Annotated in this window: 39 protein-coding genes and 5 pseudogenes (1 of these 44 running past the window's edge); 10 read left to right on the top strand and 34 right to left on the bottom strand. The window is 72.4% G+C overall.

What is annotated here, in order from left to right; all coding sequences use genetic code 11:
* Positions 1-532: pseudogene (locus tag QQM39_RS07185) on the top strand (LysR substrate-binding domain-containing protein); it begins 374 nt to the left of the window's first position.
* 80 nt (positions 533-612) lie between these two features.
* On the opposite strand, the gene QQM39_RS07180 reads toward QQM39_RS07185, so the two are convergent.
* A complete protein-coding gene (locus QQM39_RS07180) occupies positions 613-2,037 on the bottom strand; it encodes a hypothetical protein (RefSeq protein ID WP_301995782.1) in 1,425 nt (474 codons plus the stop codon).
* 372 nt (positions 2,038-2,409) lie between these two features.
* Here QQM39_RS07180 and QQM39_RS07175 point away from each other — a divergent pair.
* Positions 2,410-2,921, top strand: a pseudogene (locus QQM39_RS07175) (GNAT family N-acetyltransferase).
* Positions 2,922-3,032: 111 nt separating this feature from the next.
* Here QQM39_RS07175 and QQM39_RS07170 read toward each other — a convergent pair.
* Both QQM39_RS07170 and QQM39_RS07165 read right to left on the bottom strand, forming a co-directional pair.
* On the bottom strand, positions 3,033-3,731 hold the full coding sequence (locus QQM39_RS07170; RefSeq protein WP_301995781.1) for a response regulator transcription factor: 699 nt from the start codon (positions 3,729-3,731) through the stop codon (positions 3,033-3,035).
* A gap of 101 nt (positions 3,732-3,832) precedes the next feature.
* Positions 3,833-4,042: pseudogene (locus tag QQM39_RS07165) on the bottom strand (response regulator transcription factor); the annotation flags it as partial.
* A 208-nt stretch (positions 4,043-4,250) separates the two neighbouring features.
* On the opposite strand from QQM39_RS07165, the gene QQM39_RS07160 reads away from it, so the two are divergent.
* Both QQM39_RS07160 and QQM39_RS07155 read left to right on the top strand, forming a co-directional pair.
* Positions 4,251-4,727, top strand: a complete 477-nt coding sequence (locus QQM39_RS07160) for a sensor histidine kinase (protein ID WP_301995780.1) — start codon at positions 4,251-4,253, stop codon at positions 4,725-4,727.
* A gap of 139 nt (positions 4,728-4,866) precedes the next feature.
* Positions 4,867-5,532, top strand: a complete 666-nt coding sequence (locus QQM39_RS07155) for a TetR family transcriptional regulator (protein WP_301995779.1) — start codon at positions 4,867-4,869, stop codon at positions 5,530-5,532.
* Positions 5,533-5,538: 6 nt separating this feature from the next.
* Here the strand turns inward: QQM39_RS07155 and QQM39_RS07150 are convergent.
* The 5 genes and pseudogenes from QQM39_RS07150 to QQM39_RS07130 form a co-directional block, all read right to left on the bottom strand.
* Positions 5,539-6,051, bottom strand: a pseudogene (locus QQM39_RS07150) (TetR/AcrR family transcriptional regulator); the annotation flags it as partial.
* A gap of 39 nt (positions 6,052-6,090) precedes the next feature.
* A complete protein-coding gene (locus QQM39_RS07145; protein ID WP_301995777.1) occupies positions 6,091-7,947 on the bottom strand; it encodes a fatty acyl-AMP ligase in 1,857 nt (618 codons plus the stop codon).
* Positions 7,940-8,206 (bottom strand): acyl carrier protein, encoded by a 267-nt coding sequence (locus QQM39_RS07140; RefSeq protein ID WP_301995776.1) that lies wholly within the window; start codon positions 8,204-8,206, stop codon positions 7,940-7,942. Before QQM39_RS07140 ends, QQM39_RS07145 begins: the two co-directional genes overlap by 8 nt.
* Positions 8,203-11,184, bottom strand: coding sequence for an aldehyde dehydrogenase family protein (locus QQM39_RS07135; protein ID WP_301995775.1), 2,982 nt, complete (start codon positions 11,182-11,184; stop codon positions 8,203-8,205). Before QQM39_RS07135 ends, QQM39_RS07140 begins: the two co-directional genes overlap by 4 nt.
* Before the next feature lie 14 nt (positions 11,185-11,198).
* Positions 11,199-18,785 (bottom strand): type I polyketide synthase, encoded by a 7,587-nt coding sequence (locus tag QQM39_RS07130; protein ID WP_301995774.1) that lies wholly within the window; start codon positions 18,783-18,785, stop codon positions 11,199-11,201.
* A 323-nt stretch (positions 18,786-19,108) separates the two neighbouring features.
* Here QQM39_RS07130 and QQM39_RS07125 point away from each other — a divergent pair.
* From QQM39_RS07125 to QQM39_RS07110, 4 genes and pseudogenes are all read left to right on the top strand, one after another.
* Positions 19,109-19,737, top strand: a pseudogene (locus QQM39_RS07125) (response regulator transcription factor).
* 18 nt (positions 19,738-19,755) lie between these two features.
* Complete coding sequence (locus QQM39_RS46100; protein ID WP_367668911.1) at positions 19,756-20,862, top strand: DUF4333 domain-containing protein; 1,107 nt, start codon at positions 19,756-19,758, stop codon at positions 20,860-20,862.
* Positions 20,863-20,884: 22 nt separating this feature from the next.
* Positions 20,885-21,607, top strand: a complete 723-nt coding sequence (locus QQM39_RS07115) for an ABC transporter ATP-binding protein (RefSeq protein WP_301995773.1) — start codon at positions 20,885-20,887, stop codon at positions 21,605-21,607.
* A gap of 23 nt (positions 21,608-21,630) precedes the next feature.
* Positions 21,631-23,646 (top strand): FtsX-like permease family protein, encoded by a 2,016-nt coding sequence (locus QQM39_RS07110; RefSeq protein WP_301995772.1) that lies wholly within the window; start codon positions 21,631-21,633, stop codon positions 23,644-23,646.
* Between the two features lie 57 nt (positions 23,647-23,703).
* On the opposite strand, the gene QQM39_RS07105 is transcribed toward QQM39_RS07110, so the two are convergent.
* The 5 genes from QQM39_RS07105 to QQM39_RS07085 all read right to left on the bottom strand — a co-directional run bounded on the left by QQM39_RS07105 (position 23,704) and on the right by QQM39_RS07085 (position 28,557).
* On the bottom strand, positions 23,704-24,264 hold the full coding sequence (locus QQM39_RS07105; RefSeq protein WP_301995771.1) for a hypothetical protein: 561 nt from the start codon (positions 24,262-24,264) through the stop codon (positions 23,704-23,706).
* A complete protein-coding gene (locus tag QQM39_RS07100; protein WP_301995770.1) occupies positions 24,261-24,977 on the bottom strand; it encodes a helix-turn-helix transcriptional regulator in 717 nt (238 codons plus the stop codon). The genes QQM39_RS07105 and QQM39_RS07100 overlap by 4 nt, the downstream gene beginning before the upstream one ends.
* Positions 24,978-25,273: 296 nt before the next feature.
* Positions 25,274-26,704, bottom strand: a complete 1,431-nt coding sequence (locus QQM39_RS07095) for an MFS transporter (protein ID WP_301995769.1) — start codon at positions 26,702-26,704, stop codon at positions 25,274-25,276.
* Between the two features lie 30 nt (positions 26,705-26,734).
* The gene (locus tag QQM39_RS07090; RefSeq protein WP_301995768.1) at positions 26,735-27,682 is read right to left on the bottom strand and encodes a hypothetical protein; all 948 of its coding nucleotides are present in this window, start codon (positions 27,680-27,682) and stop codon (positions 26,735-26,737) included.
* Positions 27,676-28,557, bottom strand: a complete 882-nt coding sequence (locus QQM39_RS07085; RefSeq protein WP_301995767.1) for a ThiF family adenylyltransferase — start codon at positions 28,555-28,557, stop codon at positions 27,676-27,678. Before QQM39_RS07085 ends, QQM39_RS07090 begins: the two co-directional genes overlap by 7 nt.
* 184 nt (positions 28,558-28,741) lie before the next feature.
* Here QQM39_RS07085 and QQM39_RS07080 point away from each other — a divergent pair, with 184 nt between their 5' ends.
* Together QQM39_RS07080 and QQM39_RS07075 are read left to right on the top strand one after the other, a co-directional pair.
* Positions 28,742-29,089 carry an antibiotic biosynthesis monooxygenase gene (locus QQM39_RS07080; RefSeq protein ID WP_301995766.1) on the top strand — a complete coding sequence of 116 codons (348 nt, stop codon included), beginning with the start codon at positions 28,742-28,744 and terminating at the stop codon, positions 29,087-29,089.
* Between the two features lie 69 nt (positions 29,090-29,158).
* Positions 29,159-29,845 (top strand): phosphatase PAP2 family protein, encoded by a 687-nt coding sequence (locus QQM39_RS07075; RefSeq protein WP_301995765.1) that lies wholly within the window; start codon positions 29,159-29,161, stop codon positions 29,843-29,845.
* Between the two features lie 7 nt (positions 29,846-29,852).
* On the opposite strand, the gene QQM39_RS07070 is transcribed toward QQM39_RS07075, so the two are convergent.
* The 21 genes from QQM39_RS07070 to QQM39_RS06970 form a co-directional block, all read right to left on the bottom strand.
* Positions 29,853-31,196: a glutamate-1-semialdehyde 2,1-aminomutase gene (locus tag QQM39_RS07070; RefSeq protein WP_301995764.1), complete on the bottom strand. Its 1,344-nt coding sequence runs from the start codon at positions 31,194-31,196 to the stop codon at positions 29,853-29,855.
* Between the two features lie 7 nt (positions 31,197-31,203).
* Positions 31,204-31,755 (bottom strand): dTDP-4-dehydrorhamnose 3,5-epimerase, encoded by a 552-nt coding sequence (gene rfbC / locus QQM39_RS07065; protein WP_301995763.1) that lies wholly within the window; start codon positions 31,753-31,755, stop codon positions 31,204-31,206.
* Positions 31,752-32,993 carry a polysaccharide pyruvyl transferase family protein gene (locus tag QQM39_RS07060; protein WP_301995762.1) on the bottom strand — a complete coding sequence of 414 codons (1,242 nt, stop codon included), beginning with the start codon at positions 32,991-32,993 and terminating at the stop codon, positions 31,752-31,754. Before QQM39_RS07060 ends, rfbC begins: the two co-directional genes overlap by 4 nt.
* Positions 32,990-33,955 carry a glycosyltransferase family 2 protein gene (locus QQM39_RS07055; RefSeq protein ID WP_301995761.1) on the bottom strand — a complete coding sequence of 322 codons (966 nt, stop codon included), beginning with the start codon at positions 33,953-33,955 and terminating at the stop codon, positions 32,990-32,992. Before QQM39_RS07055 ends, QQM39_RS07060 begins: the two co-directional genes overlap by 4 nt.
* Positions 33,952-35,250 carry a hypothetical protein gene (locus tag QQM39_RS07050; RefSeq protein WP_301995760.1) on the bottom strand — a complete coding sequence of 433 codons (1,299 nt, stop codon included), beginning with the start codon at positions 35,248-35,250 and terminating at the stop codon, positions 33,952-33,954. The genes QQM39_RS07055 and QQM39_RS07050 overlap by 4 nt, the downstream gene beginning before the upstream one ends.
* Positions 35,247-36,521 carry a DUF4910 domain-containing protein gene (locus QQM39_RS07045; protein WP_302003505.1) on the bottom strand — a complete coding sequence of 425 codons (1,275 nt, stop codon included), beginning with the start codon at positions 36,519-36,521 and terminating at the stop codon, positions 35,247-35,249. Before QQM39_RS07045 ends, QQM39_RS07050 begins: the two co-directional genes overlap by 4 nt.
* A gap of 20 nt (positions 36,522-36,541) precedes the next feature.
* Positions 36,542-37,567, bottom strand: a complete 1,026-nt coding sequence (locus QQM39_RS07040; RefSeq protein ID WP_301995759.1) for an NAD(P)-dependent oxidoreductase — start codon at positions 37,565-37,567, stop codon at positions 36,542-36,544.
* Positions 37,568-37,570: 3 nt separating this feature from the next.
* Positions 37,571-38,218, bottom strand: coding sequence for a PIG-L deacetylase family protein (locus tag QQM39_RS07035; protein WP_301995758.1), 648 nt, complete (start codon positions 38,216-38,218; stop codon positions 37,571-37,573).
* Positions 38,215-39,009 (bottom strand): sugar phosphate nucleotidyltransferase, encoded by a 795-nt coding sequence (locus QQM39_RS07030; RefSeq protein WP_301995757.1) that lies wholly within the window; start codon positions 39,007-39,009, stop codon positions 38,215-38,217. The genes QQM39_RS07035 and QQM39_RS07030 overlap by 4 nt, the downstream gene beginning before the upstream one ends.
* An 11-nt stretch (positions 39,010-39,020) precedes the next feature.
* Complete coding sequence (locus QQM39_RS07025; protein WP_301995756.1) at positions 39,021-40,256, bottom strand: class I SAM-dependent methyltransferase; 1,236 nt, start codon at positions 40,254-40,256, stop codon at positions 39,021-39,023.
* Complete coding sequence (locus QQM39_RS07020) at positions 40,253-41,497, bottom strand: glycosyltransferase (RefSeq protein ID WP_301995755.1); 1,245 nt, start codon at positions 41,495-41,497, stop codon at positions 40,253-40,255. Before QQM39_RS07020 ends, QQM39_RS07025 begins: the two co-directional genes overlap by 4 nt.
* A 2-nt stretch (positions 41,498-41,499) precedes the next feature.
* Entirely contained in the window at positions 41,500-42,759 is a 1,260-nt protein-coding gene (locus tag QQM39_RS07015; RefSeq protein ID WP_301995754.1) for an O-antigen ligase domain-containing protein, read from the bottom strand.
* 1 nt (position 42,760) lies between these two features.
* On the bottom strand, positions 42,761-44,290 hold the full coding sequence (locus QQM39_RS07010; protein WP_301995753.1) for a right-handed parallel beta-helix repeat-containing protein: 1,530 nt from the start codon (positions 44,288-44,290) through the stop codon (positions 42,761-42,763).
* Between the two features lie 47 nt (positions 44,291-44,337).
* The gene (locus QQM39_RS07005; RefSeq protein WP_301995752.1) at positions 44,338-46,308 is read right to left on the bottom strand and encodes an alginate lyase family protein; all 1,971 of its coding nucleotides are present in this window, start codon (positions 46,306-46,308) and stop codon (positions 44,338-44,340) included.
* Complete coding sequence (locus QQM39_RS07000) at positions 46,305-48,485, bottom strand: bi-domain-containing oxidoreductase (protein ID WP_301995751.1); 2,181 nt, start codon at positions 48,483-48,485, stop codon at positions 46,305-46,307. Before QQM39_RS07000 ends, QQM39_RS07005 begins: the two co-directional genes overlap by 4 nt.
* Positions 48,486-48,595: 110 nt before the next feature.
* The gene (asnB, locus tag QQM39_RS06995; protein WP_301995750.1) at positions 48,596-50,533 is read right to left on the bottom strand and encodes an asparagine synthase (glutamine-hydrolyzing); all 1,938 of its coding nucleotides are present in this window, start codon (positions 50,531-50,533) and stop codon (positions 48,596-48,598) included.
* Between the two features lie 3 nt (positions 50,534-50,536).
* Positions 50,537-52,072 (bottom strand): Wzz/FepE/Etk N-terminal domain-containing protein, encoded by a 1,536-nt coding sequence (locus QQM39_RS06990; RefSeq protein ID WP_301995749.1) that lies wholly within the window; start codon positions 52,070-52,072, stop codon positions 50,537-50,539.
* Entirely contained in the window at positions 52,069-53,436 is a 1,368-nt protein-coding gene (locus QQM39_RS06985) for a Wzz/FepE/Etk N-terminal domain-containing protein (RefSeq protein ID WP_301995748.1), read from the bottom strand. Before QQM39_RS06985 ends, QQM39_RS06990 begins: the two co-directional genes overlap by 4 nt.
* On the bottom strand, positions 53,433-54,683 hold the full coding sequence (locus tag QQM39_RS06980; protein WP_301995747.1) for a glycosyltransferase family 4 protein: 1,251 nt from the start codon (positions 54,681-54,683) through the stop codon (positions 53,433-53,435). Before QQM39_RS06980 ends, QQM39_RS06985 begins: the two co-directional genes overlap by 4 nt.
* 4 nt (positions 54,684-54,687) lie before the next feature.
* Positions 54,688-56,004: a nucleotide sugar dehydrogenase gene (locus QQM39_RS06975; protein ID WP_301995746.1), complete on the bottom strand. Its 1,317-nt coding sequence runs from the start codon at positions 56,002-56,004 to the stop codon at positions 54,688-54,690.
* Positions 56,005-56,107: 103 nt separating this feature from the next.
* Complete coding sequence (locus QQM39_RS06970; RefSeq protein ID WP_301995745.1) at positions 56,108-57,586, bottom strand: sugar transferase; 1,479 nt, start codon at positions 57,584-57,586, stop codon at positions 56,108-56,110.
* Positions 57,587-57,671: the final 85 nt, after the last annotated feature.

Here is a 57,671-nt window from a genome sequence, read left to right as displayed (position 1 = left end):
CACGCAGATGGAACCGGAAAGGGCCCTGCCCGCCCTGCAGGCACGCGACTTCGACCTGGTCCTCGCCGAGGAGTACCCCGGCAACCCCAACCCGCGCCCCGCCGAACTCGAACAGGAGGACCTGCTCGACGACCCCCTGCGCCTCGCCCTTCCCCACCCCGCCGACGGCCTCGACACACGGTCCCCGACGGCGGCGCTGCGCTCACTCGCCGATCACCCCTGGGTCATGGAACCCGAGGGCACAGCCGCCCGGCACTGGGCGATGACCCTGTGCCGCAATGCCGGTTTCGAACCCGACGTACGGTTCGAGACCACCGACCTGCTGCTCCACGTCCGCCTCGTCGAGCAGAACCATGCCGCGGCGCTCCTCCCCGACCTCGTCTGGAACGGGTAGCCCCCGACGGTCCCTGTGCGGCAACTTCCGCGCGGCGAACGCACACGCCGCGTCTTCACCGTCGTACGCCGCGGCCGGGGCCGGCATCCCGCCATCCTGGCCTGCCGGGACGCCTTCCACCAGGCGTTCCACGGCTGACCGCACGGGCGTGCCGGGCCCGGATGCTTCCGGGCCCGGCATCGTGACTGCCCCTGAGGGTCAGCTTCTCCTTGTCCTTGTCACCCGTGCTGCTTCTTCGAGTGCTCCGAGTGCTTCGAGTGCTTCGAGTGCTTGGGGTGCTCGGGCTTCTTGGGGTGGGAGGGGTAGTGAGGCTTCGCCGGGAGCGCGGGCTTGGCCGGCAGGGCTGGCTTGGCCGGGAGTGCGGGCTTGGCCGGGAGTGCGGGCTTGGCGGGGAGGACGGGCTTGGCGGGGATTGCGGGTTTGGCCGGGAGCGCGGGCTTGGCCGGCAGGGCTGGCTTGGCCGGGAGCTTCGGCTTGGCCGGGAGTGCTGGCTTCGCGGGGAGTGCTGGCTTGGCCGGGAGTGCTGGCTTCGCGGGAAGCGCGGGCTTAGCCGGGAGTGCGGGCTTCGCGGGAAGCTTCGGCTTGGCCGGGAGTGCGGGCTTGGCGGGAAGTGCGGGCTTGGCCGGGAGCTTGGGCTTGGTCGGGAGCGCGGGCTTCGCGGGAAGTGCTGGCTTCGCGGGGAGTGCGGGCTTGGCCGGGATTGCGGGCTTGGCGGGGAGGACGGGCTTGGCGGGGATTGCGGGTTTGGCCGGGAGCGCGGGCTTGGCCGGCAGGGCTGGCTTGGCCGGGAGCTTCGGCTTGGCCGGGAGTGCGGGCTTCGCGGGAAGCTTCGGCTTGGCCGGGAGTGCGGGCTTGGCGGGAAGTGCGGGCTTGGCCGGGAGCTTGGGCTTGGTCGGGAGCGCGGGCTTCGCGGGAAGTGCTGGCTTCGCGGGGAGTGCGGGCTTGGCCGGGAGTGCGGGCTTGGCCGGAAGCTTGGGCTTGGTCGGGAGCGCGGGCTTCGCGGGAAGTGCCGGCTTCGCGGGGAGTGCGGGCTTGGCCGGGAGTGCGGGCTTGGCCGGGAGCTTGGGCTTGGTCGGGAGCGCGGGCTTCGCGGGAAGTGCCGGCTTCGCGGGGAGTGCGGGCTTGGCCGGGAGTGCTGGCTTGGCGGGGAGCGCGGGCTTGGCCGGGAGTGCTGGCTTCGCGGGAAGCGCGGGCTTCTCCGGCAGTGCCGGCTTCGCGGGGAGTGCCGGCTTGGCCGGAAGCTCGGGCTTGACCGGGTGTACCGGGTACGCCGGCTTGACCGGGTGGACCGGCTTGGCCGGAAGCTCCGGCTTGACCGGGTGTACCGGGTACGCCGGCTTGACCGGGTGGACCGGCTTGGCCGGAAGCTCCGGCTTCACCGGGTGCTCCGGGTACACGGGCTTGACCGGGTGCACCGGGTGGGCAGGCTTCTCGGGCTTGGCCGGGTGGGCCGGGTAGACCGGGTGGGCGGGCTTGATCGCGTGCACCGGGTGGTGGGCGGGCTTCGCCGGGTACGGCGGATGCGGGGTCTTGTGGTTGTCGTGGGCGTAGGCGGTACCCGCGCTCGTCAGCGCGGCTGCGGCGAGCGCCGTAGCCATGGCGGCCGACGCCAGAACGGATCGCCATCTCGGCGATGTCGTCATCTTCTCCACTCTCCTCGACTTGGTTCAGGGCCTCGTGACGGCTGGTCAGCACCAAGAGCCGGACAGTGGATGGATAGGAAATCGGTAGATATGCATAACACTGCGACGGTCATTAGTCACCGGATGGTGTAGCGCGGCACACCAGTTGGCCCGTGTGATGGGCCAACTGCCGGGACCGAGACCGAGGCCGCTCCATCAGGAGCCGGGAGCCGGGAGCCGGGAGCCGGGAGCCGGGAGCCGGGAGTCAGGAGTCAGGAGTCAGGAGCCAGGGACCAGGGACCAGGGGCTGGGAATCAGGAACGGTGGCCAGGACCTGGGAGCCGCCTCAGGACTGACGAACCGTCATGGGACCGATGCGCGAGGATCGCCCGGGTGAATGATCTACGTGTCCGCCCGGCGACCGAGGCCGGCCCACCGATCCTCGTCCGCCTCCGCGACGACGCGGCCCGCTGGATGTCGGCCCGGGGGATCACCGGGCAGTGGCGGCCGGGGGAGCTGACCGAGGGCCATTTCCGCCAGGTCATGGAGCATGGTGAGGTCTGGCTCGCGGAGGCCGGCGGGCTGTCGCCGGTGCCTGGGAGTTGTGGTGGGAGGACGAGGCCGCATGGGGCGCGCAGCCGCCCGTGGCCGGATACGTGCACAGGCTCATGGTCGACCGTTCCACCGCCGCGCCCGGGACGGGGGTGCGGCTGCTGAAGGCCGCGGAAGGCCGAGTTGCTGAGGTGGGACGGACGTGCGTGCGCCTGGACTGCTTGGCCGGCAACGCACAGCTCAACGCCTACTACCGGGACGCCGGTTACCGCGTCGTGGGGCACAAGCAGGGCAAGCCGCAGCCGGGCGGGGTGCCCAGGTCCTTCACGCTGCTGGAGAAGGTACTTCGGTAGGCGGGAGACCGGGGAGTTGCTCCCGAGTCCGAGTCCGAGTCCGATGCCGAGTCCGAGTCCGAGTCCGAGTCCGATGCCGAGGCCGAGTTCGAGTCCGAGGCGCGGCAAGCGTCAGGCGGCCGGCCGTACCAGGCCGGACTCGTAGGCATAGGTCACCGCCTGGACGCGGGCCCGGGCGCCGATCTTGGTGAGGATGTTGCTGACGTGCGTCTTGACGGTGGTCGGGGCGATGGACAGGCGTTCGGCGATCTCGGCGTTGGACCAGCCGGAGGCGACGGCGGCCAGGACGTCGCGTTCGCGTCCGGTGAGGGTGTCCAGGCCGTGTGCGTGCGGGCGGAGCCGGGGGCCGCGCTGCTGCCGGACGGCGTCGATCAGTTCGCGGGTCAGGCCCGGGGTGATGACGGCGTCGCCGGCGGCCACGATGCGGACCGCCGCCGTCAGTTCGTCCGGCGCGGCGTCGTCGAGGAGGAATCCGCCGGCTCCGGCACGCAGGGCGGCGTACGCGTATCTCTCTTGGCCGGCCGGGGTCAGGACCAGTACGCGGGGAGCGCGTCCTGCCGCGGGGCCGGGTTCGGCGATGCCGGCGGCGCGTGAGGGCTGTGCGATGCGTCGGATCGTGTCGATGCTGTCCGTCCGGGACAGGTCGCTGTCCATCACGACGATGTCCGGGCGGAGCTCGGTACTCGCCCGGACCGCCCCCTCCGCGTCCGTCGCCTCGCCTACGACCGTCAGGTCGGGCTCGGCCGCCAGGAGCATGCGCAGGGCGAGTCGGTGAAGGTATTGGTCGTGGACGACGAGTACGGAGACCATGACTGTCTTCTCCCTGGTGAAGCCGGTGGCCCGCGCTAAACGAAACGGTTTCGTACGCCAAGATTACCGCCGCTCATGTAAAGCCGGAGTACAGGAACTGGCTAGGGCTTCGCCCGGACCAGCCCGGCGTCGTAGGCCATGATCACGGCCTGGACGCGGTCACGCGCCCCGAGCTTGGCGAGGACCCGTCCGACGTGCTTGTTCACCGTGGACTCGGTGAGGACGAGCCGCTCGGCGATCTCCGCGTTCGTCCAGCCCTGGCCGATGGCGACCAGGACCTCCCGCTCGCGGTCGCTGAGGGGCCGCAGCCGGAGAGTCTCCGGGGCCCGGGGTGGGCCGTGGCGAGCACCTGATGGCGGCCCGCCGGCGGATGCCGACCAGGCCGTGGCCGGGGCCGTCGTGCTTCGTCCCTGCTGGTCACGGCGGTGCGGTTCGTCGTGCTGCGGCTGGCCGTCTTCCGGCGCTCTTGAGCCGCCCCGTCCCCCCGCCTCCTTCAGGAACAGGAAAGCGAACGGCACCGTGACCCACACCTCGCAAGACCCGTCGACCACCCCCACGAGCGCGCCTCCACCGGTCGCCGCCGGCCGCACGCTGCCCCGCTGGGCCGCCCCGGCCGCCCTCGGCGCGATCCTGCTGCCGGCCGCGGTCCTCTACGGCTGGGTACGCGTGGGCACGGGACGGGCCGGCCCCACCGCCGGAGGCACGAACCGGCCCGGCCGGACGAGCCCCTCGCCACCGCTTGCCGAAGGGACGCCGATCTGCGTGCCGGAGGTCGCCGACCAAGGGCTCGGCCTCTCCCCGGAAGCGGCCGAGCGGGTCTTCGAACGCTTCTACCGGGCCGACCCGTCCCGCTCCTCCGACCACGGCGGCTCCGGCCTCGGCCTCGCCATCGCGAGCGCGAGCGCCCAGGGCCACGGCGGCAGACTGGAACTGGAGACGGCCACCGGACACGGAAGCGTCTTCCGGCTGGTGCTGCCCGCGGGGCCACCACAGTGACCGTGCGCGACTCGCCTGAACCCCGCATCAGCACCGGCCTCCGCGTAGCCCCAGGGCTGTGACCTCGGAGATCTCGGTGGCGGTACAGTCTGCGCAGGCCCGCCCCTCGTTTCCGACGCCCGATGTCCGAGGTTTCTCCGTGACCAAGCCCATGGCCCGCGTTCCCCAACGGCGCAACGCGCGCTCCAACCGGGCGCGCATCCTGGCCACGGCACGCCAGGAACTCGGCCGCAACCCGGACATCACGCTGGAGGAACTGGCGCGGGCCTCCGGTGTCGTACGGCGCACCCTCTTCGGGCACTTCCCCGGGCGCGCGGCACTGCTGGAGGCGCTCGCCGAGGAGGCCTCCGAATCCCTTCGGAGCATGCTGGCGGCCGGGGCCGCGCACTTCGGGCCGGACGAGCCGGCCGAGCGGGCGCTCGCGTACTTCGTGTTCTCGATCTGGCCCGTGGGGGACCGCTACCGGCTCCTGCTGGCGCTGGCCCGCCGTGACCTGGGCGCCGAACGCGTGGCCGAGGTCCTGGCACCGGCCCGCGCCGGGAGCACGGCCATCCTCGAGCGAGGCCAGCGGGACGGCGTCTTCCACCCGCACCTCCCCCCGGCCGTGCTGAGCGCCGGTCTGGAGGCGATGACGGTCGCCCTGCTGGAGGAGGTCAACACCGGGGCGCTGGAGGACGACGGCACCCACACCGCCGTCGCCACCCTCATCGCGGCCGGCGTACCTGAGCAGAAGGCGCGCGCCACGGTCGACGCCGTCGCCTCGACGGTGGCCGAGCAGGCCGCGGAGGTCGCGGCCGACGACTGAGGGGGGCTAGCGGGGCTGGCGGGGCTGGCCTTTCGCCGCCATGCGCGTGGCCGCGGCGAAGACCAGGTCGGTGTGGAGTTCGAACAGGGCCACCAGGTCGGCGGTGTCGCCGGCGATCTCGCGGTGGATGAACAGGCCGTCGGCGCCGGCCACGGCGTACGTCGTGAGAGCTTGTACGGCGTCCTCGTCGAGGTCGGGCAGGAGGGTTTCGACCACTCCGGCGATCTTCTGCCGGGCGATGGCGCGGACCTGGAGGAACATCGTGCGGCCGCGGGGCTCCGGGGGGCGCCGTTCCAGGGCGAGCATGAGGCCGAGGCGCAGGAAGTCCGGGGCGTCGACCAGCGACTTGGCCACGTTCGCCGCCATGGTCGTGACCCGCTCCAGCGGCGTACCGGCCTCTTCCCCCGGTAGTTCCATCGTGGCCAGCCACGTCTCGAAGCCGCGCTCGATGACCGCGGCGATCAGGTCGTCCTTGTCCTTGAAGTGCCAGTAGATCGAGCTGGCCGGCAACCCGTACTGGACCGGGTGGGTGTGGGCAGCCTCTCCGAGGGTGGACGACTACCCCCGTGCGGCGTGCCCGGGGCTCGGCCGAGGGCTCGGCCGAGGGGTCGGCTCGGCCGGGGCGAGGAGGTCGGAGTGCAGGGGATCGAGGCCCGTCGAGCAGAGCTCGTCGCGGGTTCGGGAGCGCTGGATCTTGCCGCTGGTGGTCCGGGGCACGCTCATCGGCCCCACGATGACGACCTGGACGGCCAGCCGCAGTTCGTGGGCCAGGCGCCTCCTGATGAGGTCGGCGAGGGCTGCGGGAGTGCGGCCGTCGAGATGGACGGGGCGGATTTCCTGGACCAGGACGATCTGCTCGTGGCCGGAGGCGTCGGGCAGGGCGAAAGCGGCGCAGGGGCCGGTCGCGGGGTCGGTGGTTTCACTGACGCGTTCGATGTCCTGGGGGAGGATGTTGCGGCCGTTGACGATGATCAGGTCCTTGGCGCGACCGGTGACGTAGAGCTCGCCGTCCTGGAGGAAGCCGAGGTCTCCGGTGCGCAGGTACGGGCCGTCGCCGTCGGCGGTGACGGCGGCGAAGTGGTCGGCGGTGCCCTGCGGGTCGTTGAGGTAGCCGTCGGCGACGCTGTCGCCGCCCACCCAGATCTCGCCGACCCGCCCGTCCTCCAGGGGACTTGAGGTCACGGAGTCGACGATCCGGACGACGGCACCGGCGGGACGGCCGCAGCCGACCAGGTCGACACCGTCCGGCGCCGGCACGGCCTGGCCGGTCTCCAGCGCGTCCCGGTCGAAGCGCCCCACGGTCGGCCCGCTGCCGCAGGACGTGCCGGTCACCATGAGGGTGGCCTCGGCCAGGCCGTAGCTGGGCGCCCAGATGTCCGGACGGAAGCCGATCGGGGCGAGTCGGCGGGCGACCGCGCTCAGGACCTCGGCGCGGACGGGCTCGGCGCCGCTCAGCGCGAAGCGCAGGCAGTCCAGGCTCAAGTCCGGGTCCGCGTCCGTGAGTTGACCGTCCTTGAGGCTCCTCAGCAGCCAGTCGTAGCCGAAGTTCGGGGCGAAGGTGTAGAAGGCCCGGTACCGGCTGATCATCTGGAGCCACAGCAGCGGATGGGCGATGAAGGACACCGGGGAGCAGAAGACGAGGTTGCCGCAGCTCGCGAGCGGGCTGAGCAGCATGCCGACCAGGCCCATGTCGTGGTAGTGCGGGAGCCATCCGGCGCCGCACTGCGCCGGGTCGTGGCGCAGTTCGTCCAGGACGTCGTCGGGGAGGATTTTCCCCCTGATCGACAGCAGGTTGTGCAGCAGGTTCCGGTGGGTGATGACGACACCGCGCGGCTCGCTGGTCGACCCGGAGGTGTACTGGATGTAGGCGGTCGCGGAGGGCTCCAGGGCGACGGGGGACCAGGTGCCGGGGTGCGGCAGTACGGTCCCGCGAGGTCCGTGAGCCCCGTCAGCCCCGTCGCTCCCGTCCGTCCTGTGGGCCCCGTCGGTCGCGACGCACTCGGCCCGGGAAGCCGCGCCCAGTCCCGCCAGCCAGGAGCCGAGCCCCGGCTGGTGCGCGGCGTCGCTGAGGACCAGCCCGACGTCCGCGTCACGGATGATGCCCTCGGCGCGTTCCAGGGCCCGCCGGTCGGTGGCCGGCAGCGGGGCGGGGATGGCGACCCGCCCGGCGTACAGGCAGCCGAGGAAGACCGCCAAGAACTCCAGGCCCGCCGGATACATCAGCAGCACGCGCGCGCCGGGCGGTGTCCGGCCGGCCAGCCATGCCCCCACCGCTCGGGCCCGAGCGTCGAGTTGGGCGTACCCGAGCCGCTCCACCTCGACCAGCTCGCCCCGGACGCTGTCCACCCGCGCGTACCAGCGGGTGTCCCCGAGGAGCCACATCTTCTCGCGCAGGAACCGGACGAGTTCACTCACCGCCGGCTCCGATCCGCCCGGCCAGGGCCTCCTCCACATAGCCGACCACGGCACCGACCGTGTGCAGCTCCCAGGCGACCTCGTCGGGGATGCGCACGCCGAACCGCTCCTCGGCGACGACGGTCATCCGCACCAGGACGAGCGAGTCGAGGGCGAGGTCCGCGATGAACGCGGTCTGTTCGTCGACGTGTTCGGGGTCGACGTCGCCGAACTCGGCGAGCATGGCCTTCAGTTCGGCGAGGATCTCGGCGCGATTCACCGCACGGCCCCCTTCTGGGGCTTCTGCAGCTTCGGCAACTTGTGCGGCTTCTGAGACTTCCGCAGCTTCTGAACCTTCCGCGGCAGGTCCCAGGCGACGGGCAGGGCACTGAGTCCGCGCTCGAACATGCTGGGCCGCCACCGCGGCGTGCCGTCCAGCCGCAGGCCGGGCAGCCGGCGCAGGACGGTGGTGACGGCGGCCTCGGCCGTCATCCGGCCGATGTGGGCGCCCAGGCAGTAGTGGGCGCCGTGCCCGAACGCCAGATGGCCGGGGGTGGGCCGGTGCAGGTCGAGCCGGTCGGGGTCGGGGAAGCGGGCGGGGTCCCGGTTGGCCGCGCCGAGGCACAGGAACAGGGACTCGTTCGCCGGGACGGTCACGTCGCCGAACTCGACGGGTTCGAGGGTGCCCCGCCAGCTGGTGAAGGGCAACGGGCTTTCGTAGCGGAGGAGTTCGCCGATGCCGGTCTCCAGCAGGGCCGGGTCGCCGCGGAGTTCGGCGAGTTGGCCGGGGTGGGCGAGCAGGGCGTGCAGGCTGTTGCCAACGCTGTTGATGCTGGGGTCCTGGCCCGCCACCAGCATCATCATGACCTGGCCGTGCAGTTCGTCCTCGCCGATCAGACCGTCCTCGTCGCGGGCCCGGACCAGCAGCGAGATCAGGTCGTCGCCGGGGGCGCGGCGCTTCTCGGCGACGGCCCTGCGGACGAACCCGTCGATCTCGTGGGCGAGGGCCGCCACGTAGGGGACGTCGTTGTTCCATTCGGCGGTACGCCAGATCATCGCCCGCAGATGGTTCATCCGGGGCGGGGTGGCGCCGAGGACGGAGAACAGGACGTTGCCGCCGAGCGGGTAGGCGACGGCCGCCATGAGGTCGGCGCGGCCCCGGTCCACGATCTGGTCGATCCGGGTGTCGACGACGCGCTGCACCCGGGAGCGCCACTGTTCCTGGCGTGCGGGCGTGAAGAACGGCCGCATGATCGCCCGCAGTTCGGCATGGCGCGGGTCGTCGCTGTCCAGCAGGTGGGTGAAGAGCCGCTCCCGCAGCTCGGACGGCCAGTGCCGCAGCCACATACGGCCGGCGGTGACGCGTTTGCTGTCGCAGCTCACCCGCGGGTCGGTGTGGGCCCGGCGGACGTCGTCGTAGCGGGTCAGCAGCCAGCCCGGACCGTCCGGCGACATGATGCGGCTCACCGGCCGGTGCTCGCGCAGCCAGTGCAGCGTCGGGTACGGGTCGTGCTGGAACGCCTCGGTGAACGGGGCCGGCAGCCCGCCCGGCAGCTCCTCGGGCGGCCAGCCGGGCGGGTACTCCCGGACCGCCTCGACCCTGGGCCTGCGCCGCGCCGGGACATAGGGGGCGGCGCCGTCGGACGGCGCGGGCGGGGACTGTGCCACGGACACGCCCTGGAGGCGACTGGTGCGCAGCATCGGATAGTTGAGCTCGCCGAACCGGTCTCCGCTCAGCCCCGGGCCGCCATGGTTGGACAGGTACGGAACGCCCGCGAGGTGGGAGTCGTTCACGCGGAGCTGGCCGCAGGAGCGGACGTCCCGGACGAACCGGTCGATGACCTGCGGGTCCTGGGCCCACAGGGAGTTGCGCAGGCCGTAGGGGCCGGCGGCGACGAACGACACCGTCTCGGCGAGGAGTTCGTCGTCACCGGCGGGCTCGGGCACGACGACGGTCAGCATCGGGAAGAACGTCTCGTGCCGGACCGACCGCAGCTCCCGCGCCCGGGCGAGCCCGTCGACCCGGATGAGCGCCGGCTCCGCGAACACGGCGACGTCGCTCTCCCGGCCGCCCACGTCCAGGTGGCGCCCGCCGGTCAGCACCCGGGCGCCCGCCCGCCGGGCGTCGGCGAGCGCGGCGTCGTATCCGGCGGTGTTGGGTGTGGCGGCCAGCACCACTTCGGGATCGTCGGGGAAGCCGGGCCGCAACGCCCGTACGCGTTCGGCGAGTTGGTCGGTGAGCCGGTCGGCGATCTCCGGGTGGACGAGCGCGATGTTGGGCGCACAGCAGATCTGGCCGCTTCCGTGGTACGACTCCAGCAGCGCGTCCACGGCCTGGTCGAGGGGCGCGTCACGCCACACCACGACCATGTCGTTGCCGCCGAGTTCCAGGATCGGCTTCTTGCCCGCGACGAGGCAGGCCTTCTCGATCTGCTCGCCGCGGATCGAGTCGCCGAAGTACAGCACGTCGTCCACCTGCGGACTGTCCAGCCAGGCGTCCAGTGCCTGGGCCGGGTCGGTGCACAGTGCCGACAGGACACCGGGCGGGGCACCGGCGTCGCCGAGCGCCGGCACGGCGATCCGCTCCAGCAGATACATCGCCGCGATCGGCGCCTGCCGGGACAGCCGCACCACCAGCGCGTTGCCCGCCAGCACGGACTGGAAGGCCGCGCCGACGCTCAGCGCCGGGGTGTTCTGCGGCGGCTGCACGCAGACGACGCCGTCCGGCACCCGGCGCAGCGACACCGTCCGGCCACCGGTGGTGTGCCGTGTCTCCAGCTGCCGCAGACACCAGTCGGTGGTCTCGGGGGCGAAGAAGGTGACCAGGTTGGCGACCTCCATCCGGGCCAGCCGGACCGGGTGCCCTTCCTCGACCAGGAGGTCGGTCAGCGTGTCCGCGTGCTCTCGCAGCCGTGCCCGGAACGCCTCGGCGACGGCGCGTCGGGGCCGCGGGCTGCCGCCCCATTCGTCCGCGGCGTGCCGCGCGGTGCGCAGCGCGGTCTCCATGAGGTCGGGTCCGGCGACGGCGCAGCGCCCCAGGATCGTTTCCGGATGGGCGTCGGGGCCCATGTGCCCGGCGTTGAGCGCGTTGCGGTAGCAGGTGGCGCCGATGGGGTCGTCGATCAGCGCTCCGGCGCGGATCGCGTAGACCCACTCGGTCGGGCCGGGGGGCGTGGCGCCGCCGATGAGAGGGCCGAAGCTGAGAAAGCCTTCGGTGCGGTGCGCCGCCCGGGTCTCGGGTTCCTGACAGGTCACCATGACGGGCCTCCCTTTCAGCCGTTGGCGGTGTCGGTGGTGCGCACGCCCAGGCGCAGCAGCACGTGGCGGGCGAGGTCGGTGACGGTGACGCCGCCCTGGAGGAGTTCCAGGGGCGGGATCTCGACATCGAGGCGTTGGCGCAGTGTGGTCAGCAGTTCGGCGGCCATCAGGGAGTCGACGCCGTAGTCCTGAAGCGGCAGTTTCGGGTCGAGGCGGGCGGCGTCGGTCTGCAGGATCTGGGCCAGGTACTCGGCGAGCGTGCCGCCGACGGTCTGCAGCGCCTCCTCCGAGGTGAGGCCGGCCAGGGCCGCCACGAGGTCCTGGCGGGTGTGGCCGCCGGGGTCGCCGTCGGCGGGCAGCAGCGCCGCGAAGCGGGGCGTGGTCAGGGCCGGCAGGAAGGCGCGCAGCCGGGCCCAGTCGTATCGGCCGACCCCGGCGACGCAGGCGCCGGACGCCGCCAGTGTCTCCAGCGCGGCCAGCGCCTCGCGCGAGCCGAGGGGGACGGTGCCGAGCGCTTCCATGGACGGTGCCAGGCCCTCGCGGGCGACATGGCCGCAGTCCCCGAGCGCACCCCAGGCGACGGCGAGAGCCGGCCGTGCGGCGTGGTGCCGTCGTCGGGCCAGCGCTTCGGTGAACAGGTTGCCGCCGACGTAGGCGGACTGCTTGACGTTGCCGACGGCCGCGGTGAAGGAGGAGTACAGCCAGAACAACCGCAGGTCGTGGTCGCGGGTCAGCGCGTCGAGTACCGCTGCCCCGGCCATCTTGGGGGCCAGGACCGCGCGGATCCGCTCGTCGGTCAGTTCGGTGAGCGGGGCGTCGTCGAGCGTCATGGCCGCGTGGACCACACCGGTGAGCCGGTGCCCGGTGGCGTCGACGCGGCCGATCACCTCGGCCATGGCGGCGGCGTCGGTGACGTCGGCGGCATACGGCGTGACGGTCACGCCCAGCGCGGCCAGGTCGGACAGTACGTCGGTCGCCTCCGGCCCGTCGGCGCCGCGCCGGGAGACCAGGGCCAGATGGCGGGCGCCGCGGTCGGCGAGCCGGCGGGCGGTCGCGGCGCCGAATCCGCTCAGCCCACCGGTGACCAGATAGGTGCCGTCGGGGTCGAGGCGGGGCGGCTCGGGCCGGGTGCGGACAGGCACCGGGCCGTCCTGTGGGTCGAGGCTCACGACGACTTTGCCGATGTGCCGCGAGTGCTGCAGCAGCGTGAACGCCTCGCCGACCCGTGCGGCCGGGTACACCGTGTGCGGCAGCGGCCGGTAGCGGCCGTCCGCCACCCGCTCGGCGACCTTGGCCAGCAGACGCCGACCGTGTTCGAGCCCGGCCTCGTCGCCCAGCAGGGCGGTGACGTCGACGCCGAAGAAGGCGATGTTGCGGCTGAACGGCCGCATGAGCAGCGGCTTGTTGGCGTAGATGTCACGCTTGCCGAGCTCGACGAACCGCCCGCCCGGCCGCAGCGTCTCCAGGCCCCGGTCGATGGCCTGCCCCGCCAGCGAGTTGAGCACCACGTCGACCCCGCGCCCGGCGGTGATTCGCAGCGCCTGACCGGCGAAGTCCAGGCTCCGGGAATCCAGTACGTGCTCGACGCCCAGCGCGCGCAGCAGGTCGCGCTTGGCCGGGCTGCCCGCGGTGGCGATCACCGTGGCCCCCACCAGACGGGCGTACTGGACGGCGGCCAACCCCACCCCGCCCGCGGCGCCGTGCACCAGCACGGTCTCCCCGGCCGCGAGCCGCGCCAGGTCGTGCAGCGCGTAGTGGACCGTCAGGAAGGCCACCGGCAGGGTCGCGGCCGCCGCGAAACCGAGCCCGTCGGGGATCTTCACCACGGCCGCCGCGGGAGCCACCGTGTGCGAGGCCAGACAGGCCGGGACGGCCGCGCACACCCGGTCACCGACGGCCAGGTCGCCCACACCCTCGCCCACGGCCGTGACGATCCCGGCGCATTCGAGGCCGGGGCCGTCCTGCCCGAACGCCCCTTCGCCGGCCTCCGGGGGCAGCAGACCCGTCGCCTGCATGATGTCGCGGTAGTTGAGCGCGGCGGCGCGCACCGCGATCACCACCTCACCGGCGCCGGGCGCGAGGGGGCGGGTCCGGGTCCAGACCGGCTCGTACGACAGTCCGGGAGTGCGGATCCGAAGGGCGAAGGGTTCGTCGCCGCTCTGCTCGACGTGCTCGTCGGACGGCACTGCGCGTTCCCGGGGCAGGAAGCGGCCGCCCGAGGTGAGGACGACCTCGTCCTCGCGTGCTGCGGCCGCCTCCTCGTCGTCATCGAACGGCACGGCGGGCGCCAGCAGTTCGCGGGCCAGCCGGTGCGCGTCGGCGGCGGGGTCGCCGAGGCGTTCCAGCGACAGCCGGGTCACCCGCAGGCCGGGGTGCTCGTTGGCGAGGGTGCGGGCCATGCCCCAGGCGGCGGCGTCCTGCGGGTGGGCGGCACGTTCGGGTGCGGGCAGCGCGCCGCTGGGCCGCGTCACCAGCCACAGGGCGGGCCGGGCGCCGTCCGGGAGGTTCCGGCAGGCCGCGGCCAGGGCGCGCAGCGTGGCAGCCCGCCGTACGGCCTGGTCGAGCATCGCCTGCGGGGCGGCGGGGGAGTCGGTGGGGGAATCGGCGGGGGAGTCGCCCAGCACGAGCACCACGGCCGGGTCGCCGTCACCGGTGAGCGAGGCCGTCCAGACGGCCGGGGCGACGGGAGCGGGCGTCACCGGGACGGACCGCCTTCCGCCGTCGGCCAGGAGCGCGGTGAGGTGCTCGGCCAGTGGCGTCTCGGACCCGCTCTCGGTGGCCACGATCCAACGGGTCCCGTCGACCGGCCGGGGCAGCGCCGGCTGGGCGGTCTCGGGTGAGGGTGCCGTGGCCAGCAGCACCGAGCCGCCGTCCCGGGCCGGTGACGCGATGTCGCCACCGAGGCAGACGACGTCGGCGAGACCGCACGCGGGCAGCAGATCAGTCCACTGGTCCCGGCTCAACAGGGGCGAGTCCGGACGCAGTTCGTCGTCGTGCCGCCAGAAGCTGTCCAGCGTGCCGAAGAACGGCAGCAGATAGTCCGTGTCGTGTGTCTCGAAGGCCAGCAGTCGGCCACCGGGGGCCAGCAGCCCCCGCACCCGGCGCAGGGCGGCCCCCAAGTCCGACGCGGTGTGCAGGGAGTTGGCCGCGACGACAAGGTCGTAAGCGCCGTCGCCGAAGCCCTGCTCGGCCGGGTCGGCGTTCAGGTCGAACGGGCGGTAGTCGACGAAGTCGTGGTCGCCGAAACGGTGCCGGGCGCGGGCGAAGAAGCCCGCGGAGACGTCGGTGAAGTGGTAGACGGTCCGCTCGGGCGGCAGCAGCGGAAGCACTGCGGCGGCGGTGCCACCCGTGCCCCCGCCGATCTCCAGGATCCGCAGGGGCCGGTCCTCGGGCCAGGCCCGGGCGATCTGTGCCGCGAGCGAGGCCATGACCCGGTTGTGGAAACGGCAGGTCGGCGCCACGTCGTAGAACTGCTCCAGGGCTTCCTGGGAGCCCTGGCCGGTCAGCAGCTGCAGTGCGTCGTGTTCGCCGCGCAGTACCTGCGGCAGGTGCGACAACTGGCGTACCGCCAGCCGCACTTCGGCACTGCAGGCCGGGAAGTCCGACGGCAGTCCGGCGAGGAGGGGCCCCGGGTCCGCGGCGCCGGTCAGCCGCCACCGTCCGTCCTCGCCGGCGGCGGCCAGACCGTGACCGGCCATCAGGCCGAGCAGGGCCCGCGCCAGCCGCTCGTATCCGGGGAGCATCCCCTGCCGGACCAGGTCGGCGGGCGTGAACTCGGCCACGTCCGCGGGCAGCAGGTCCCCGAACGCGGCGGCGGCCACATGGGCGGTCACCAGCTTCAGCCGGGCGGTGAAGTCCGCGAAGCGCGTGGCACGCCACCCGGCCTCCAGCGCGTCGACGCTCCCCGCGGCGGCCGTGGCGAGCTCATGGTTGGCGGGCAGCGGCGAGGGCGCGGCCGGCAGGTGGGGATGCGGCGCGGCCCGCAGCACGGTCTCGTACCGCAGGGGCGCCCGGTCGGCCGGGCCGGGCACCCGCCGCATGCGTACGCCGTCCAGTTCGGCGGTGACGCTGCCGTCCGGGTCGGTGACGGTGATGTCGAAGCAGAGTTCGGCGGCGCCGCGCGTGCGGTCGCGGACGTGCAGCATCCCCGTCGCGGACGGGCTCCGCCAGACGCGTACGGCCCCGATCGCGGCCGGAAGCCAGCACTGCCCGGCGCCGGCCCGGGCGGCCACGAGCGGCACACAGGCCTGGAGCGCGCCGTCCAGCAGCGCCGGATGCGCCACGTACTGCGCGGTGTCGGCCGCGTCCGTGGTGTGCCGGTAGGCCGCCAGCACCTCACCGTCCCCGATGTGCAGCCGGGCGAGCTGCCGGAACGCCGGCCCGTAGTCCAGGCCGGTCGCGGCCAGTTCGGGGTACAGGGTGTCGACGTCGGCCCGGCGAGTGCAACGGGCGCGCACCGCGGTCAGGTCGATCCGGGCGGGCGGCCGGCCGATCAGCTCGCGGACCCGGCAGCGGGCGTGCGGGCGGGGCCGCGTACCGTCGGCATCGGTGCCGGCGGCGGCCTCGGTGCTGGTGATGGACACCATGCCGTCGTCGGGGGAGAACCCGAGCTGCACATGGACGTCCCCGGCCCGGTCCCACGGGACGACCAGCGGGCGGCTCACCTCCAGCCAGGCCAGTTCCACCGGGCCGTCCAGGACCCGCCGGCCGGCGGACAGGCCCATCTCGACGTAGCCCGTCGCGGGGAGGACCACCGACCCGGCCACCTTGTGGTCGGCCAGCCAGGGCACCAGCACCGGTTCGACCGGACCGTGCCAGGAAGGCTCCGCCGTCGGCAGCCGCTCGCCGAGCAGCGGGTGGTCCAGACGTCCCGATCCGCTGCTGACGATCCACTGCTGCGGGGTGCCGCTCCAGTGCCGTTCCCGCTGCCACGGGTACGCCGGGAGCTCCACCACCCGGGCGGGGCGCGGGAACCAGCGCGTCCAGTCCGTCTCCGCCCCGGCGGCGATCAGCGCTTCCACCGACCGGCGCAGCGCGGCCGGGCCGGCGGCGTCGCGACGCAGGGTACCGAGTACGGCCACCCGGTCGCGTCCGGCGGTGATCCGGCGCAGGTAGGTGCGCAGGGCGGGATGGGGGCCGACCTCCAGCAGGACGTCGACGCCCGCGTCCAGGGCGTGGTCGACGGCGGCGGCGAACCGGACCGGCTCGCGGACGTTGCGCCACCAGTACTCGGCGTCCAGGCCGCTCGCGGGCACCGGGCCGCCGGTGACCGTGGAGATCAGCGCCTCCGTGCTCCCGTCCGGGGCCAGCCCTTCGAGTCCGACGGCCAGCGGGGCGCGGACCCGCTCCATGACCGGGCTGTGGAAGGCGTAGTCGAGGTCCATCAGCCGGAAGAACACCTCGCGGGCCGTCAACTCCTCGCCCAGCGACTTGAGTTGGTTCACATGACCGGCGATCGTCACATCCCTGGCACTGTTCACGGCGGCCACCACCAGGCCCGGGTACGCCGACAGGACCCGCTCCGCCTCGGCCGACGGCAGCCCCACCGCGGCCATCCGGCCCCGGCCGGCGGTGGCCGCCTGGGCCCGGCCGCGCTCGGCGACCACCCACGCCGCCTCCTGCAGTGTCAGCGCGCCGACCGCGTAGGCGGCGGCCACCTCGCCGACGCTGTGCCCGAGCGCGGCCGTCCACCGCACGCCCCGCTCGCGCAGGACCGCGACGATCCCGGCCTGCACCGCGAACAGCAGCGGCTGCGCCACCTCGGTGGCCTCCAGCCCCCACTCGTCCGCCGGCCGGCGCAGCTGCGCGGCGACCGACCAGCCGATCCGGGGTGCCAGCGCGGCGTCGACCGACTCCACCTCGGCGCCGAACACCGGGTCGGCGTCCAGCAGGTCGGCGGCCATCCCCGCCCACTGCGAGCCGTTGCCCGCGAAGACCAGGCCGACCCGGCCGTGCTCGACCGCCTCACCGGTCACGGCGTCGTCGGTCAGGATCCGCGCGGCCTCGTGCGGGGAGGAGGCGAGCGCCACGCGGCGGTAGCGGTGCCTGGCGCGGCGGACGGCGGTGGTGGCGGCGATGTCGTAGAACTCCGCCGACGCGAGCGACTCCGTCGCCCCTGTGGACCCCGTCGGCCCCATCGCCCCTGTCGGTTTCCGCCGGGTGCCGGCCGTCAGCCGGGCGGCCAGCCGTCGCGCCGCCTCCTCGGCTGCCTGCGGGGTACGCCCCGACGCGATCACCGGCAGTTCGCCGACCGTATCCGGGCCGGGCTGCGGGACAGCAGAGGACGGGGGCGTGACAGCGGGCGGCGGGCCGACGACGACATGGGCGTTGGCCCCGCCGAACCCGAAGGAGTTGACGCCGACGAAGCGCCGTCGGCCCCCCGAGGCCAGCGGACGCGCCCGGTCGACCGGCTCCAGCCCCAGCCCGGCGAAGTCGATGCCGGGGTTGAGCGGATCCAGGTGCAGTGAGGCGGGGATCGTGCCGTACCGCAGCACCGCGAGGGCCTTGAACAGCCCAGCCATGCCCGACGCCGGCTCCAGATGCCCCACGTTGGACTTCACCGACCCGATGGGCAGCGGCCCCACCGTCCGCGCGACGCCCAGCACTTGGCCGAGCGCCGTGCACTCGGCCGGATCGCCCGCCTGCGTGCCGGTGCCGTGCGCCTCCACGTACCCGACCTCGTCGGGCGCGATCCCCGCCCGCTCGTACACCCGGCGCAGCAGGTCCTCCTGCGCCCGCGCGCTCGGCAGGGCCAGCCCGACGGTGTGTCCGTCGCAGTTGCTGCCGGCGCCGGCGATCACGCCGTGGATCCGGTCCCCGTCGCCCAGTGCGTCGGCCAGCGGCTTCAGCACCACCACGCCCGCGCCCTCGGCCCTGACGAACCCGTCGGCGTGCGCCGAGAACGCCGCGCAACGGCCCCGCTTCGACAGCATCGACGCCTGGCTGAACCCGACGAATCCGGCGGGGTTCAGCAGCACGTTGACCCCGCCCGCCAGGGCCACCCGGCTGCCGCCGGACGCGAGTTCCCGGCAGGCGCGTTCCACGGCCACCAGCGACGACGAGCAGGCGGTGTCGACGGCCATGCTGGGCCCGCGCAGGTCGAAGAAGTGCGACAGCCTGTTCGCCGCGATCGAATGGGCCGTGCCCGCCATGGAGTAGGCGTTCATGCTCCGGGCCCTGACCATCTGCAGCCCGCCGTAGGAGAAGTCCGAGACGCCGACGAACACGCAGGTGTCCGAGCCCGCCAACCTCGCGGGATCGATCCCGGCGTCGTCCAGCGCCTCGACGGCCGTCTCCAGCAGCAGCCGGTGCTGCGGGTCCATCTGCGCCGCCTCCCGCGGCGAGATCCCGAAGTACTCCGCGTCGAACCCGGCGATGTCCGCCAGGAACCCGCCTCGCGCGGTGTACGACTTCCCCGGCCGCGGCATCGCGGTGTCGACGAACCGCGCGCTCTCGAACCGGTCCTCCGGGACCGCCCCGACCAGGTCACGCCCGGCCCCCAACGCCTCCCACAACCCGGCCAGATCCACGATCCCGCCGGGCAGCCGGCACCCCAGACCCACGATCGCGAACGCATCCGTACCGTACGAATCCCCCGACACCTCACGCCCCCAGTCCCGAAACTCTGTGTAATCGTGCGACTACGGGATCACCATGGCGGGGGTGCCGTGACAGGTCAAGCGGAATCGGACGGAGCCTCCTCTCCTTTCGGGCCGTGACCTGCGACAACTCCCATGTGAACGACGGCGATCGGAGTCAACCTGTGGAGCCGGGAGAACCGAGTGGGGGAACGGGGGGCGACTGCGGTCAGTGATGGTTCCACGGTGCGGAGGGGGTACCTCGGGCCCGTCATCAGCCCGAGCTCATAGCAGAGCAACGGGACACCCACAGGGAACCATCAGGGACGCGGAACACAATCAGGCGCATGCCTGCCGCCAGAGAAGCCCTCGCCATCCCCCGGAGCGCGGTGCGTGTGCTGATCGTCGACGACGAGCCCGAGCTGACCGAGCTGCTGTCGTGGGCCGTGACGGAGGCGGGCTGGCAGCCCTTCACGGCGGAGGACGGGCGCAGCGCCCTGACGCTCGCACGCGGCTGCGCCCCGCACGCCGTCGTCCTGGACAGGATGCCGCCCGACCTGGACGGCGTGCACGTGCTGCGGCGCCTGCGGTACGAGAACGCCCACCTGCCCGTGCTCCTGCTCACCGCCCGCGACACCCTCGAGCACCGCCTCGACGGGCTGTCGGCCGGCGCGGACGACTACGTGACCAAGCCCTGCTCACTGGAGGAGGTCATGCTGCGGCTGCGCGGCCTGCTGCGCCGCGCCGGTGCGAGGAGTTCGACCTGCTCGGCTATCTGATGCGGCATCCGCGCCAGGTGCTCAGCAAGGCGCAGATTCTCGGCGAGGTCTGGAACAGCTCGTTCGAGAGCGAGGGCAATCCCGTCGAGGTGTACGTGTACAGCCTGCGCGGGAAGATCGACAAGGGCCGGGCGCCGGTGATCCACACGGTGCGTGGCGCCGGTTACGTCATCAGGGCGGCGGACGGCAGGACATGACGCCCCTGCGGCGCGGCGATGGCGATCAGCACGGTCCTGGTCCAGCGTGGCCATCTGCTGGACGACCTGGACCAGCGCGTCCGTGACGCCGCGGAGCGCAGTCAGGGCGGGGCCCACTACCGCGCCGGAAGCGCCGAGGACCTGAGCTTCCTCAGCGAGCAGGGGCCGCCCGCCGGCACCGTCGAGGCCCGCCTCGCCGACGGGCGCGTCACCGCCGCCGAGGTGGTGACGGAGGACGGCCACCGCACGACCCTCACCGCCACCCAGCGCGCCGCCCTGTCGGGCCTCACCGAGGACGGCACCCTGCACACCCGCACCCTCCCCGGCCTCGGCACCTACCGTGTCACCGCCGTCAGCGGGCACGGCGCCCCCGTCCTGGCCGGGCTCCCCACGGCCGCCGTGCAGGACACGATCCACCAACTGATCGTGACGGAGACGGTGATCGCCGGCGCCGGACTCGCCGTCGCGGGCTGCGTCAGCGCGATGGTCATACGACGCCGGCTGCGCCCCCTCGGCCGGGTGGCCGCCACCGCCGTCGAGGAGGCGAGGCCGTGGGCGCAGCCCCGCGCGGAAACGGACTTCATGCCGATCACCGAAGGTCGGCCCCCTCCGGCAGCAGGATCGGCCGATCGGCCGAGGGGGCCGCCGCTGACGCCGACCTTATGGCCGAGGCGCGTGCCCGGGCGCGCGGGCGAGGGTGGAGCCGCACCCTCACCACGGACTTACGGATCCACGGACATCAGGAGTTACGCGATGCAGCGCAGCAAGTTCCTCGTAGGCGTCGTCGGCGGCATGACCGCCGTGGTCGCGCTGGGCGGCCTCGGCACGTATCTGCTCTCCGGCACCGAGTCCACCAGCCGCCTGGACGACTACAGCACGGCCTCGGTGGACGGGCACAAGGCGCTCGCGGCGAACATCGTCGCGGGCCGCACCGAGAGCAAGATCCACCCGTTGCCCTGGGTCGGCGAGAAGGTCTCCGGCATCACCTGCCCGACCGGCCTGAAGGCCGTGACCGGCGCCACCCTCACCTGCACCGGCAAGAAGAGCGACGGCACGACCGTGGACATCCCCGTCCGTGTGACCAAGGCCGACGCCAAGAGCGTCACCTGGAAGTTCGAGCGCTGAGAAGGGACCGGGGACTCACATCATGAGCACCGTTCTGGCCGGCTACGGCCTCGTCAAGAAGTACGGCTCCACCACCGCCCTGGCCGGCGTGGACGTCGAGGTCGGCGAGCGCGAGTCGCTGGCGATCATGGGCCCGTCCGGGTCCGGCAAGTCCACGTTGCTGCACACCCTCGCCGGGATCATCCGCCCCGACGACGGCCAGGTCCTGCTGCGCGGCGAGCGAAGCGAGATGGGGGTCCCCCCGGCCGAAGGCTGGGGGCGCATCGACAAACTCGGCGAGAACCGGCTCAGCGCCCTGCGCCGCAAGCGGTTCGGGTTCGTGTTCCAGTTCGGGCAGCTGCTGCCGGAGCTGCCCGCCGAGGAGAACGCCGCCCTGCCGCTGATGCTGGAGGGCATGCCGCGCAGCCAGGCCGTCGCCCGCGCCCGCCGCTGGTTCGTGCCGCTGGGCCTGGACGGGCTGGAGCACCGCCGCCCCGGGCAGCTCTCCGGAGGCCAGGCCCAGCGCGTCGCCATCGCCCGCGCCCTGGCCGTCGAACCGGACGTGGTCTTCGCCGACGAGCCCACCGGCGCCCTGGACCAGCGCACCAGCACCGAAGTGATCCAGCTGCTGACCTTCGCGACCCGGGAGACGGGCGCCGCCCTGGTGATGGTCACCCACGACGCCGACGTCGCCGCCCACTGCGACCGGATCCTCCAGGTCCGCGACGGTCGCATCAGCGGCCACACCCAGTACACCGTCGCCTGACCCCGCCTTCCCCGGAGCCCGCCATGCGTTCCCCCGTCCTGCCCCTGACCTGGCACCTCGCCAGGTCCTCCGGCCGCCGCGGCCTGCAGTCCCAGCTGCTCGCGGCCGGCGCCGCAGCCGTCGGCTCGTTCCTGTTGCTGCTGATGATCGCCGCCGCCCTCGGCTCCGGCGCCCGCGCCGACCACACCACATGGCGCACCCCCGACGCCGTACCGGCCAAGGAGGCGACGGCCGTCCAGGCCACGACCACGACGTACGTACGCCAGGACCCCGTCACCGTCGTGAACCTGGCCCAGCTGCCCGGCCGTAAGCAGACCCCCGCGCCGCCCGGCCTGAGCGGCTTCCCGCAGCGGGGCGAGGTGTACGTCTCCCCGGCCCTGGCCGAGCTGCTGCACCACCTCCCCGCCGGCCAACTCGCCGACCGCTTCCCGAAGGCGAAGTCCTACGGCACGATCGGCGCCGCCGGTCTCGCCTCGCCCGACGAACTGGTCGCGGTGGTCGGACGGGCGCCCGGCGACAAGGCCGTCTCCGAGACCGCAGGGGAGCAGAACTACTACGACGCCGGGCTGAGCGAGCGCGCACTGGTCTCCGGGTTCGCCGGCACCAAGGCGAGCGTGTTCACCGGCACCGACCAGGGGACCGTGCTGCTGGGGGTGGTGCTGCTCGTCATGCCGGTCGTCGTGCTGGCCTCGGCCGCCGGACGGCTCGGCGCGGCCCGGCGCGAACAGCGGCTCGCCGCGCTGCGGCTGGCGGGGGCGACCCCGCGGCAGATCCTCGCCATGACCGCCGCCGAGGCTGCGGGAGTCGGCGCGGCCGGGGCCTTGGCGGGCGCGCTCGCCTACACGGCACTGCTGCCCGCGCTCGCCGAACTCCCGTACGGCGTGGGAGGTTGGTACACCGGGCAGCTGTGGGTGGGGCTGCCGTGGCTCGCGGCCGTGGTGCTGGCCGTCACCGCGCTGATCACCGTGAGCGCGGTGACGATGCTGCGCCAGGTGGCCACCTCGCCCCTGGGCGTCGCCCAGCAGGCCGATCCGCGCCGCACTCGCCTGATCCGCCTCGTGCTGTTCGTCGCGGTCCTGGCCTACATCTGGATGACCGCGGGCGACAGGGGCCAGCTGAAGACCCGTCAGCTCCTCGCTCTGCTGGCGCTCTTCTACGGCGCGTTCTGGCTGTTCGGCCCCTGGGTCGTGGACCGGCTGGGCCGGATCGTGGGCCGCCGCGCCAAGCGCCCGGCCACGCTGCTGGCCGCGCGCCGGCTCAGCGACGACCCGCGCGCGGTCTGGCGTACCGTCAGCGGCCTGGTGCTCGCCGGGTTCGTGGCCGGGTTCTTCTCCGTCAGCACGCTGGGCTCCGAGGGCCCGAGCCGCCACGGCCAGGTGGCGGTGGTCACCGCGAACGCCTCCGACGCCCGGCACGCGGCCACCGAGGCCCGTACGGTGCTGCACCGGGCGGGCGTCGAGGGGACCGTCTCCGTCGTGAGTGAGGACGACTACGACAGTCTGCTCGGCGGTGTCGACGGCGTGATCGCCCATGTCGGCGGCGGGCAGGAGCGCATCGACACCGCCGTCACCGCCCTGGCGCCCCTCGGGGCGGGCAGGTACCCCTTCACGCGGGAGTACGTGTCCGCGCCGGACGACACGGTGACCGCCCGCGTCGCCACCGTCAGCACCGCCACCCTGGTGCTGAGCTTCCTCGTCGCGGCCGCCTCCGCCGGCCTCACGGCCGCCGCGAACGTCCTCGACCGGCGCCGGGTGTACGGCCTGCTGAGGCTGTCCGGCACCCCGCTGAAGGTGCTGGACCGGGCCCGGATCCGCGAGACCGTCATCCCGTTGGCCGTTCTGGCCGGCGGCACCACCGCGATGGGGGTCTTCGGCGCCGTCCAGCTCAACAAGGCGGTCGGCACCACGATCAACGCCTTCGGTGCCGTGGAACTGGTGATCTGCTTGGTCGTCGGCGCGCTGGCCATGTTCGCCGCGATCGCGGGCAGCCGGCCGCTGCTGCGGAAAGTGACGGCCGGCCCGGCACAGACGGCGGACTGACGCCGTACCGGCGGGGGAACCACACCTCGGCACGGGCCCGACACCTCACAGGGTCGCTCAGCCCGTGCCGAGGCTGTCGTGCAGGTGGGTGAGGAGGCCGCCGGTCAGACCGGCCGACTGGGCCACCTGCTCCGGCGAGAGGGCGTCAACGACGAGCCGGCGCACCGCTTCGACGTGGCTGGGGGCGGCCCGCACGATGGCGGCTCGGCGGGCGGGGGCGAGACGGAACGTGGCGCCGCGCCGGTCGGTCTCGCACTCCTCCCGCTCGACCAGCCCCCGCCGCTGCATCCGGGCTGGGGGGCAGGCGGCTCTGTTCCCGGGCGAGGGAGGCGCCGAGCCGTGACCGCACAGCTGACGGGCCGACGGACGCCGACCCGCATCACCACCAAGCAACAGCTGGGCCCCGACGCGCAGGCCGACGACAAGGCCCTCGTCTTCGTGCCGACCGACCCGGCCCTGACCGCCCCCTTCCTCGCCCTCGTCGAGGACCGGTTCTCCACCCCCGGTTTCGAGTGGCACCCCCGCGGTCTGGAGACCGTCACCACCGTCATCGACGGCGTCCTCGAACACGGCGACAACGTCGCCGCCGCCCGGCACCTCATCATCCGCCGCGTTCATGAGCAGGTCAGTCGTTCCGGCGCCATCCCCAACCAGCGGGCGATGGCGCGCTTTCCCTCGTGGCCGACCACCAGGATCCGGCTGTCGCGCTTCTGGGTCACCCAGCCCTCGGCCAGGAACGCGGACAGGATGGCCGCCCCGACCCGACCCGCGAGGTGGTGCTTGTCGCTCGTCCAGTCGACGCAGTGGCGGACCGCGGCCGACGATCCGCCGCCGGTGTCGTGGACCTTGATGGCGCCGAGCATCTCCTGACCGGCCAGGGTGACCCGGTACGCCGTGGATCCTCTGCCCGTCCGGGCTATCGCACCGCGGTCGAGTAACCCCTCCATGACGGTGACGCCCAGGTCTCCTGCCGCGTGGTCGTAACACGTGCGGGCGGCCTTCAGGGAACATGAACGGCGGTATGAGCGAAGCGAGTTCGGCTGGAAGGGGGGCGACAGCCGGGCCAGGCACTCCAGGGCGGTGGCCACGTCGGCGGAGGCGAGGCTGTAGTAGCGGTGCAGTCCTTCGCTGCGGACGGTGAGCAGATCCCCGTCGACGAGCCGGGCAAGGTGAGCGCTCGTCGTGGACTGGGCGACCCCGGCCTCCGCCGCCAGCTCCGACATCGCCAAGGACTGCCGGTCCAGGAGGGACAGCAGGATCCGAGCTCTGGTCGGATCAGCCATCAGGGCGGCCGGATCTACGAAGTTGGCGTCGCCGGCGAACTCACGCACGCGCTCCACTCCTTGGTCTCTCCCGGGAACGGAAGGCGGGAAACAGCCCGGAAACCGTTCGTACTTCAAGGCGTTACTCGGTCTGAAAGCGCCTACCACGCCAGGGGTTGAGCACGCTGCGGGCCGAAGGGGTTTCCGATTCTTGAGGAGGACTTGGGCAGGCGTTGGCGGCCCTTTGCTCCTTCGTATACACACCGGGCCGTTCCTGCGCGCAACGGCGGCCCGCCGGACACATGGCGTCCGGCGGGCCGTTCGAGGTGGGGGAGAGGGGCGTGGGCAGCGGACGCCCCTCCGGATCAGTGTGCCGCGGCCTCCTCCACTCCCTGCCGGGGGATGGTCAGAACAGTCAGCAGTGCGGCGGCCGCCCACAGCAGCGCGCAGAGCAGCCCCACCCGGTGGAGCCCTGCGAGGAAGCTCCCATGCGCGGCCGGGTCGCCGACCAGCGAGCCGAGCACCGCGATACCCAGTGCCCCGGCGGCCTGCCGGGCGGTGTTGTTGACCCCGGAGGACAGGCCCGGCCGGTCGTCCGGACCGGCCCGCAGCGCCGCCGCCACGACCGCGGCGGTGAGCAGCCCCATACCGGCGCCCAGGCCGACGAGGACCGGAACCAGGACCAGGTAGCCGCTGCCGGGAGCCACCGCGAGCAGACAGAGCGCGCCCGCCACGCCGAGCAGCAGCCCGGCGAGCATCGGTGGGCGCGGCCCGAAGCGGGCGACCAGACGTCCGGTGAGGGGCGCGCCGGCCGCGAGCGGCACGAACAGCGGCAGCATCATGAGCCCTGCCTCGAAGGCACCGTGACCCTGCACCCCTTGGAGGTACAGGGTCACCACGAACACCGCGCCGATACCGGTGAAGTTCATCGCGGCGGCCACCGCGTTGGCGCCGGAGAACGCCCGCCGACGGAACAGCTCCAGCGGCACCATCGGCGCCGCCGCCGCCCGTTCCCGCCAGAGGAACCCGGCCAGCAGGACGACCGAGAGCAGCGCCGCCACCGCGACGGTCATGGCCGAGACGTCGCCGCCCGCCGCGACCGCGCAGTACACGATGGAGCCGAGGGCCGCCGCGGCGAGCGCGGCTCCGGGCAGGTCCATCCGGTGCTCCCGCGTGCCGTCACCGCCCGGCACGAGCCGCAGGGGGACCAGGGCGGACACCGCCACCAGCGGGACGTTCAGCCAGAAGACCGCGCGCCAGCCGGTGCCGGCCACCAGGAACCCGCCCAGCAACGGCCCGGCCGGCAGGGCCAAGGCCGACACCCCGGCCCAGATACCGAGAGCGCGGGCCTGTTCCGCGCGGTCGGGGAAGGTGCGTTGGACGACGGCGAGGGTGCCGGGCAGCAGCAGCGCCGCGCCGACACCCTGGAGCGCGCGAGCGCCGATGAGGGCGCCGGCGGCGGGGGCCAGCGCGCACAGCATGGAGGCCAGCCCGAACAGCACAAGTCCTACGACGACCACGCGCCGGTGCCCCAGGCGGTCCCCGAGCGCGCCGCCGGCCAGCAGGAACGCGGCGAGCGCCACGCTGTAGGCGTCGACCACCCATTGGAGTCCGGACAGCCCGCCGCCCAGGTCGTGGCCGATGCTCGGGAGCGCCACGTTGACGACGGTCACGTCGAGTTGCACGAGAAACATGCCGACACACATCACGAGCAGCACGATGGTGCGCCGCAGGCCCTCGGGCGCCGGGGAGCGAACCGGATGTTCCTGCTCAGGTGCGGAGGACGTTGTCTTCATGGTTTCCCTCGTTGCTCCGAGTTGACGGCCTCAGGCCAGCCCGGACAGCAGGGCGGCGCGCAGCGTCACCCCTCGGCCGACTCCGTCGAAGTAGTGGGTGTTCGGCAACTCGTCGGTTTCCGGGGGCAGTTCGGGCCCACGCGGACCCGTGTGGGTGACCGGTACACCCGCCCCCACGGTGCGCAGCAGCCGGGAACTGAGGACGAACCGCTCGTCGAGCGCCGTGCCGCGGCCGTGGTCGCGCACCGCTCCCTGATGGAAGTCGGACAGCTCGAACGGGATCGCGCACACCGCGTCGGAGAGCCGTAACAACTCCTCGCTGGTCTCCACGTGACGCCGGGACAGACCGCTCTCGTCGATGAGGTCCGCCACGTCCCCCGGCAGCGTCGCCCCCTCGGGTGCGAGGAACACCAGCCCCGCGGCGTCGAAGGCGCTCAGCGCGTACACCAGGGAGCGGGCGACACGGCAGCTCGGATCACCGAGGTAGCCGATGGTCGTGCCGTGGAGTGTCCCCAACTCCTGCCGTATGGTCCACAGATCCAGCATCACCTGCGTGGGGTGTTCGCGGTCGCCCGTACCGGCGCTGATCACCGGCACCGGACTGACCTGGAGTGCTTGTTCAGCCGCGTCGTCGTCGGTGTGCCGCAGGACCAGTACGTCGACGTAGGAGCCGAGCACCCGTACGGTGTCGTCCAACGACTCGCGGTAGAAATCCCCGGCCCGGGTGGTCGTGACGTCGGCGAAGCCGATGGCGGAGCCGCCGATCCGGTGGGCCGCGGCCTCGAAACTGAGCCGGGTGCGGGTGCTGTTCTGGTAGAACGCGGTGCCCACCAGCAGCCCGGGCGCCATCCGCGCGACGACGTCCCGGGGCTGTGACTCCAGCCAGGTCGCCCGGTCGAAGAGGGCCTCGTAGTCGGCCTCCGTCCACTCCGCCAGACTGGCCGCGTGACGCGGGGGCGACGTCAGTGTCTTCACCACCACTGACCCTCCACCGTCTTCATGGTCCACTTCTGGGTGTCGATCATCGAGTAGCCCGGCGTGACGGGCAGCGGTACAGCGCCCGGCAACTGGTCCAGGCCGGTGATCGCCTGGCCGAGCCGAGAGGCAAGCATGCCCTGGGCGAGGGGCGGGGTGCCGGCGAAGATCGGGCATTCCTGCCTGTGGACGAACCACTCGTCGAGCATCTCCCGACTCGGGTAGTCGGGCATCTCCGGTATGAAGCGGCTGATGAGCTGACGTGCGTTCTTCTCGTTCATCGGCTCGTGCCGCGGTACACCGAAGTACTCCTCGGCGGTCATCGAGTCCTTCGTCCACTTGAAGAAGAACGTGCGATGCCCGAAGACCGGCGTCAGCATCATGAACCGGCACTGTTCGGAACGCCGGAATGCCTGGTGGAGGGTGTAGCGGGCGTCGATCTCGTACAGCTCGATCTTGTCGAGTACGTAGTCGCAGCCCTCGAAGAACTCGTCGACGGTCTCCTCGCGGATGCCCTCGGGGAAGACGTCGATGTTCACGTCGCGGGTCGTGTCGTGGACGAGTTCGGCCACGGCTTCGGCCTTGTTGCGCCCGACGTTGCCTATGGTCGCGCCGAACTGCCTGTTGATGTTGGACACTTCGAACGTGTCCGGGTCCGCCACCTTCAGGTTCTGCACGCCCATGCGGACGAGCCGTTCGGCAGTGGCGCCTCCGATGCCGCCCACGCCGGCCACCCCGATCGTCGCGTCGCGTAACCTGAGCTGTCGCTCGCGCTGCTCCTCCTCGGTGTCACCGAGCCAGCCGAGGTTCCGCTTGACCCGCTCCCAGTAATAGCTCTCGTCAGTCCGTTCGGCGACTAGGCGCTGACGGTCTGCCATGACAACCTCCCGGTTCTCTCAGGACGTCGGGGTGGCACCTCACGGCGAGGCGCCGCGCCCCGGAACGTTTCCCACGCTAGGAGCCAGTGGCTTCGACGCGGCCCGAAGTGTCCTGGCGTCCAGCTCGGTCGACAGACCGTTCGTCGGAGGCGATACTGCCGATATCGTCCGTGGGAGGACCTCCGTGACCGATGCCGCGCCCGCGTGGCTGCCCGCCCCGCCCTACTGCGCCGTGGTGTTCACCGCCGTGCGGACCACCGGCGACAACGGCTACGGGGAGACAGACGAGCGGTTGATGAAACTGGCGGCCGACCAGCCGGGATTCCTCGGTGTCGATTCCGCTCGCGGTGCGAATGGCCTGGGGATCACGGTGTCGTACTGGAGGGACGAGGCCGCGATCGCCGCTTGGCGGGATCACGCGGAGCACGCCCTGGCCCGTGCGCACGGACGCGAGCACTGGTATGCCTCGTTCTCGCTCCACGTGGCCAAGGTCGAGCGCGCCTACGGGTTTACCCGCCCGGCAGATTCGTAGGTCCGAGATTCGGAACGTCATCCACCGATCACGGCACAGCACCGCCGGTCGACCGGACGCGGTGGGCGGGTGACCGGCCGGCCGGCGCCCGCGGTGCTGCCCCCATCGCTGCGGGCGGGGCTCGGGCTGATCGCGGCCCTCGCCGCGCTGGTGGTCGTCGTGCTCGGGGTCTTGCACGCCGGCCACAGCGAGCCCGGCAGGGTGGACAGGTGGATCATCCAGCCGACGGCGGACAGTGTGCGGCCGCCGTGGCGGTACGTCGCTCTGGCCACGGACTTCTTGGGGGAGCCCGTGGGAGCGGCGACGCTGGTCGTGGCCACCGTGACGGGTTGCCTGCTGCGTCGGCGTCCGTGCGAGGCGGTGCTCGTCGTTGCCGGTCCCGGCCTGACCGTGGGGACGACGACGCTGCTCAAGCCCCTGGTGGGACGCACCATCCACGGCGACGGCAACCTGTCCTATCCGAGCGGGCACACCGCCTTCCTCACCGCGCTCGCCCTCGTGGTGGCGCTGCTCGCGAGCGGACGGTTTCGCCTCGGCAGGACGGCCGCCACGTCACTCGTGCTCGCCGCGGCGCTGGTGGCCGGTGCCGCCATGGGCTGGGCGCAGGTCGCCCTGGGCGCGCACTACCCGACCGACGTCATCGGCGGCTGGTGCACCGCCCTGGCGGTGATTCCGGCGACCGCGTGGCTGGTCGACCGGATGGCCGACCGGCTGGTTGATCGGAGGGCCGACGCCGGTCGGCGGGAGCGTCGCTGACGTCACGTCACGCCAAGCGGCGGAACACGGGCTTCACCGGTCGCCCGCCCAGCCAGGGAGTGGGATCGGCGGCGTCCAGTGCCTTCCGGTACACCGCACATGCCTGGGCCACCACGTCGACGGTGTGGTCGATGTCGGCGTCACTGAGCGCGCTGCTCACCACGAACGACGGGGCCAGCACCCCGCCCGCGAGGAGCCGGCGCAGGAAGAGGGTGCGGTACTGCTGCGACGGCTGCCGGTTCTCGTCGAGGGTGGCGAAGACCAGGTTGCTGGCCCGGCCCCGGACGACGATGTGGTCACCGACGCCCATGCCGGCCGCGGCCTCGCGGACACCGGCGGCCAACCGCTCGCCGAGGGCGTGCAGCCGTGCGGTGATGCCCTCCTCGACGTAGGTGGCCTGCACGGCCGTCGCGGCGGCCAGGGAGTGCGTTTCCGCACCGTGCGTGGTGGACAGCAGGAACACCCGGTCGCCGGAGTGACGCAGCCCGCCCCTCTCCATCAGCTCGCGGCGCCCGGCCAGCGCGGAGACGGCGAACCCGTTGCCCAACGCCTTGCCGAACGTGGACAGGTCGGGGACGACGCCGTACAGGCCCTGGGCGCCCGCCTCGGACCAGCGGAAGCCGGTGATCATCTCGTCGAAGATCAGTACGCAGCCGTGCCGGTCGGCCAGCTCGCGCAGACCGGCGAGGTATCCGGGCGGCGGCTCGGTGTGGGTGGCGGGTTCGAGGATCAGGCAGGCGACCTCGTCCTGGTACCGGGTGAGCAGCTCCTCGGTGGCGGCCAGGTCCCCGTAAGGGAAGGACACGGTGAGGTCGTTGGTCGCCGCCGGAATGCCGGCGGACATCGGTGTGGTGCCGATGAACCAGTCGTCGACGGAGAAGAACGGATGGTCGGCGCAGAGGGCCACCCGCGGGCGCCCGGTGGCGGCGCGGGCGAGGCGTACCGCGGCGGTGGTGGCGTCGGAGCCGTTCTTCGCGAACTTCACCATCTCGGCGGTCGGCACCGTGGCCAGGAAGCGTTCCGCGGCCTCGACCTCCACGATGGACGGGCGGACGAAGTTGCTGCCGCGGTCGAGTTCCCGCCGCACCGCCTCGATCACGCGCGGGTGCGCGTGGCCGAGGCTGACCGACCGCAGGCCGGAGCCGTACTCGACGTACCGGTTGCCGTCGATGTCCCACACGTGGGCACCGCGGCCGTGGCTGATGACCGGGGCCAGGTTCTCGGGGTACTGGTCGTCGCCCTTGGCGTAGGTGTGCGCGCCCCCGGGGATCAGGGCGTGCAGCCGCTCGTTCGCCGCCCGCGACCGGGGCAGGAGGAACTCCTCGGTCTCTTCGGTGCGTTCGGTGTCCACGCCGACCTCACTTCTCTCTTTGCTTCAGGACCTCGGCGAGGCTCGGCGCCTCCCGGTCCCGCTGGGACATCGAGGTGACCGGCAGCGGCCAGGGGATCGCGAGCTCCGGGTCGTCGAAGGCGATCGTCACGTCCTCGGCCGGATCGTGCGGGCGGTCGATCCGGTACGAGGTGTCGGCGGTCTCGGTCATCGCCTGGAAGCCGTGGGCGCATCCCGCCGGGATGTACAGGGTCGTCTGCGTCTCGTCGGACAGCTCGAAGAAGGCCCGGTTGCGGTATGTCGGCGAGTCCGGCCGCAGGTCCACGACGACGTCGAAGATCCTCCCGTACGAGCATCGCACCAGCTTGGCCTCGCCGGCGCCCGCGCGCAGGTGCAGGCCGCGCAGCACGCCCCGGGCAGAGCGGGACAGGCTGTCCTGGACGAAGGCGTGCGGGTCGAGGCCCACCGAGCGGACTACGTCGGCGTCGAAGGTGCGGCAGAAGAAGCCGCGCTCGTCGGCGTACGGCGTCGGTTCGAAGAGGTACGCGCCCGCGATCTCCGGGACTTCGATGGCTTTCACGGAGTCTCCTGCCGAGTGCGGGCGTGGGCTTGGGCGTGGGCGTGATCGGCCGTCGGGAACAGGGCCGCCGTCAACTCGGTGAACTGGTCCTCGAGTTGCCGGGCGGCTACCAGGTTTCGCTCGGCGAGGGTCTGCCGCAGCTCGGCCGACCGCTTCTCCAGCGCCCGGAACTGGTCGAGCAACCGGTCGGCGTCGACCTCGCGCGCCGGGTGGCAGTACGCGGCAAGACCCATCCGGTCCATGAGCGCGTCGCTCTTCTCCGCGTAGCTGAGGGCGAGGGTCGGTGTGCCGACCTTCAGCGCGCAGATCAGGTTGTGGTAGCGGGTCGCCACCACGGTGTCGGCGGCCGCCGTCTCCTTCATCAGGTCGGCGAGGGAGGCCGTCTCGGCGGCGGTGACCAGCGGCGAGTCCACCGCGTCGAGGATCGCGGTGACCACCGGCGCGTCGCAGGCGTCGCCGGTGAGCAGCCGGACCTGCCTGCCGTCCGCGATCAGCGCGCGAACGAATGCGGTTGTCCCGTCGAGGTAGCGCCGGTGGATCTCCTCGCCCCGGGCGCGGTCGTCGTTGCCGCCGTGGAAGTCCATGACGCCGACGCACACCGTGCCCGAGGGCGTGCCCGCCGGTGGCGTCGGCAGGGCGAACGCGAGGTCCGGGTAGACCTCGTCGCGCGCGGTGTCCACGCCCATCGCCCGCATCGCGTCGCGGGACTGGGTATCCCGGTACGAGCGGTACGAGGCAAGGCGTGCCGACCAGCGCACCAGGGACTGGGTCGGCCGGTTGCCGATCGGGGCGGCGCCGACGCCGACCAGCGCGACCCGGGTGCGCAGCAGCCGGCCGCTCGCGCAGAGCAGGAACAGCGAGTACGGCAAGCCCCACGGCCGCAGCGGCAGCGTGGCCTCCAGGACGCCCATGCCCGGCACGATCACCACGTCGTGCCGACGCACCCAGGCGGCGGTGCGGAAGACGTCGACGAGTTTGCCGAGCCCCTTCGCCGCGATCGCGCCCGCACGCGACGCGGTCCGGTACTCCCCGCGGTACCAGTGCAGCCGCGTCGCGGGGATCCCGTACCGGGCCGCGACGGCCTCGGGTCCGCCGCAGAGCGCGTCCACGACCGCCTCCGGGTGCTCGGCGCGGAGGTACCCGAGCACGGCTTCGAGGGACCCGTCGTTGCCGAGGTTGCCGGAGCCGAGCAGGCCGAACACCCCGACGCGGACCGGGGTTTCGTCCGCGGACGTCATGCCTGCCTCCCTTCACGAGCTTCACGAGCTTCACGGCCGGCGACGAGGGCGTCGACGGAGACAGTGAGCCGGCCCGGGTCGACCGGGGCGCGGTCCTCGACCCGCTCGCCGGCGCCCGGCCGGACCCGGCTGGTCATCCATGCGGTCAGGTGGCGGTAGCACGCTCGCCGGTCGGCCGGCGACAACGGCGCCCGCCGGATCGCCGAGGCGAAGCCCCAGACGTACTCGGCGAGCAGCCGGGGCGTCGGGTGCAGCGGTCCGGCCCGGCGCGGGTCCAGGTTGACGCACCGGGAGCGCTTGGAAGGGTTCGCCCGCTCGGCGCGGGTGGGATGGTCGCGGCGGAAGTACAGCAGCTCCGGCACCTGGTGGAAGGGCCCGTGCAGGGTGATCTCGGCGACGAACGTGCGGTCCGCGTGGTGGTAGCTGTCGTGCGGCTTCACCCGGCGCAGCACGTCGGCCCGCATCACCCCGTAGAAGTCGTCGCCGCCGGGCTCGAACAGCAGGCTGCGGAAGCGCTCCGGCGCGTGCGGCGAGTCGGTGGCGAGCCCGTACTCGTACGGGACCTTCACCTGGCCGTCGCCGTCGATGACGGCCTGGCCGGAGTGCGCGAGGATCACGTCCGGCCGCTCGTCCAGCGCCTGAACGCAGAGCCGCAGCAGGTCGCGGGCGTAAAGGTCGTCGTGCGAGGCCCACTTGAACAGTTCGCCGCGGCACTCGGTGAACACGTGGTTGTGGTTCGGCGCGGCGCCGATGTTCCGGGTCAGCCGGATGTACCGGATACGCGAGTCCCGCGCCGCGTACGCGCGGCAGATGTCCTGGGTCCCGTCGGTCGAGGCGTTGTCGGAGATGACCAGCTCGAAGTCCTCGTAGGTCTGGCCGAGCAGGGCGTCGAGCGCCTCGGCCAGGTACTCCTCGCCGTTGTACACGGGCAGGCCGATGCTCAGCCTGGGTCGGTCGGTCATGAGGTCCTCACTTCGGGGATGGGGTCGTGGTGGTGCTCGCGCAGGGCGGACCGCAGTTGCAGCCACCACACGGCCGAGCCGCAGACGGTCGCGGCGGCGACCCCCCAGGCCGAGCCGACCGTGCCGGCCAGGGCCGCCCCGCCGAGCCCGCCGCCGACGTAGCAGGCGGAGGCGAACAGTTGGGCACGCAGGCTGCGCCGGGCCGCGCCGAGCGCGCGCAGCCCGGCCGCCGCGCCGGTGCCGAGGCCGGCGCCCGCGACGCCGAGGGTGACCGGCACGATGAGCTCCGAGGCAGAGCTCCAGACGCCGCCGAGCACCAACTCGCCGAGCCGGTCCGGCATCAGCAGCAGCGCCCCGCCCCAGAGCAGCGCGGCGGCGGCCTGCCCGCCACCCAGCAGGAGGCAGAACGCGCCGAGGCGGTGCGGCGTCCGCCGCAGCACCCGTGCCGCCTCCGGGACGGTGACCAGCGAAAGGCCCATCAGCACGGCGAGGAACGGGCCGAGCAGGAGCTCGGCGCCCCGCACCGCACCCACCGCGCCGACCCCGACGATCGCGCCGAGCCCGTAGGCCCGCAGCTGGCTCGCGCCGCTGAGGCTGACGTTCTCGACCAGGTACCGCGAGCCGAGATCGCGCTGCTCGCGAAGCCACCCGCGCGCCCCGGTCACCCGGGGCCGGATGCCGGACTGGAGGTAGCCGTACGCCGCCGCCACCGTGGCGGACGCGCCCCAGGCGAGCACGAAAGCGGCCACGCTGCCCACGCGGGCCGCCACGACCATGGCCGGGACGAGCGCGACGCCCCACACGACGTCGTTGACGAACGCCTTCCGCCCGGCGCCGGCGGCGAAGAAGGAGAACCGCCAGGCGTCCTGCAACAGCAGCCCCGGCAGCATGACGCCGAGGCAGGCGAACGCGGGTCCCACGCGGCCGCCGAGACCGAGCCCGACCACCAGACACACCGCACCGATGGCTGCGCCTACGCCGAGTGCGGTACCCGACGACCGGGCCACCGCCCCGCGCCAGGCCGCGTCCGACACGCCGCTGAAGCGCACCACGAGCGGATCGGTGGCCAGCCCGCGGGAGACGTTGAGCACCACGCCGTAGGTCACCCAGGCCAGGCTGAACACGCCGAACGCGGTCAGCCCCAGCGAGCGGGCCACGTAGATCCCCACCGCGAAGTTGGTCATGCTGGAGGCCGCCTGGTCGGCCAGTCCCCAGGACAGTCGGCCGACGATGCCCCGCCGGGCGGATCCCGCCGGTGTCGTCGTCTTCGCCCCCTCGGTGGTCATCGGCGTCATGCCTTGATCAGCCCGGCGCCGTGCAGGGCGTCGGCCGCGGTGGCGACGGTGTCGAACGGCAGCCCGGACCGCTCGGCGACGTCCAGCAGACCGTGCTCGCCGTCGGAGAGGTTGAGCACCCAGAGCATGGCCATCTGGGCCTGCTTGGTGTCGCTGCGGCCGCCGAGCGCGTCGTACAACCCGCGTCGGCCCAGCTGTGGTTCGCCGTAGGGGCTGAGGTTGAGGTACCGCCGGTTGCGGTCGAGGACGGCGAACGCCTCGCGGCAGACGGCGAGGGTGTCCGCCATCGCCCCCGGGGAGACGAAGTCCAGGTTGTCCGCCGAGGTGTGGTACTCGGGGTAGCCGGCGTACGGGGTCCGGGTGAGCGAGCCCACGCCGAGATCGAAGCCGGGGGAGCAGAACTGCCGCTCGTCGTAGCCGTACGGAGTGAACTCGGTGACGTGGTGCGGGCGTTCGGAGGCGGCCAGCACATGCCGCATCACCCGGTCGATCTCCGCGTCGCCGCGCCTGCTCCGCTTGTACGTCAGTTGGCCCGGGTCGCCGGCACAGGCCAGCACGAGCCCGTGCTTGACCCGTTCCACCCGCTCCTTGTTGCGGGCCAGCCAGGTGATCGCCCCGATGGTGCCGGGCGCGAACAGGAACCGGTAGGTGTAGTACGGCGTCTGCTGTGCCAGCGCCCGGGCCAGGAACGTCGCCACCGCGATGCCGGCCAGGTTGTCGTTGGCCAGCGACGGGTGGCAGACGTGGCAGGAGACGATCACCTCGTCGGGGACCTGACCGGGGACCACGTGCTCGGCGTAGGTGAGGTGGCCGTCGGCGAGTGTGGAGTCGATGCGCACCTCGTACTCGCCGTCCGGCAGCGCGTCCAGGGTCTCCTGGGCCAGGCAGAAGCCCCATTCCGGCTTGTAGTAACTGGTGCGGTACGGCACCCAGTTCGGGTGCTCCGGCAGGGTGTGCAGGTGTTCACGCAGCTCGGACAGCGGCATGGTCGCCGACACCGGCACGCTGTAGCCGAGCACGTGCAGGCTGGACGCGGCGAAGTCCACGACCCGGTGGCCGGCGCCGTCGGCGATGTACGCGTCCCGGATGTTCCACTCCTGCGGCACCGTCCAGTCGAGCACCTGCGTCCCGGTCGGCACCTCGTGCACCTGCAGCGGGACGTACTCGCCGACGATGTCCAGGGTGGCGCGCACACCGTCGCCGGTGATGCTGCGGCACAGCGGGTACAGCCGCTCCACCAGCGCGTACATCTCGTCGCCGGCCGAGGTCATCGGCTGTTCGCCGGCCGCGGTCATCCGCGCCACCGCAGGGTGTCGTCCACGGCACCGGCGCCGGACGCCGCGCGCAGCACGGCAAGGCGGGTGAAGCGTCGGTCGAAGTCCTCCCGGGTCAGCCCGTGTTTCCGGTAGGCGTCGGCGAGTTCGAGCGCGCCCTGCTTCACCGTCCACTCGCAGTCGAAGCCGGGCACCGCGGCGCGGAACCGGGAGAAGTCCACCCGGTACGACCGCGGATCGGCCCCGGTCTCGCCGGTGATCACCACCTTGGAGCCGGAGACCGCCTCGGCGACCTGCTCGGCGATCTCGGCGACCGTGACGTTGTTGATCTCGCTGCCGATGTTGAACGCCCGGTCGTGCACCGCTTCCCGCGGCGCGGTCAGCGCGGCCGTGAAGGCCCGTGCGATGTCGGCGGCGTGCACCAGCGGGCGCCAAGGGGTGCCGTCGGAGAGCACCAGCACCTCGCCGGACAGGAGCGCGTGGCCCACCAGGTTGTTCAGCACGATGTCGGCGCGCAGTCGGGGCGAGTAGCCGAAGGCGGTGGCGTTGCGCATGAACACCGGGGTGAAGTCGCCGTCGGCCAGGGCGTGCAGGTCGTCCTCCACTCGCACCTTGGACTCCGCGTACGGCGTCACCGGGCGCAGCGGGGCGTCCTCGCCCACCAGGTCGTCGCCGCCGGCGGCGCCGTAGACCGAGCAGGTCGACGCGTACAGGAAGCGCCGTACTCCGGCGTCGCGGGCCAGCCGGGCCAGCCGTACGGACGCGTGGTGGTTGATGTCGTAGGTGAGCTCGGGCGCCAGCGATCCCAGGGGGTCGTTGGAGAGCGCGGCGAGGTGGATCACGGCGTCGACCCCGGCGACGTGTTCGGCCGTGACGTCACGCAGGTCCACCCGGTGCCCCCGCGGGTCCGCGGGCGTCGGGCCCAGCACGCAGTCGGCGAACAGGCCGGCGTCGAGGCCGACGACCTCATGCCCGGCGGCGGCAAGGACAGGGGCCATGACGGTGCCCAGGTAGCCCTGGTGTCCGGTCAGTAGTACGCGCAAGGTTCATTCCCCCAGGTCGAGCGTGAGTTTGGTGACGGCGAACGCCTCGGCGTAGCGCTCGTGGCATTCGATGCCGCGGATCCGGGCCAGGCCGAGGAAGGCCTCGCGGTCGTACCAGGGCCGGTGTCGCTGCGAGGGGTAGTGCTCCTGCAGCAGCCGTACCTTCTGTTCGGCGATCTCCGGCGACAGCGGTTGGTACGCCGCCATCCGGCCGAGATCGCCGTCCCACTTGACGATCTCGTAGCCGAGGACCAGGTGGTCGCGGAATGCGGTGGGTATCAACTGCGCCAGGCCGCGGTGGTCCTGGTGCGCGTCGTCGGTGCGCGGGGCCAGGATCAGATCCGGGTCGGTCTGCGCGCGCAGTTCCTCGACCGCGGCCTTGGCCTCGTCCCAGTGCACGGGCTGCCGGCCGTCCGGCAGCTTGTGCACGGTCAGCCGCAGGTCGGCGTCCGGGCAGAAGGCGGCGAGCGCGGCCTGCTCCTCCTGCTCCCGCTCGCTGCCACCGCCGGAGAGCACCAGCGCGTCGACCCGGATACCCGGCCGCGCACGGCACAGCGTCAGCAGCGTGCCGCCGGCGCCGATGGCGATGTCGTCGCAGTGCGCGCCCACCGCGACGATCCGGTCCACGCGCCCGGCCCCGAGCCGGATCACGCGCTCACCGCCGCGCTGTCCCGCTCCCACACGGCCCACGGGCGGTCGCCCCGGGCGTAGGCCTCGTCGAGCGCGGCCCGCTCCTTCACGGTGTCGGTCGGCTTCCAGAAGCCGCGGTGCCGGTGCGCCACCAACCGTCCGCGCTTGGCCAGTTGGGCGCATCCGTCGGCGACCAGGTCCCCGTTCTCCGGGAGGTGGTCGAAGACCTCCTGGCGGAGCACGAAGTAGCCGCCGTTCTCCCACAGCGGCAGTTCGCTCACCGCGGTGATGCCGCCCACCAGGCCGTCCTCGCCCAGCTCCACGCAGTGGAACGACGACTGCGGCGGCACCACCATCATCGACGCGCCCGCGTCGCGCCGCGCGAACCGGTCGATCATCTCCGGCAGCGGGGCGTCGGTGAGCACGTCGGCGTAGTTGGCGAGGAACATCTCGTCGCCGTCCAGGTGGTGCCGCACCCGGCGCAGCCGTTCCCCGATCGGTGACTCGACGCCGGTCTGCGCGAAGGTGATCGTCCAGTCCGAGATGTCGGTGGACAGCAGCTCGGTCCGCCCGCCTCTCAGCACGAAGTCGTTGGACGTCGTCTCCTCGTAGTTGAGGAAGAAGTCCTTGATGTGGTGGGCCCCGTACCCGAGGCACAGGATGAACTCCGTGTGCCCGAAGTGCGCGTAGTAGCGCATGACGTGCCAGATCAGCGGTCGCGGGCCGACCATCGCCATCGGCTTGGGCACGTCGTCGGAGGTTCCGTTGCGCATCCGCATCCCGTAACCGCCGCAGAACAGAACGACCTTCATGCTGTGCCCTTTCAAGACGCGACCTCGACAATGCTCAGTTCCGGGATGGGAAAGACCAGCCGGCCGCCCCAGTCGTGGACGAAGGACAGCTGCTCGACCAGCTCGGCCCGCAGGTTCCACGGGAGGACGAGGACGTAGTCCGGCTTGTCGGCGGCTATCTGCTCGGGCGGCAGGATCGGGATGCGGGTGCCCGGGGTGAACCTGCCGTGCTTGTAGGGGTTGCGGTCGACCGTGTACGGGAGCAGGTCGGGCCGGATACCGCAGTGGTTGAGCAGGGTGTTGCCCTTGCCCGGGGCGCCGTAGCCGACGACCGTCTCGCCGCGCTCGGCCGCCTCGATGAGGAACCGCAGCAGGTCCCGGCGCACCGTGGCCACCCGGGCGGAGAACTCGGTGTACCCGGACAGCTCCTGCAGCCCGGCGGCCTTCTCCCGGGCCAGCACGTCGGCCACCCGCTGCGTCGGCTCGCCGGCCACCTCGGTCGGCCGGGCCCACAGCCGGATGGAGCCGCCGTGCGTGGGCAGCAACTCGACGTCCACGAGCGCGAGTCCGCCGCTCGCAAGGGCTCGGATCGCGGACGCGACCGTGTAGTACTGGAAGTGCTCGTGGTAGATCGTGTCGTACTGGTTCTCCTCGATCAGGGTCAGCAGGTGCTGCACCTCGATGGAGACCCAGCCGTCGTCGGCGACCAGGGCGCGCAGCCCCTGGGTGAACCCGACCACGTCGGGGATGTGCGCGTACACGTTGTTCGCCACGACCAGGTCCGCCGGGCCGTGTTCGGCGCGGACGGCCGAGCCGGTCTCCGGGCTCAGGAACTCCGTGCGCGTGGGTACGCCGGCGTCCCGCGCCGCGGCGCCGACGTTCACCGAAGGCTCGATGCCGAGGCAGCGGATCCCCCGGTCCACCACGTGCCTCAGCAGGTACCCGTCGTTGCTCGCGACCTCGACCACGAAGGCGTCGGGGCCGAGATCGAGGCGCTGTACGGCGTCGGTGACGAACGTGTGCGCGTGCTCCACCCAGGAGGTCGAGTAGGAGGAGAAGTACGCGTAGTGCGTGAACGTCTCCTCCGGCGTGATCAGCGGCGGGATCTGCGCCAGCCAGCAGTCGGTGCAGACCCGCAGGTGCAGCGGGTACGCCGGTTCCGGCTGGTCCAGTTGGTCCGCGGCGAGAAAGCTCTCACATGGTGGCGTCGCCCCAAGGTCGACGACGCTCGCCATCGCTTCCGAGCCGCAGAGTCGGCATCGTGTCATCTACTGTCCCCATCCCCCCTGCTCGCGCGGGTGTCCCCGCCGCGAGCCAGTGCTGACCGCCCCGCGATCGCGGTGCGGTACTCCTCCACCAGGCGCTCCAGGCCGACGGCCGGGCTGAAACCCTGCTCGTAACGGCGCCGGGCCGCCTGGCCCATCTCCCGGTTGCGGGCCGGCTCGGCCGCGATCCGGCGTATGCAGGACGCGAGCGAGGCGGGCTCGCCCGGCCGGTGCAGCAGCCCGGTCACGCCGTCCTCGACGAGTTCGACGAACGCCCCGTGACCGGCGGCGACGGTCGGCACCCCGGCCGCCATCGCCTCCACGACCACCAGCCCGAACGCCTCCAGCCACGTCGAGGGAGCCACCACGGCGACCGAGTGCGCGATGGCCTTCCGGCACTCCGCCGTGTCGTACAGGCCGACGTAGCGCACGTCGTCCCGGCCCGCCGCCCAGGCGGTCACCTCTCGCTCCAGCGGCCCCGCGCCGGCGATCACGAGCGGCACGCCCACACCGCCGCTCGCTGCGATCTCGTCCCACGCGGCCATGAGCAGCCGCACACCCTTGGCCTCCGCGAGCCGGCCGAGACAGAGCAGATGCTCGCCGGCACCTGATCGGCGGTCATCCGGGTCGGGCACGAAGTTGTGCTTCACCACCAGCCGCTCGGCGGGCATGCCGGCCCGTACCAGGACGTCGCGCTGCGCCGCGGAGATGCAGAAGAACCGCTCGACGCCGGACCACCACCGCCGCCGGTTGACCGACAGGCCGACCGCGAGCGGCACCGTCGCAAGGCGGGAGTTCCGGTAGCAGCCGTGCCGGACGGCGGGCAGCGGCGCCGCCGACCCGACGCACTCGGTGCACGGCCGGCCGTCCCGCTGCAGCGTGCCGGGCGGGCAGACCTGGGTGTAGTTGTGCAGCGTGGCGACGGCGGGCACGCCGGCGTCGGCACAGGCGGCCAGGACCGCGGGCGACAGGAGCGGGAAGACGTTGTGGACGTGGACGATGTCCGGCCGCTCGGCGCGGAGCCGGGCGGCGAGTTCCGTGCGGACCGCCGGGTTCCACGGCACGAGGAGCGGCACCGCCACCTTGCCGAGCAGGGACCGGGCGGCGATGTCGTCGCTGCGCCGCTCGAACATCTCGACCCGGTGGCCGGCCGCGCGCAGCAACTCCACCTCCTGGTCGACGACCTTGTTCTCCCCGCTCGGCTGCGCCGAGGCGTAGCGGTTGTGCACCACAAGGACGTGCATGCTCACGTCACCTCCGATCTCCGGGCCCAGCGCGGGATGTGTCGTTGCGGGACGTCGGGCGTCGCGAGGGGCGTGGCGGCCTCGGCAGGTGCCGCCAACAGCGAGGCGGCCAGGGCCAGATGCAGCAGATACGGCGAGGCGTCGCCAAGGCCGGCCTCGGTGTACGACGCGATCGCGCAGTAGCTGATCAGGAAGATCGCGCAGGCCCTCTGCAGCGACGGTGGCCGCAGCAACGCGACGCCGCCCAGCACGATGATGACCGCCGCCACCAGGGCGACGCCGATCACGCCCTGTTCCTGGTAGACGGCCAGCCAGCTGTTGTCGATCGGCAGCCCGCCGAACGACTTGTCGCCCAGGCCCATGCCGAACACCTTCTCCGCCGTCGTCCGGGGCTCCGCCAGCAAGGCGTCCCAGACCTTGGCCCGACCGGTGAGGCTGGTGAAGTTCTCCTGGCTCTGTCCGCGCAGGAACCACGCCTGGAGCGCGGAGCCGAGCCCCACCGCGGCCACCGCGGCGCACAGGACCGCCCAGGTGAAGAACCGGCGGGCGGCGGCGCTGGTCAGGATGAGCGAGCCGATCGCCAACGCCAGCCCGATGAACAGGCCGAGCGTGGCCGTCCGGGTATGGGTCAGCGCGAGCAGGACGAGTGACGGCACGAGGACCACCGCCGCACTGGCCCTGTCGGTCCGGCGGCCCAGTACGAGCAGCACGGTGAGCCCGATGATCACCGCCGCGTACTGGCCGATCTGCGGCGGGGTGAGCGGCCACAACGCGCCGACCAGGCGTCCGCCGTAGAGCTCGGGCATGGCCGCGCCCGGTGAGATGACCAGACCCGCGGCCACCGATCCGAGCACCGCGAAGTACATCCGGATGTGGTGCCGGACGAACGTCAGGCCGCCGTCCCACCAGCGGCTGAGCAGCCACAGCGTGCCGACGAAGAGAGCCAGCCGGGCGCAGCGGAACAGCGCGCCGAACCCGGACTCCAGGTTCACGCTGGAGATCACGCTCGGCACCAGCAGCAAGGTCAGCAGGAACACGTAGGCGCCGGCCCGGATGCGCAGCCGGGGGTTGACGGCGAGCGCCAGCGTGAACGCGGCGACCAGCGCGCCCATGGTGACCATCTGGATGAGGGAGCGCGGCAGCGGGACGATGGTCTTCGCCCCGGCGGAGCCGAGCGTGTTGAGGATCAGCAACCCCCAGACGATCCCGACGATCTTCGGTGTGCCGTCCGGGCGCGGCTCGGCGGCGGGCTGCGTGCCCATCTCAACCACCGGCCCGTGGGTCGAGGGTGCTGCCCGCGTCCTGCCGGTAACGCTTGCCCTGCCACTGCCCGAAGGTGAGCACCCGGCTCGGGTCGTGGGCGACGAACTTCCAGGCTCCGACGTAGGCGTTGTCGTGCCAGCGGTTGTGCTGCTCGCGGGTGATCGCCTCGGCCACCTTCTCGCCCTGGTACGGCGACCAGTCCGGATAGGTGCCGTAGTTGGCAAGGACTGCCATGCGGTCGCACTGCACCGTGCACTTGACGACGGACTTGTCCAGCACGAAGCGGTTGTCGTGGATGTCCACCCGCTGGGTCTTCCACCGGCAGTCGGCGTAGAGCGGTGCGGTGGCGATCGCCGGCTGTGCACAGCGGTCGGTGTTCTTCACCAGCAATGTGCAGTCACCGGACGAGGTGTTGGCCGGGCTGTTGCAGAACCGGTCGGCGTTCTCCCACAGGGTGATCCCGGACCAGTTGTTCTCCAGCACGTTCCGGTAGATCTCGATCTTGTCGGTGCGGGCTTTGACCCGTGGTTCGCCGCCGGACTCGGACAGGTAGACCGTCGCGTAGGGGAAGTTGTCGCCGCGGTCGGCCTCCCTGCGGCCCTCGACCCAGTTGTTCCGCCGGATCGTGTTGTTCCGGATGACCGCGTTGTAGCTGGTCTCGTAGATCAGGGCGGCACCGTCGTTGGCCTCGAGCACGTTGTTCTCGATGCGGAAGTCGTTGTTGTTGGTGTCCGCCCACAACCCTGTTCCGCGGTTGTCGTGCACCCAGTTGCCGCGCACGTCGGCGCCGTTGACGGCCCAGAACTTGATGCCTCCGGTGCAGCCGCAGCCTTCCCGCCGCCGCTCCCAGTCGTCGGTGTTGTTGCCCACGATCTCGTTGCCCTCGACCACCAGGCCGCTGATACGGTCGCCGGCCTTGTAAGCGTTCATGCCGTACTGGCCGTTGCCGCGCAGGCAGTTGGCGCGGACCCGCTGGCGGGCACCGGCCATCAGTCCGGCACCGGAGTTGTCCTGGATCGTCGCGTGCTCGATCACCCACCCGTCGGCCGAGTCATGGTTGACCACGCCCTCGTCCGGCGGTGCGACGAAGCGCTGCACGGTCAGGTGGCGGATGGTGACATCGCGGGCACTGCCGCCGAACGCGTACTGGTTCTTCTTCCGGCCGTCGAGCACCGCACCCGGCGCACCGAGGTAGCGGTTCCCCTCCTTGGGGATGACCTGGGCGTAGCGGTCCGGGTCGAGCCTGTGCTTGCCCGGTCGTAGCCAGAACGTGGTGTTCGGGGGGCTGCTCCTGGTCTTCGCCGCCAGGTCGCCGACCACCGAGGGGTCGACGGTCACCGCGCCCGCCGGCGCCTTCGCCGGCCCGGCCGCGGGCTTGGCGCACACCCGGGCCACGGGCGTGGACGACGGCGCGGCGGTCGGCTTGGCCCCGGCGTCCGACGTGCTCGTGCTCTCACAGCCGGTCGCCGCCAGCAGGGCCAACGCCAGCGGTGCCGCCGCCAACGCCAAATGCCGCCTCATGACCCCCACGCGCCCCCTTCGGGGGTGTTGTGAAAGCCCCGCACAGCACTGGACTTTCACAACACCCCCAAGCCGCGGAACCTGAGCACGGTGGTGAAGCCCTCCGCGCCGTCGGCGAAGCCGGTGCCGATCAGCGTGGTGGCGGGTTCCTTGCGCCCGAATCCGGCGGAGTACCAGCCCAGCGGCGGGTCGCTCTCGCCGCGATGCGCCCGCCAGTTCAGCTGCCCGGGCAGGTCGAGCACCGCGGAACGCCCCTCGCCGTCCCGGGTCCAGGTGAGCACGGCCCGGTTCCCCACCAGGTCCGCGGCGATCGCCGGGCCGAGGTGGAACGCCAGCTGCACCGCCCGGCGCGGGCCGCGCACCTCGTCGACCACCCGCAGCTCCTGGCTCGCGGCCGTCAGCTCCACCCGGCGGCGGTGCACGGAGCCCTGGTAACCGTCGTGCTCGGCACACCAGCGGGCCACACCCTCGCCGGAGGTGTCCACGGCCAGCACGCGGCTGCGGGCATGCCGGGTCCACAGGAACGGGCCGCCGGAGACGGACTGGTCACCGCCGTCCAGCCGCAGGGTGTTGTGGCCGAGGGTCGACCGGAAGTACTGCCGCCACTCGGGCTGCCCGTGGTAGCAGTACGTCCCCGGGTCGGCGAGCACATCGACCCCGTCGTGCCGGACCTCCACCGACAGCGCGTCCGCGTGGGCGTGCGCGGCGATGGACAGGAAGCCGTGCGGACCACCGTCGCAGCGGCACCAGATCTCTTCCGGACCGCGCAGGATGGTCATGCCCGCGTCGGCGAAATGAGCCGGTCGGCTTGCCGGGCGGGTCACGGCCGGTGCCGTTCCATCGTTCGCGTACGGTCGGATGAGCGCGGCCAGCAGCGGGGTGCGCACATCGGTGCCGGTCACCGCCGGCCACCAGGTGAGCCGGCCGAACACGGCGTCCCCGGTGGCCAGCAGAGAGGCCCAGCGGTCGGTGCCCGCGCCGTCCACGACCAGACCGTGCCCGTCGTCCGCGTCCCCCTGGCGCGGGGGCCGTAACCGGCTGTCCACGATGGCCGCGAGCGCGTCGGTCATCCTCAGCAGTACCAGCCGGATGGACGCGGGGACCGGCACGTCGGCGGCATCCGCCTCGGCCACCGCGGCCAGGCCGAGCTCCAGCACCAGGCCGTGATACTCGGTGGCCAGCTCGCGGTTGAGGCCGGAGGCGAAGGTGTTGCCGCGCAGATGCCGCTCCAGCGACCGCAGCGCGTCGGCCCGCCAACGCTCCGAGGCGGGGAACCATCCGAACGCGCAGGCCGCGGCCAACTGCCCTGCGGCCTCGGCGATGACGTGGTTGTTCGCCGAAGACCCCTTGCTTGGGAAGGCGGCCAGCCAGCGCTGATGGTGCCAGATCTGCTTCAGTGCCACCGGGTTGCCCTCGAACAGCCCGGCCGCGCCCGGCCAGCCGTCGAGCAGCCGGCGGATCCACACCCAGGACAGCAGCCGGATCCCCAGCTCGATGCCGCTGATCCAGTGCACCCCGCGCAGCGGTGGGTTGGCCGCCCACCATGACCGCAGGTGCTCGGCCACGCGCTCGGCGTACCGCTCGTTCCCGGTGATCGCGTAGGCGGCGGCGAGCACGGTGAGGTACTGATGCCGGGACAGCTCCCAGATCTGCTTGATGTCCCCGACCGCGTCCTCGTTCCGGTACGGCACGTCGAACGCGTAGCCCCACGGAGCCCGGCGCCCGGTCTTCGGGTCGCACCACCAGTCCGGGTCGACGAGGTCGTCGCGGACCACCCCGAAATACTCGACGTGCCCGTACATCAGCCGGTCCGCCTCGGCGATGAGACGTTTGGCGGCGTCCGGAGGTATGGCGGCGATCGTCCCGGCAGGAAGTACCGCGGTGAACCGGGCGCCGGTCACGGTCGGGCAGTCCGGCCGCGCCGACCGCCACCGCCGCCGGCGCACCGCGTCACCCATCCGGCCCGCGACCTCCTGCGGCCCCATCCGCGACAGCCGCCGCAGGTACCAGCCCGCGCTCATCGTCATCGCGCCCCCGCCAACGTCACCGGGGCACCGGCCGCCAGGCCGGCCCGCACGGCGAGGGTGGCCGCCGTGGTGGCGACCAGCGACCCCAGCGGCACCGGCATCGGCCCGCCGGTCCGCACGGCTTTGATGAACGCGGCCAGCTCGGCGTTCTGGCCCTTGTCCCGGGCCTTGGGCAGCCGCGAACTGACCCACCGCTTACGGCCGTACACCGAGGCACGGACGAAGTCGTCGAGCCGCAGCGCCTTGCCGTCCGCGACCAGGTCCAGCGTCTCCTTGGGGAGGCCGGCCGGTCCGGTGGTGACGTAGCTGATGGTGGCGGTGGACCCGTCCGGGTAGCGCAGCACGACCTGGAGGTCCTCGTTGCCGGACGGGGCGACCGCGTACACCGACACCGGGTCGGCGTCGAGCAGCCAGCTCGCCGTGTCGATGAAGTGCCCGCCCTCGCCGGCGAACCGCGAGCCCTCGGTGCCTTGTTGGAGGTACCAGCTGCCGTGTTGCAGTCGGCCCGCGTTGACCAGGTAGCGCAGGCTCGCCGGCCCGGTCCGGGCGCCGAACCGCTTCTTGGCCTCCTGCAGAAGAGGCGCGAACCGGCGGTTGAAGCCCACCTGCAGCCGGTCGTTGCCGGACTCCTCCACCGCCGCGAGCACGCCGGCCAGCTCGTCCTCGGTGAGCGCCAAGGGCTTCTCCACGAACACCGTCTTGCCGGCCAGCAGTGCCTTCCGGGTCAGCTCGGCGTGCGAGCTGTGCCGGGTGACGACGAACACCGCGTCGATGGACTTGTCGCCGAGCACGGCGTCGAGGTCGGTGGTCGCCTCGGCGAAGCCGAACTTCCGCCGCGCGTTGGCCGCCGAGAGCGCCGTCGTGGTGACGACGGTCGACAGCTGGACGCCGTCGCGTTGTGCCAGGTGCGGCAGCAGCATCGACGTCGCGTAGTTGCCCGCGCCGACGAACGCGAGGCGCACCGGCGTCCTGGCGGCCCGGGCCGGAGCCCGCTTCACGTTCACCGCGGGCACGGCCACCGCCGGGGCCGCTGCTTCCTCCGCTTCCCCCTCCTGTCGGGGGTACCGGAACAGCACGGCCACGGCCTTCAAGTCGCCGTCTTTCAGGCTCTGGTACGTCTCTACGGCGTCGTCGAAGTCGGCGATGTGGGAGACCAGGGGCTCCACGTCGACGCTGCCGCGGGCGAGGAGATCGAGGAAGCACGCCAGGTTGCGGCGCTCGGTCCAGCGCACGTAGCCGATCGGGTAGTCCCGCCCCTCCAGCTCGTACTCCGGGTCGTAGCGCCCGGGGCCGTAACTGCGGGAGAACCGGACGTCGAGCTCCTTCTCGTAGTACGCGTTCCACGGCAGGTCCAGGCGGCACTTGCCGATGTCGACGACCCGGCCGCGGTCCCGGCTCAGCCGGGCGGCCAGCTCGACGGGCTGGTTGCTGCCGCCGCCGGCGGCCAGGTACACCTGGTCCACGCCGTGTCCGCCGGTGAGTTCGGCAACGGCGGTTTCCACGGCCGCGGACGCGGGATCGCCGCAGGCCGCGGCGCCCAGACGCTCGGCGAGCTCGCAGCGCGCCGGGTCGGGGTCGACCCCGACGACGCGGACCCCCGAGGCGGCGAGGAGCTGCACCACCAGCTGCCCGATCAGCCCGAGGCCGATGACCAGCGCCACTTCGCCGAGCTGTGACTCGCCCTGGCGGACGCCCTGCAACGCGATCGACCCGACGGTGCCGAAGGCCGCGTGCCGCGGCGCGAGGCCGTCCGGCACCGGGGCGTAGAGGTTCTTCGGCACCCAGTTCAGCTCGGCGTGCAGCGCGTGCTCGTTGCCCGCGCAGGCCACGAGGTCGCCGACCTTCACGTCGTCGATGCCGGCGCCGACCTGCTCGACCACCCCGCACAGCGAGTAGCCCAGCGGCGTGTAGGAGTCCAGCTTGCCCATCACCTTGCGGTAGGTGGCGGGCACCCCGTTGGTGGCCACGCTCTGCATGACCTTGGCCACCTGGTCAGGGCGGGAGCGGGCCTTGCCCAGCATCGACATGCCGGCCTCGGACACCTTCATGAGCTCGGTCCCGGTGGATATCAGCGAGTAGGCGCTGCGGACCAGCACACCGCCCGGCTTGCACCCCGGCACCGGCACGTCGAGCACCGCCAGCTCGCCGCTCTTGTAGTTCTGTACAACCTGCTTCACCCGAACTCCTCTGATTCCTAAGCCGCTAGGGCCCTTCTGATGGATCTCCGCGGCGTCGCGACGCCCGGCACGCACGCACCGAACGCCGCTCCTTCTCCCGCGGATATCCATCAGAAGGGCCCTGACCGAGTGCTCTGGCCGGACCCAGAGGTCGCGTCGCGATACCAGTACTCGAGGGTCAGCACATGCCACAGATGCTTGGAGAAGTCCCGCTGCCCAGCGGCGTCCTCGGCGACCATCCGCGCCAGCGCGTCGCGGCGCAGGATCCCGGAGCGGACGAGCAAGCCGTCGTTGACCACCTCGCGCACCAGGGGTGCCAGGTCCCGGCTCATCCAGGCGCGCAGCGGGGCGCTGAACAGGCCCTTGGGCCGGTACACGATCTCCCGGGGCAGGACCGAGGTGGCCGCCTCCTTGAGGACTGCCTTGCCCTGCCGTCCGACGATCTTGCGATCACCGGGCACGGCGAACGCCGCCTTGACCACCTCGACGTCCACGTACGGCACCCGCACCTCGGTCGACGCGGCCATGCTCGACCGGTCCGTGTACGTGAGGTTCAGGCCCGGCAGGAACATCCGGGCGTCGGTCAGGCACATGCGGTTGACGAAGTCGTCGAGGTCGTTGTCCTGGTAGACGTCCGCGTGTTCGGTCAGCACGTCGTCGACCGTCCCGGCCAGGTCCGGATCGAGCAGGGCGAGCAGCTCGGCCTGGTCGTACATGGTGTAGCTGCGCCGGAACGCGGTCTCCTCCGGCAGATCGGCGAAGGAGAGGAACCGCTTCGCGAAGCGCACCGACCGGTAGCCGCGACGGGACGTGGCGACCGGCAGGCGGTCCACGGCCCTGGACAGACCGCGCCGCAGGGGGCGCGGGACGCGCTGGTAGCGCAGCGCCAGCAGGTTGGCCAGGTGCTTGCGGTACCCGGCGAACAGCTCGTCGGCGCCCATCCCCGAGAGCATCACCTTGACGCCGGCCTCCCGGGCGGCCGAGCAGATCAGAAAGGTGTTGATCGCGGCGGGGTCGCCGATCGGCTCGTCCAGGTGGTACGTCATCTGCGGCAGCAGGTCGAGCACGTTCGGGGCGATCTCGATCTCGTGCAGGTCGACGCCGAAGCGCTGGGCCACCTGCCGGGCATGGCGCAGGTCGTCCGGCATCGCCTCGAACTTGGCGTCCTCGGCGCGGAACCCGATCGTGTAGGCGGAGATCCCGGGTTGGTGGCGGGCCGCCAGCGCGGTCAGGTAGCTGGAGTCGAGGCCGCCGGAGAGGAAGGTCGCCACGGGCACGTCGGAGAGGAGGTGCCGCCGAGTCGACTCCTCGACGATGGCAGCAAGGTCCGGCCGCTCGCCGCTGCGGGCCCGCTCCCGGCCCTCGGCGGCGACGTCCTTCAGGTTCCAGAACCGGCCGCGCTCCACCCGGCCGTCGGGCCGGCACCGCAGCCAGCTCCCCGGCGGCAGCTTCTCCGCCTCTCGGAACGCGCACCGTGAGTCCGGCACCCAGTAATAGAGGAGCGAGGCCACCAGTGCCGCATGGTCCACCTCCAGCGACCCGCCGGTCGCGGCGGCGAGCGCCTTGAGCTCGGAGGCGAACACCAGCCCCTCGCCGCGCCGGAGCAGGAACAGCGGCTTGATGCCCAACTGGTCCCGGGCCAGCACCAGTTCACCGGTGCGCTCGTCGAAGATCCCGAACGCGAACATGCCGCGCAGCCGGGGCAGGCAGTCCGTGCCCCAGCGCCGCCAGGCCTCGAGGAGCACCTCGGTGTCGGAGGTACCGCGGAAGCGCACCCCGGCGGCTGCCAGTTCGGCACGCAGCTCGGGCGCGTTGTACAGCTCGCCGTTGTACGTCAGGGCGAGGCCGTCCGAGACCATCGGCTGGGCGCCGGTCTCGGACAGGTCGATGACGGCGAGTCGGCGGTGCCCGAGGTGCACTTCGCCATCACCGACCAAGTGGCCGTACCGGCCCGCCCCGTCCGGACCGCGGTGGGCGAGGGTTTCGGTGAGCCGGTCGGTCACCAGCTTCCCGTCCGGCCATCGGTAAGTACCTGCGATGCCACACATGTCCTACCGCGCCTCCTGGTCGTTGTCCGGGCCCCGTGCGGCCCACATCGGCTGGCGTTCCGTGCGTCGCGGGGCCGTCCCGTTGCTCTGCCGGGCCGTCCGCTCGCTCCGGCCGCGCAGCGCGGTGTGCAGCCCGTCCCACAGCGTGCCGTCGGTCCGGTCACGCGGATCGGGGTCGATCAGCACCACACCGATCACCGGTATGCGCTGGTCCGCGAGCTGCCGCGCCACTGTGTGCAGCCATGCGGCGCTGCCGTGCCCGGCACGCACGACGAGCACGGTCTCGGCGCCGAGGTACTGGAGGTCGGTCCACGCGGTGCCGGGCGCGACCGAGCCGACGCCGAGCCGACGCTCCTGATGCGGCGCGACCGCGGCACGCTCGCCGCTGACCACGGTCGGGTCTCCCGGCTTCGGGCGGCGGCCTGCGAGCCGCGCGCCGGGCAGACCGTCGACGATGACCACGGGCCCGTCCGCCGCCAGTGCCCGGGCGAGGTCCAGGGCGATCACGCTCGTGCCGCGCGCACAGCCCAGTTCCAGCAGCGACACCGGTTCCGCGGAGCCGCGTACGGTGCGGGCCAGGGTGGCGGTGAGCCGTTCGCGTGCCGCCCGGGTCCTCCGGCGCTGCCACAGCCTGCCCGACCGCAAGGACGCGCGGCGCAGCTCCGCGATGACCGAGGCGCCCAGGTTCGCCGCGATATCCCGGCGCAGCACGGGGCGGTCCGCCACCACCGTGCCGACCGCGGCCAGCGCGAGTCCGAGGACGAGCCCGAGGACGAGCCCGATCGCGGAGTTGGTGGCGGCCGCCTTGGGCAGGGAGTGCCGCACCGCGCGCGGGGCGTCCACGATCTGCGTGCCGGCGATGACCTTGGGCGTGCCAGTGCGCGCCTCCGCGGCGCGCTGGTCGAAATCGGCGATCCGCGAGTTGAGTTCGGCCCGGCGGGCGAAGAGCGACTCGATGCTCGCCGACGCTTCCGGGTCGCTCTCCGGCGATCGGTCTCCGATCTCCTTGTTGACCTGGGCGAGCTCGTCCCGCATGCGGTCACGCTGGTCGAGCAGGGCCTTGGCCTCGGCCTGCGCGGCGTCCCCCATCCGCCTCACATGGTCCGTGACGAACGCGTCGGCCAGCGCCTTGGCCCGGGCCACCGCTTCCGCGTCGCTGTCACCGGTCACATCGATCTGCAGCAGGTTGTTGGTCAGGCCGGTGCCCCGGTAGTCCCGCATGAAGTCTTCAGGGTTTTCCGGGGATTTGAGGGCATGCAGGGCCTTGTCGGCGATCCGCGTGGTCTGCAGCAGCTCGACATCGGTACGGATCAGCGTTCCGGTGTCGTTCGGCTGGTCCTCCTTGTGCGCGACCAGCACCTTGGTCACCGCGCTCGGCGGCGGCGGCATCAGGACCGCCACCGCCGCGCCGGCCAGCAGTCCAAGGAGCGCCATGGCGCACCAGAGGCGGCGGCGCCTGCGCACCGCCACCACCAGCGCCTGCAGGTCGAGGAGCGGAGCGGCGGCGGCCGACGGCTCCGAAGTCGTGCTCGTCGTCACGCTGAACCTCCCGTCGCGGGGCCGCGCACCGCGAGCGCCGGAGTGACGTCGTCCGGTGAAGGGCCGGCAGACCGCGTCGGACGGGCCCGGACCGTGCCGGCGACGACGACGCCGACGACCTCGTGCCTGCCGTCCGCACACGCCTCGGCGATGCCGGCGAGCTCCTCCGCGGTCCAGCTGCCCGCGCTGAGGACGACCAGGGCACCGGACTCGGAGTCGCGGTCCGGCACTGTCGGCCGGTCCACCGAAACCTCCACCACCCGCAGCAGCGGATCGCTCTCGGCCTCGGCGACGAGCTGCCCGGCGGCTTGGCGAGCGATCTCGTCACCGTCCGGTACGACAACCAGCAGCCGCCCGGGGGCCGGCACCAGGCCCCGGATGCGCGCGCACACCCGCCCATAGCGGATCCGCCTGCCGGCCTCGTCGCCGGACCTCTGCGGGGTCGGTATGTCCCACCGGGTGTCGACGCCGAGGAGTCGGCGGATCAGGGCCCGTGGGCTCCCGCCCTCCGGCCGGTGCGCGCGCCGGTCGTCAGGCACGTCGACAGTGCCGAGCAGCGCCGAGCCCAGCGCCGCGGCGATCTCCGGTTCGGTGCGCAGCCGGCGATTCATCCGTGCGGCGACGAGGTGGCCGATGACCGCGAGCAGGAAGAACAGCAGCGCCCCGGCGACGATGAGCTGCATCCTCGTCGGCGGCGCCTCGCCCGTCGGCCGGGCGGCCGGCCCCATGACGACCATGCCGGCCTTGTCGGTCGCCGGGTCGGCCTCGTCCAGCTTCGTCATGGCCTCCTCCAGCGAGGTGCGCAGCTTCTCGAGCGCGGTGCGGGCCTGCACGCTCTCCACGGTCCGCCCCGGATCGGCCGCATTGGCCAGGTCGGTGATGCGGCGGTCGGTCTCCTCGACCTTCTTCCGCAGCGCCTCGGGCCCCGTGGCCGCTTCGGAGCCGGTGCTGCCGCCCGCGATCCGCGCGGCGAAGTCGACGAACTGCTGGGCCGCTTGGTCGGAGAGCCGCTGCGCGCGCTCCGGGGTGTCGGCCGTACCCGAGATCGTGATGATGTTCCCGTCGGCGGCCTTGGCGGTCACTCGCTCCCGCAGCTCGGCGCCACTGACGTCCGTCCAGCCGAGCTTGGCGGCCACGCGGTCGACCACCGTCGAACTGGTCGCGATCTCCGCCTGCGTCAGCAGCTCGCGCTCTTCCCACTGCCCCGGCAGCAGTACCGATGCCGAGGCCGTGTAACGCGGCGGGAACACCACCGAGGCGCCGTAGCCGACGAGTGCGCCCACCACGGCGAGGGCGGCGAGCAGCCGCCACCGCCGACGGAGTATCCGCCCGATGGTGACCAGACGGATCGTGTCATCGCTCAACGACGCGGCCTCTTCCCTGTACGGACCGGGCCGCCCGACGACACCGAGGTGTGGTCACGGCACGCGGCGGCATAGGCGGCGAGCAGCGACGCCTGCGAGTTCCGCCAGGAAAGCTGTCCGCTGATCCGCTCCTGGCCGATCTTGCCCATCCGGGCCCGCCTCTCCGGATCGTCCATCAACACCGCGATGAGCTCGGCGAATTGGGCCTCGTCGTTGGCGGGCGCGTAGACGGCGGCGTCACCGGCGGAGACGCGCGCCTCCTTCAGGTCGAACGAGACGATCGGCCGGCCCATCGCCATGTACTCCAGGACCTTGTTCATGGTCGACACGTCGTTGAGCGGATTGCGCGGGTCGGGGGAGAGGCACACGTCCGCGGTGGACAGGTGGCGCACCAAATCGGCGTCCGGAACGCGCCCAGTGAACTGCACCTGCTCGGACAGCCCGAGCCGCCGGGACAGCTCCACCATCGCGTCGAAGGCGTCGCCGGAGCCGACGAACACCGCATGCCAGTCGGTCCGCCCGAACTCGTCGCGCAGCTTCGCGAGGGCCCGCAGGGCGTAGTCGACGCCGTCCTGAGGGCCCATGACGCCGAGGTAGCACAGCAGATGAGGCTTGCCGCGCTTCAACTCCGGCTCGGGCGGTACCGGTTGGAACCGCTCGATCGCGGGCGCGCTACGCACCACGAAGACGTCCTCCGGCCGCCGGCCGCCGCGGCGCACCGCGACGTCCCGGTAGCTCTCGTTCGTGGCGAGCACGACGTCCGCCGCCCGGTAGGTCAGCCGTTCCAGCGCGCACACGGCGCGGTAGAGCAGGTCTTCGCCGCGGTCGAACCGGGAGAGGTACAGCTCGGGTACCAGGTCGTGCTGGTCGAAGACGAACCGCGCGCCGCGCCGCTTCAGCCACAGTGCCGGCAGGAACAGCAGGTCGGGCGGGTTGCAGGCGTGGACCACGTCGACCGGGCCGACCTTGCGGGCCAGCCGGGCCGTATGCCACAACGCCGATCCGTACTCCCGCAGGTAGCCGGCCGGTCCTCCGGTCGCCGCGCGCAACGGGTAGCGGTGGATCCGCACCCCGTCGATCTCCGCCTCCGGCTCCGTGTCCCGCTTCTCCCCCCGGGGACAGATGACGTGCACCTCCCAGCCCGCGTCGCGCAGCGTCGTGCACTCCTGCCACACCCGCCGGTCGAACGGCACCGACAGGTTCTCCACCAGGATCAGCGCGCGCCGACCCGCCCCGTCATCGCTCATTGCGTTACCAAGCAAGGCCCACGTACCCCGGTTCGGCCCGACGCGCCTCGGCGTCGGGAAGGCGGATGAGGTCGACGATCACCGGGCCGCCGCCATGGGGCAGCGCCGAAAGGACGGCCGGATCCCTGGTCCCGACCAGGCACACCTCGGCGTGCTGCAGCACCTCGTCGACGGAGTCCGCGAGCAACTGCGCGAGGTGCGGCAGCCGGGTCTCGATGTACTCGCGGTTCGCGCCGATCAGCCGGGAGAGGCTCACGTTGGCGTCGTGGATCCGCAGGTCGTAGCCCTTGCCGTGCAGCCTCTCCGCCAGCTCGACGAGCGGGCTCTCGCGGAGGTCGTCGGTGCCGGGTTTGAACGACAGCCCGAACAGGCCGACCCGGCGCTTTCCGGTGCGCTCCACCAGCTCCACCGCGCGCTGCAGATGGTCGGAGTTGGAGGGCAGCACGTGGGCGAGGATGGGCACCGAGACGTCGGCCCGCTGCGCCGCGTGGACCAGGCTGCGCAGGTCCTTGGGCAGGCAGGAACCACCGAAGGCGAAGCCGGGCCGCAGGTAGGCGGGGCTGATGTTCAGCTTGCGGTCGGCCAGGAACACGTCCATCACCTGGTGCGAGTCCACCCCGAGCGCCTGGCACACCGCGCCCAGCTCGTTCGCGAAGCCGATCTTGAGGCCGTGGAACGCGTTGTCCGCGTACTTGATCGCCTCGGCCGTCGGGACCGGCACCCGGAACACCTCGCCGGGCAAGCCGTCGTACAGCGCCATCACCGCGTCGCCGCTTGCCGGGTCGAGTTCGCCGATGACGGTCTTGGGCGGGTCGAAGAAGTCCCGCACGCTCGTGCCCTCGCGCAGGAACTCCGGGTTGACCGCGACCCCGATGTCCACCCCGGCCGTGCCGCCGACGTACTTCTCCAGGATCGGTACCAGCAGGTTCAGGCAGGTGCCCGGGAGCATCGTGCTGCGGAACACGACGGTGTGCCGCCCGCCCCGCTCGGCCAGCGCGGCGCCGATCTCCTCGGTGACCCGCTCCAAGTACGTGGTGCACAGACTGCCGTTGGGCTCCGACGGCGTGCCCACGCAGACCAGCGATATCTCGCTGCCCATGATCGCCTCGCGGACGTCTCCGGTGGCGCGTAACGCTCCGGTCCGCACGACGTCGGCGATGAGCTCGCCGATCCGCTCCTCGACCACCGGGGCCTTGCCGTCGTTGACCAGGTCGACCTTCACCTGGTTCACGTCCACCCCGATGACCTCGTGCCCCATGCTGGCCAGGCACGCGGCCGACACGCAGCCCACATAGCCGAGCCCGAAAACACTGACTCTCATGACGCGTCTCTCCCCCCAGGCAGGCCCTTGTGGCCCGCGGTCCCCCCAAGCAGGCCCTTGTGGCCTGCGGTCCGCACGTCCGCCGGACGGCGGCCCCCGCGCATCAATAGGCCCCCTGCCCGTGGATCACCGCACGCAGCGTCTTCCACAAGATCACCGCGTCCAGGGCGAGCGACCAGTCCTCCACGTACCGCAGGTCGAGGCGGACCGCCTCCTCCCACGGCAGGTCGCTGCGTCCGCTGATCTGCCACAGGCCGGTGAGACCGGGCTTGACCAGCAGCCGCCGCCGGATGTCCGGGCCGTACGCGGCGGACTCCTCCGGCAGCGGAGGCCGCGGACCGACGAGTGACATCGATCCGGTGAGCACGTTGAAAAGCTGCGGGAGCTCGTCGATCGAGTACCGGCGCAGTACTGCTCCCACCCGGGTCACCCGTGGATCCCGGCGGAGCTTGAACAGCAGCCCTGCACCCTCGTTGCGGCCGGCGAACTCGGCACGTGCCCCGTGGGCTCCGGCGACCATGGTGCGGAACTTGAGAATGGTGAACTCGCGACCGTCCTTGCCCACCCTGCGCTGGCGGTAGAACGCCCCACCCCGGCTGTCCACCAGCACGAGCAGCGCGACGAACACCATCAGCGGCGCGAACAGCATCAGCAGAATCGTTGCGCCTATTCGGTCGACGACCCCTTTGACCGCCCGGCGGCCTCCGGTGAAGGTCGGCATGCTGACCCGCAGCAGCGGGATCCCGAGCACCGCGTCGACATGCAGCCGCGGGCCGGCCACCTCCATCAGCACGGGGGCCACGACCATCTCGGCGTCGCTGCCTTCGAGGTTCCAGGCCAGCCGCTGCAGCCGGTCCGGTGACCAGTGCGGGTCCGGGGTGACCGCGACGACACGGTAGCCGTCGTGGCGTACGTGCTTGGCGACGTCCGACAGTTGACCGACGACCGGCACTCCGTCCAGTTGGTCACCGTCGAGTCCGCGACCGTCCGTCGTGCACACCGCCTCCACCCGCCAGCCGAGGTGCGGGAGCTTGCGGGTTCGGGTGATCAGGTCGCGCAGGGTGGCCGGGCTCCCGGCAGCGAGCACCGGTCTCAGGCACCGCCCTTCCTTCCGCTGTTTGTGCAGCCAGAGGCGGAGCAGATACCGCGCGGTCATGGTGACGAGCGCGATCGCGGGGATCGCGACGAAGATCCAGAGCTTGATGTTGCGCGAGGTGAGGGCGATCCCGCCGAGCGCCAGTACGACGGTCGCCGCGAACAGTGAGCGTCCGAGCCGGCGGAATTCCTCGGCCCCCTGGCCGAGCACGGCCGGAGCCCACGACCGGCTCACCGCAAGCGCCCCCAGCACCAGCAGCTCGGTGCCGAATGCGAGGATTCCCCACTTCTCGTGCCAGTCGGCCGCGTCCCGGGCCCCGAAGAAGTTGCCGATCGCCGCCACCACGAAGGCGGTGGCCACGGTGTCGCTCATGATCACGGTACGGCGGTACCGCTGTTCCCAGTCGGCCGCGGTCGGGCTGATCGCCCCGTTCGCAAGACGCCCGCGCGCCGACGGAAACGGGTCGACTAATTCCCCCTGCTGCACAGGACCCCCCAGGTCACCAGTGGTTCGACGTGTTCGCCTAACACTGTTGCTCCCCCCGGGAGGCACCCCCGCCCCCCGCGCCGCG

It is taken from the genome of Streptomyces sp. DT2A-34 (assembly GCF_030499515.1).
In the GTDB taxonomy this organism is placed as follows: Bacteria; Actinomycetota; Actinomycetes; order Streptomycetales; family Streptomycetaceae; genus Streptomyces.
The sequence above is the reverse complement of the archived record's forward strand: the minus strand, read 5'-3'. Positions and strand labels throughout refer to the sequence as shown.

Bases quoted from the DNA above. Each gene is read 5' to 3' on its own strand.
- QQM39_RS07180 (WP_301995782.1), bottom strand. From the start codon at position 2,037: ATGACGACATCGCCGAGATGGCGATCCGTTCTGGCGTCGGCCGCCATG.
- QQM39_RS07170 (WP_301995781.1), bottom strand. From the start codon at position 3,731: ATGGTCTCCGTACTCGTCGTCCACGACCAATACCTTCACCGACTCGCC.
- QQM39_RS07135 (WP_301995775.1), bottom strand. From the start codon at position 11,184: ATGGTGACCTGTCAGGAACCCGAGACCCGGGCGGCGCACCGCACCGAA.
- QQM39_RS46100 (WP_367668911.1), top strand. From the start codon at position 19,756: ATGGCGATCAGCACGGTCCTGGTCCAGCGTGGCCATCTGCTGGACGAC.
- QQM39_RS07115 (WP_301995773.1), top strand. From the start codon at position 20,885: ATGAGCACCGTTCTGGCCGGCTACGGCCTCGTCAAGAAGTACGGCTCC.
- QQM39_RS07110 (WP_301995772.1), top strand. From the start codon at position 21,631: ATGCGTTCCCCCGTCCTGCCCCTGACCTGGCACCTCGCCAGGTCCTCC.
- QQM39_RS07105 (WP_301995771.1), bottom strand. From the start codon at position 24,264: ATGAACGCGGCGGATGATGAGGTGCCGGGCGGCGGCGACGTTGTCGCC.
- QQM39_RS07095 (WP_301995769.1), bottom strand. From the start codon at position 26,704: ATGAAGACAACGTCCTCCGCACCTGAGCAGGAACATCCGGTTCGCTCC.
- QQM39_RS07085 (WP_301995767.1), bottom strand. From the start codon at position 28,557: ATGGCAGACCGTCAGCGCCTAGTCGCCGAACGGACTGACGAGAGCTAT.
- QQM39_RS07060 (WP_301995762.1), bottom strand. From the start codon at position 32,993: ATGACGTCCGCGGACGAAACCCCGGTCCGCGTCGGGGTGTTCGGCCTG.
- QQM39_RS07055 (WP_301995761.1), bottom strand. From the start codon at position 33,955: ATGACCGACCGACCCAGGCTGAGCATCGGCCTGCCCGTGTACAACGGC.
- QQM39_RS07050 (WP_301995760.1), bottom strand. From the start codon at position 35,250: ATGACGCCGATGACCACCGAGGGGGCGAAGACGACGACACCGGCGGGA.
- QQM39_RS07045 (WP_302003505.1), bottom strand. From the start codon at position 36,521: ATGACCTCGGCCGGCGACGAGATGTACGCGCTGGTGGAGCGGCTGTAC.
- QQM39_RS07030 (WP_301995757.1), bottom strand. From the start codon at position 39,009: ATGAAGGTCGTTCTGTTCTGCGGCGGTTACGGGATGCGGATGCGCAAC.
- QQM39_RS07025 (WP_301995756.1), bottom strand. From the start codon at position 40,256: ATGACACGATGCCGACTCTGCGGCTCGGAAGCGATGGCGAGCGTCGTC.
- QQM39_RS07020 (WP_301995755.1), bottom strand. From the start codon at position 41,497: ATGCACGTCCTTGTGGTGCACAACCGCTACGCCTCGGCGCAGCCGAGC.
- QQM39_RS07015 (WP_301995754.1), bottom strand. From the start codon at position 42,759: ATGGGCACGCAGCCCGCCGCCGAGCCGCGCCCGGACGGCACACCGAAG.
- QQM39_RS07005 (WP_301995752.1), bottom strand. From the start codon at position 46,308: ATGACGATGAGCGCGGGCTGGTACCTGCGGCGGCTGTCGCGGATGGGG.
- asnB (WP_301995750.1), bottom strand. From the start codon at position 50,533: ATGTGTGGCATCGCAGGTACTTACCGATGGCCGGACGGGAAGCTGGTG.
- QQM39_RS06980 (WP_301995747.1), bottom strand. From the start codon at position 54,683: ATGAGCGATGACGGGGCGGGTCGGCGCGCGCTGATCCTGGTGGAGAAC.
- QQM39_RS06975 (WP_301995746.1), bottom strand. From the start codon at position 56,004: ATGAGAGTCAGTGTTTTCGGGCTCGGCTATGTGGGCTGCGTGTCGGCC.